Raw genomic sequence first — 57,671 nt, forward strand, 5'->3', positions numbered from 1 at the left:
CAAAGGCCAGGCACGTATTCGTGTACAGTTGAGTGCTGCACATGATCATCAGCACCTGGATAAAGCCATTGCTGCATTTACAAAAGTGGGTAAAGAGTTAGGTGTGCTGAAGTAAAAAGAAACAGAATGAAAAGAACCGTTTTGATGATAATGCTCTTTGTATTGATGCAAAGAATTACATCAGCTCAAATATCCTTCCCCCAATCTTTTATCGGTAATTGGAAAGGAACACTCACCTGGACGGTTCCCGGCAAGTCACCTCAATCATTTACCATGCGGCTGAACATTCAACCGGCAGATAGTGGTCGTTACACCTGGCAGATTATTTATGGTGATGAAGACCCTTCGACTTCGCCCAGGGTTGATAATCGTCCATACTTATTGATTCCTGTTGATACTGCAAAAGGTCATTGGGTAGTGGATGAACGCAATTCCATCGTTCTTGATTCGTACTGGATTGCCAATCGTTTTACCGGTGTATTTGCAGTGGGCGGGAGTACCATTTTTGATGCCTATTGGATAGATGCAGAAGGATTACATATAGAATTTGTTACCTATAACTCAAAGCCTTTAAATACTACAGGCGGCACTTCCAAAGAAATACCGCCTGTAGAAAGTTATCAGATCAAAAGTGTACAAAGAGGAGTGTTGAAGAAACAATAATCCTTTGTACTGCATTCATCACTCAATTAACTTTGCAAAAAATTCTATATGCGGCAATTGCTATTGATATTTGTTTCATCCCTGCTTATTCATTCTTGCTCCATCAATAACCTTACCATTGATAATGACCTCAAACCCTTTTTTGATAAATATAAGGCCACAGGAACCTTTGCGATGTTTGATAATGCACAGGGACATTTTACCATCTACGACTCTGCTAACTACCGCAAGCGTTTTACACCCGCTTCCACTTTTAAAATCGTTAACTCATTGATTGGTCTTGAAACAGGAAAAATATTTGATGAAAAGATGATCATTAAATGGGATGGTGTGCAAAGAACCATGCCGGAGTGGAATAAAGATCTTTCCATGGAAGAGGCCTTTAAAGTTTCTGCTGTTCCTTATTACCAGGAAGTGGCCCGTAGCATCGGAAAAGATACCATGCAGAAATGGATTGACAGTTTGGCCTATGGTAATAAAAATATCAGCGGACCCATTGACAGTTTCTGGCTCAACAACCAATTAAAAATTTCACCTGATGAGCAATTAGGTTTGGTAAAGCGATTGTACTTTGATCAATTACCGTTTCAGAAACGCACCCAGCAAATCGTTCGTAAAGTAATGTTGTTTGAAGATAACAACCTGTACAAACTCAGCTATAAAACAGGCTGGGGCTTTGATGAAAACAAAAACAATATCGGCTGGATCGTAGGCTGGATTGAAGAAAACCGTCACCCCTACTTTTTTGTACTGCTGATGCAAAGTACTGATCCCAACTACGACATGCGCAACAACCGCATGAACCTGCTCAAAGATATTTTAACGCATTATGAGTTTATGAAGGGAAAGAAATAAGGACCATCAGCAGCGTACTATTTGATGGTTGGCGCAAGTTTTGCAAGTAGCTGTACGTTATTTGTTATCTTGTAAGTATAAACAAAACACTTGTTTTCCTTCGCCCACATAGAATATCTTTTATTGCTGGTACTTTTGGTTCCGGCGCTACTCTTTTTTCTGCTCAACCGGCGCTGGAAAAAAAAGTCTGCCCAAAAATTAGGTGATGCCCAACTGGTGCAACTCCTTACCGCAGAACATGCGGCAAAAAAATTCAACCTCAAATTCTGGTTTCTGTTCTTTGCACTTGCTTTTACAGCACTGGGTGCGGCTAACCTGCGTATGCCGGGCGCTACTGAACAGGTGAACCGAAAAGGAAGAGATGTAATCATTGCCATGGATGTAAGCAAGAGTATGCTGGCCGATGACATTAAACCTTCCCGCCTTGATAAAGCCAAACAATTTGTAAGCAAGTTGATTGATGAGTTACCGGATGATCGTATAGGTTTGGTATGGTTTGCAGGTAAGGCCTATTTGCCCATGCCTTTAACCGCAGATGAAGGTGCTGCAAAAATGTTTGTGCAAAGTGCCAACCCGGATGATATTCCCACACAGGGTACTGTATTGAGTGAAGCTTTACTGCTGTCAGCCCAGAGTTTTCCAACAGAAGGAAAACGTTATAAAATTGTGGTATTGATTACAGATGGTGAAGATCATGATGAAAATGCAGCAGAACGTGCCCGTCAGTTAAAAGAAGAAGGTATCCTCCTTCTTACCATCGGGCTGGGTACTGAAGAGGGTTCGCCTATTACTGATCCGCTCACGAATGATTTTAAGAAAGACAAATCAGGACAAACCGTTATCAGTAAACTGAACGAAGAGTTACTTAAAAATATGGCCACGGCCAATGGTGGTATGTACGGCAATCTCCAGAATACAGATGCAATGGTCAAGGATGTTTCAGCTGTTATTAATCAGCTGGAAAAAAAATCAGCTGAAGGCGCCGGAGTTCCGCTCAACTATGTTCATCTGTTTGTTTGGTTTTTAGCAGTGGCATTGCTGTTGTTAGTGATGGAACCGTTCATTTCTGAAAAAAAGAAAAAAGCAAATGAAGCGTAAACAGCTACGATATCTTACCGGAAAGACATGCATGATTGCATTGCTGATGCTTTGTTGCAGACAGATTGATGCACAAAACACAGAACTCATTAAAGGCAATCGCTTTTATAAGGACAGTTCCTACGGTAAAGCGGAGGAACAGTACCGCAAATCCATCAGTAAAAAACCGACCATCGCTGCGCAATACAATCTTGGAAATACGTTTTACCAGCAACAGAAATCCGACGAAGCAATAACACAATATGATGCCGCTGCAACTGCTGCTGAAGATGCAAACCTGAAAGCAAAAGCGCTTTACAACAAAGGGGTGGTGTATCACCGAAATAACAAACTGGAGGAAGCTATTGCTGCTTATAAAGAAGCTTTACGTTTAACGCCTGATGATGCTGAAGTGCGAAAAAACCTGCAACTCGCCTTACAGAATAAACGGCAAAAGAACCCGGAGCAAAAACCTAAAAAAGAAGAAAAAAAGCAGGAAGAAAAACCCAAAGAAGAAAAAAAGCAACAACCACCACCGCCAAAACTTTCTAAAAAGCAGGCGGAACAATACCTGAAATCGCTCACTGAAAAAGAGCGCCAGCTGCAGGAAAAAATGCAGAAAAAAACCGGTGTACCCTCCCAACCCGAGAAGGACTGGTAAAACCATTCGAAAATTTGAGAATCCTCCCACTCAACCTTGCTGCCCTTTGTTTGTTACATTTGTACCGTACAACAGACAAACGGTAATAACCATTTTCAAATTTCAAATTGATGCTCCTTTACGCTCCTTCCCTCACTCAATATAAACGTCTTGCTACTAAAGAAGTAAAAATCGGCGATGTACTGTTGGGCAACTTCAACCCCATACGTGTACAAACCATGACCACGACTGACACGATGGATACCATTGCCACCGTAGAGCAAAGCATACGTTGTATTGAAGCCGGTGCCGAGCTGGTTCGTATAACAGCTCCTTCTAAAAAAGAAGCAGAAAATTTACTCAATATTAAGAATGAATTACGCAAGCGTGGTTATCATACACCACTGGTAGCTGATATTCACTTCACACCCAATGCAGCGGAAATAGCGGCCCGTATTGTTGAAAAAGTAAGAGTAAACCCGGGTAACTATGTTGATAAGAAAAAGTTTGAGCAAATTGAATATACCGATGCGGAGTATGCTGAAGAAATTGACCGCATCCGTGAACGTTTTACGCCGTTAGTGAAAATCTGTAAAGAGTATGGTACGGCTATGCGTATCGGTACCAATCATGGCAGTTTAAGTGATCGTATCATGAGCCGTTATGGTGATACGGCCATTGGTATGGTAGAAAGCGCTATGGAATTTCTGCGTATCGCAAGGGATGAAAGCTACCATAACATCGTGTTAAGTATGAAGAGCAGTAACCCGCAGGTGATGGTACAAGCTTATCGCTTACTGGTGCAGCAGATGATGAACGAGTTTGCTGAATGTTATCCCTTGCATTTAGGTGTAACAGAAGCCGGTGATGGTGAAGACGGAAGAATTAAAAGTGCAATCGGTATCGGAACACTGTTAGAAGATGGTATTGGTGATACTGTACGTGTAAGTTTAACCGAAGATCCTGAGTTTGAAATTCCGGTTTGTAAAGATTTGGTGAAACGTTATTCTGTTGACAGACCACAGACCACAGTCAACGGTAAAGTGCCCGATGTAACATCGCTTCCATATTCTCCTTTTGAGTACAAACGCAGAGAAACGTTTGCCGTAACAAATATCGGAGGTAAACAGGTGCCCGTAGTAATTGCAGATTTGAGTAAGATTGAAACCATCACACCGCAACACCTGGAAAGTGTGGGTTACAAATATGATGAAGTAACGGATAAATGGAGCATTGGGGATATGGCAGCCGATTATATTTTCACCGGCAATCAACTGCTCAGCTTTCAACTGCCCGGCACATTGAAAGTAATTGTGTATCCTGAAACCTGGAAAGAAGCACAACGTACTCCATCAGGCGAAGAAAAATATTTCCCCATTTTTATGGACAGCGGTTTTGCTGAAGCTGAGCGCAAAAGTGAATTGCTGAATTTTGTAATGGTGGATTGTTTTAATGATGATACACCGCTCAACGATTATACGTATTTTGATCAACTGGCAAATGATCCAACAGTAGTGCTGTGTTTAAGCAGCACCAACAGCAACGCATTGCAAAGTGTACGCAGAATGTTTGTGGAACTGATGCAGCGCAACATCAAGAATCCTGTTGTATTAATTACTGACAGTAAATGGCAAACACCTGATGAGCACCTTATTCATTTTGCAACAGAAACAGGAGGTTTGTTGCTGGATGGTATGGGCGATGGTATTTGCCTTGGCTACGGTTCAGCAGCGCAGTTCACCAATAATAAAGTAAGTGGCAGAACCTACCTCGAAGTAAAAGACAATCATCAGTTCACGAATAACACAGCCTTCAGTATTCTGCAGGCAACACGTACACGTATTTCCAAAACAGAATACATCAGTTGCCCCAGTTGCGGAAGAACTTTGTTTGATCTGCAGGAAACTACAGCTAAAATCCGTTCTGTTACCAATCATCTCAAAGGAGTAAAGATTGCCATTATGGGTTGTATTGTAAACGGTCCCGGCGAAATGGCGGATGCAGATTTTGGTTATGTGGGCAGCGGTCCGGGTAAGATCACTTTATACAAAGGCAAAGAAATTGTAAAACGTAATGTCGATAGCGAAGTAGCTGTACAGGAACTCATCAACCTGCTCAAAGAAAATGAAGCATGGGTGGAACCATCCTGAAACAAACCGCCACCTGCAACCTTATTCTAACCCATCGCTTCTATATTTGCACTATTAAACTAAAAACCATGCAAAAACTTTTATTTTTACTATCCGCCACCCTTTTATTCTTGTCTTCTTGCAGTATGCATGAAGAAATTGACTTGAGTAAAGAAGGAAAAGGTCATTACCAGATAAGTATAGACATGAGTGCAATGCTTGAAATGATGAAAAGCATGGGCGGCAGTGAAAAGATTCCCGACAGTATTGCGAATGAAAAAAGAGATACTACATTTTCAATGGCAAGCTTAATTGATTCTTCAGGAGGTACTTTTACTGCTGAAGAAAAAGCCTATTTCCATAACGGCACAATGAATGTGAAGATGGATATGCAGGCTAACAAGATGGATATGATTATGACGTTTCCTGTAAAGAATGCAATGGATCTGAATAAGTTCTTTGGTGTTTGGTCACGTGTGGACTCACTCAACAAAATCAAGAAACAGGAACAACAGGCTGCAGAAGGTAACAATGAAATGCCCAATCCCCTCGCAGGTGGTGGTATGAGTGGTTTAACCAATAGTCTTCCTGTAAAACCGAAACCTTATATCATCACAGATACTTCTATTGAACGTATAGAGCAAAGCAAAGAAGAAGTAATGGAAGAGATGGGCGAGCAGGCGCAAGGTGCAGCTATGTTTCTGAACCAGGTTACTTTAATGACAACAATCAAACTTCCGAGACCGGCTAAAAAACTGGAAGGAAAGAACGCCAAGCTGAGCGATGATAAAAAATCCATCTTCCTTTCTGCCTCCATGCAGGATATGATGGATGATCCTAAAGCAGCTACGTTTAAAGTGATCTTCTGATAAGATATGATACGCACTGATTTTTTAGTGATCGGCTCCGGTATTGCAGGCTTAACCTTTGCGATTAAAACGGCAAAGGCTTGTCCTGATAAAACAATATTGGTGGTAACCAAAACCAATGCAGATGAAACCAACACCAAATATGCACAGGGTGGTATTGCAGTAGTGAATGACCTGGAAAACGACAGCTTTGAAAAACATATTGAAGACACCTTGATTGCCGGTGATGGTTTGTGCAATGAAGAAGTGGTAGAGATTGTAGTAAAAGAAGGGGCTGATCGGGTGAATGAAATTATTGACTGGGGTGCCAAGTTTGACAAACAATCCGACGGTGATTTTGCACGTGGTAAAGAAGGTGGACATAGTGAACACCGCATCCTGCATCACAAAGATGTTACCGGTGCTGAAATGGAGCGGGCTTTACTGGATACCGTAAAACAGTTGCCCAATATTCAGATTGCCAATCATTATTTTATTGTTGATATTATTACCCAACATCACCTGGGTTACCTGGTTACGAAATCAACTCCGGATATTACCTGTTATGGTGTGTATGCGCTCAACCTGCTTACCAACCAGATTGAAATCATCCAATCGAAAATCACATTGTTAGCTGCCGGCGGTAATGGCCAGGTCTATCGTACTACTACCAATCCTTCCATTGCTACCGGTGATGGAGTTGCTATGGTGTACCGTGCCAAAGGAAGAATTGAAAACATGGAGTTCATCCAGTTTCATCCAACTGCTTTGTATCAACCCGGGCAAAGAGGTCAGGCTTTTTTAATTACAGAAGCGGTACGTGGTGATGGTGGCATTCTCCGCAATCATAAAGGTGAAGCCTTTATGGAGCGGTATGATGAACGTAAAGATTTAGCGCCCCGTGATATTGTAGCAAGAGCTATTGACAGTGAAATGAAAATCAACGGTACAGAGCATGTGTGGCTGGATTGCAGGCATATTCCGTTAGAAAACTTCATTCATCATTTTCCTAACATTTATGAAAAATGTAAAAGCCTGGGCATTGATGTTACACAACATATGATTCCCGTAGCTCCGGCAGCACATTACAGTTGCGGTGGTATTAAAACCGATGAATGGGGAAGAACATCCATCAAACATTTATATGCCGCAGGCGAATGTGCCAGTACAGGTTTGCATGGTGCCAATCGTTTGGCCAGTAACTCACTGTTAGAAGCGATGGTGTTTGCTCACAGAAGTTATTTAGATGCTCTTGAAGTATTGAGCAACATCAACAGCTCAGCTTTATTACCGGAGTGGAATGCCAAAGGCACATCGCAACCAAGAGAAATGATTTTAATTACCCAAAGCTTAAAAGAGTTGCAGCAGGTAATGAGTGATTATGTAGGTATTGTTCGTAACAATGTTCGTTTACAAAGAGCCTTGAAACGATTGGATTTACTTTGGGAAGAAACGGAAGAACTCTACCGCAGCACTACACTTTCACCCCAACTGCTGGAGTTACGAAACATGATTACAGTTGGTTACCTCATTACAAAAGGTGCTGCTTTCCGTAAAGAAAGCAGAGGTCTTCATTACAATACTGATTTCCCGGGTAAGAGTGAATTGCTGCAGAATATTGTGTTGTAAGCTTACCGCTTCTTATCAGCATAAATTTTATACGCCGCTAACACAAGAGCACTGATGGAATCTGTTTTGCTTTTTTGGTTGGTGAGAACATGTTTCAAATCACCATTTTCATAAGAAGTAAGAAATTTCAAGGAAGGTGCTATCCATCCTGCCTGGTGCAGTTCGTGCAGCATAAAAAATTGTCCTGTTTTATAATAACCTGAAAGCAAATCAATCCCTGTTATGTCGTTTACAGAGTTGGTATGATGCCAACCATAAACTGTTGGTAAGATATCCTGCAGACTGCAAAGTGCTGTATCAGTGTAGGTTTGTTGCAACCCGGGTTTATAAAAAAGCAAAGGCACATGCAGCAGTTTTAATTTATAGGTATCCCAATCTTCCTGCATACTATGAGCAGCTTGTCCGATAGTGCCATGATCGCCGACTATGATAAAAACGGTATTGGAGAAATAAGAAGCTGTAGCTGCCCTTTCAAAATACTTCTGCAAACAAAAGTCAAGATACCGCATGGAATTGAATTCTTTGGCTGATTGAAATCCAAACTGCTTTAAAGAATCAGTTCCTGGGTTTACAGTCATAAAACCATTTTGTGCTGCTGTTGCAGGAATGGTAAAGGGCTCATGATTGGATGCTGTTTGTATCACCGCAAAAAAAGGAGTCTTGCTTTTTCGGAACAGTTCATCTGCCTGCTGCAACAAATCATAATCATCAGCTCCCCATACAGATGCTGCTTTTGTTTTCATCTGGGCAGCATCCACTACTTCCATATTTTTAATGTTCGATTTTAAAAATCCTTTAATATCAGCCCAGGTACCATCACCACCCAGCAAATAATAGGATGCGCCAAAAGACATTTCATTCAGCAGCACAGGAATACGGGATGAAGGCGGTTGATGCGTTGCTAATTTACTCCAATTCACATCCGGCACGCCGGTAAACAAATTCCACACAGCTCTTGCCGTACCGAAATGAGGTGTAAAACAATTGGAAAAATAAAGAGAACTGTCACGAAGCTTTTTTAAGAAAGGTGTGGGTTGCAAAGGCTGTTGTGTTGCAAGTGATGTTTTGTAAGTAGCCAGCGACTCTGCTAACAGTATAACTACATTCAAAGGTTGCTCCTTAGTAGTGAATTGTTGCTTTATGGTTTGTAATTGCTGTGCACGAGCAGAATCATATTGCAGGGTGGCAGCAAACAATCTGCGTTCTTCACCGGTGGGAACTGCCGGCGTTTCCTCTTTATAAAACCATCCATAAAAAAATGATTCTGCCGGGTTCAATGCAAATACGCCTGTTGCAGGATCAGCATAGGCATCACTCCATGTAAGCGGATATTTTTTGAAGGTACCCCAGATAGCAGCTCCGTTCAAAATTAAAATCAGTACTAAAAAAAGAACGGTTTTTGAAGAAGGAACCGATTCATTTGTTGCTTTGAATATCCGCTTTAACAACAGTTGATCCATCAGCCAGAGAAAAACAATCAGTAGAAAGATTAATAAAGTCACCGGGTAGCTTTGCCAGAGCATTTTTACAGCAATAGTTAAAGGTGTGATCAACTCCAGCACCACCGGAGAGATTCTGAAACCGGCATATTGGTAATAATAAAAATCAGAGATAAATAATAAGAGCAGCAGGAGCAATAAGAGGCGTGCATACCAACGGGCAGCAAGTTGCACTTTTATTTTAAAGACGTTTTCAAGCAGGTAAAATAACAGAACGGGCAGCAGGAGCAAACCGGCCCAGCGGGCATCAAATCGTAACCCTGTAAATAAAACTTGTAAGAGTCCGTCAGATGAGGAAGCATAAACAGCCAAAAGAAGAATTCGATAAGCTGTAAAAAGAAAAAGCAGGAACAAATAGAACCGCAGTACATACACCACCCTGCTTACATATCTTTGTTGCGCCATCAAACATGAATTGTTTTATCAAATATTGCGGTATCACTTTCCTCTTATTTTTTGCAGCCTGTAAAGAAGAGCGTTGCGCCTCTGCTGAAACAGCTGTACAAAAAAACTGGCATCAAAAAACTACTTCCGCCCGTTTCTTTCCTGCAAAAGGATTATGGTTGCACCGTACCAACCATCCTGCCAAATTTAGTAAATATGCTGATGCATATGCAGGTTTTGAAATGGATGTAAATATTGATACAATGCGGATGCTGCTGGATGTATATCATCCGCCGGAAACATCGCAAAACATCAGGGTGGAAGATTTCTTAAATCAAAAAGCAGCATCCGGAAAATACTTCTGGTTTGATTGTAAAAATCTCAGTCTTTCAAATATTGCCAAAACACTTAAGGTTTTGCAGCAGTTAGACAGTGCCTATCAAATCAAAGATCGTTTGGTGTTTGAATCTACCAATGCCGCTGCTTTAAAAATCATTGCAGCAGCAGGCTATTATACTTTTTATTACTTATCCTTCACTGAAGAAACTGATTTGTGTACAGATACCGTACTTCTTTCTAAAATGGCAGCACAAATAGATACTTCATTTACCGCTATCAGTGCTGATGGCCGTTATATAAAAACGCTCAACGCTTTGTTTCCGCAATGCCGAAAAGCTACCTGGACTTTAAGCACACTGCGTAACTGGTTTCAAAATGAACAGCACGAAATGCTGCAGGATTCAATGGTACTGATAGTATTAAAACGTGAACGGTAGTTTTCTTTGTTGATTCTCTATCTTTAACCTCCAATTCAAATCAATATGCGTATCATCTCATATAATGTAAACGGCATCCGTGCTGCTATTAAAAAAGGATTCCTTGACTGGCTCAAAACCAATCCTGCTGATATCATCTGCGTGCAGGAAACAAAAGCATTGAAAGAAGATGTGGATCATAAACCGTTTAATGAACTGGGATATTATGATTACTGGTTCAGTGCACAGAAAAAAGGATACAGCGGCGTAGCGGTGTTTACAAAAATAAAACCTGACAATGTAGAGTACGGTAATGGTCACGGACCAAGTGATGATGAAGGCAGAGTGATTCAATTGGATTTTGGTGAGCTGCGTCTCATCAATGCTTATTTCCCCAGTGGTACCAGTGGCGATGAGCGCCAGGATTTTAAATACCAATGGCTGGATGAGTTTTATAAATGGATTAATCAACTCAAAAAGAAAAAGCCCAACCTCATTTTGTTAGGCGATTATAACATTGCCCATACTGAAATGGACATCCATGACCCCAAAGGCAATAAAAACTCCAGTGGTTTTTTACCGGAGGAGCGTGCCTGGATGACTAAGTTTTTAGAAAGCGGCTGGGTAGATACTTTTCGTACTGTGCATCCTGAACCACACCGTTACAGCTGGTGGAGCCAGCGTTTCCCCAGTGTGCGTTTGAATAATAAAGGATGGCGCATTGATTATATTAATGTAACCGAACCGCTGCGCAACCGCATAAAAGATGCAGAAATTTATCCTGATGTAAAACACAGCGATCACTGCCCTGTTTACCTGGAATTAAAAAAGAAATAATGATTGTTTACAACGTTACCATAAAATTAGACTGGAGCATACATGATGCATGGCTTCAATGGATGAAGGAAGAGCACATGCCTGAAATGGTGCAAACAGGTTGCTTCACTCAGTTTCAATTACTCCGGTTACTGGAAGTAGAGGAAGAAGAAGGCCCTACCTATGCAGCACAATATGTTGCAGACAGCAAGGCTGACTATAACCGTTACATTGAAACCTATGCAACCGGCATGCGTGAAAAAGGATTGAACAAATGGGGTAACCGTTTTATTGCATTCCGTTCCGTAATGCAATCGGCACTTTAATTTTTCTATTCACATTTTTGAAGAAAACACAAGCAGTTTTGTGGAAAACTGTTTTGCTGTAATGCTTGCTGCATAAGGGTTTGAGCGCACAATGCAAAACTTTCAGGTGTATTAAAAAAATTTTGTTGCAGTACAAAACCCTCTATATTTGTCGCCTCTAAAAAAATCACAATATGAATAAAGCTGAATTAGTAGCCAAGATGGCAGATGATGCAGGTATTTCAAAAACACAGGCCAATGCTGCACTCGATTCAATGATTGAAGCCGTACAAAAAACATTAAAGGGTGGTGGTAAAGTAACCCTTGTAGGTTTTGGAACTTTTAGTGTGAGCAAACGCCAGGCACGTACCGGCCGTAATCCTAAAACAGGAGAAACCATTAAGATCAAAGCAAAAAAAGTAGCGAAGTTTAAAGCCGGTAAAGAACTGGCTGAAAAATTATAAGCCACTGAAATAATAAAAACAGGAAACAACGCTGTTTCCTGTTTTTTTATACAGCATTCTATAACTTTACTTCAATAAAAAAATAAACTATGGGAAGAGGTGATAAAAAAACAAAGCGTGGTAAAATTTCAAAAGGTTCATTCGGTAAATCACGCCCTGCAAAAACAAAAAAGAAAGCAGCTCCTAAAAAAGCGTAACCGGGTAATTGATAATGGATAATACCTGTAATGTTATTATCCATTATCAACTATTCATGAATGTATTGATTAAGGTGCCAAACGTTCAATCTTCCAGGCACCATTCTCCTGTAACGTATACTGAATACGATCATGCAAACGGCTGGGCCTCCCCTGCCAGAACTCAATCTTTGCAGGTTGTACCCGAAATCCACCCCAATGCGGAGGTTTAGGTATTTCACCATGCTTAAATCGTTCCTTGTAGTAATCATAGGTTTCTTCCAGCCAGGCTTTACCGGCTACCACCAAACTCTGGGGTGAAGCCCATGCACCAATCTTACTCCCATCGGGCCTGCTGTTAAAGTATTCAATACTTTCTGTGGTTGATATTTTCGTTGCGGTTCCGTTAATACGCACCTGCCGCTCTAACTCTTTCCAGAAAAACAGGAGACAGCATTTTGCATTATCCTCCAGCTGTTGACTCTTGGCACTGTTGTAATTGGTAAAGAATACAAAACCATTTTTATCAAATGCTTTAACAAGTACTGTTCTCGCCTCCGGCATTCCATCTGCATCTGTAGTGGCCAATGTCATTGCATTGACTTCTAAAATTTCAGATTGCATGGCTTCGTCCCACCAGAGAGAAAACTGATCAATGGGATGTGCAGCAACATCTTTTTCGTTTAATGCCTTGAGCGAATATTCTTTCCGGATATGTGAAATGGTTTGCATAGATACTTATTTCAAATGCAAAGCTATGGATGCAACAGGCTTGTACCATAAAATTTATAGGAATGATCCACAACTGAAAAGCAGTAAGCTAAAATCAAACAAGGTAAAGGCTGCTAATCATTTAAAATCTGAGCAAGCAGTGCAGATACTTCCTGCGCTTTTGAAGCAATCATAAAATGACTGCCGTTTTTTACGAGGTATTGATAATTCCTTTTCTTAACCGGAGGCAAGGTTCTGTCGGCCGTGCCGTGAATACGGATGATATTCTCAGGTGCTTCTTTCCGTTGCCATTTAACGATTGAATGAACTGACCATTGAAAGAGCTGCGGGTTTGTAGTACGCATCATTTGCTGTACCATCTTACGCTGGGCAGGTGTTTTTAATTGAAAAAGATAAGATACAATAAGCGAAGCATTGGCCGCCAGCTTCACCGTTAACAAACGATGCAGCCCCACCGCTCCTGCAAAACGATAAAGCGTCGGTAGCTCATTACGGCAGGCCGCACTGGAAATAAGAATTGTTTTCTCCGGTTGTACATAACGTAGCATTTCTGTTGCCACCATGCCGCCAAACGAAAGACCGGCCAGGTAAAAAGGTTGAGAAGTATCAATGCCTGCACTCATGCGTTGGGCATAAGCATCCATTGTTTCGCCGGGTAGTGGCGGCAGCCATGAAAGATAAACTACTGAAATGCCGGGAGGAAGTGTTAATTGCTCAAAGATCCGTTCATCGGCTCCCAGCCCGCTGATGAAATAAATTGTTTTCAAAACTCTTATTTTGATTCTCCGGTTATTTTGCTCATCATGCCTTCTATTTCCGTTAACCGGCGCATCTGGGCTACCATCTTCTTATTCTGCTCATTCATTTCCTGCAGGTCATGATTGAGATGCTCGAGGAATTCAATGCGTTTTAATGCCTGTTGTTTTTGTAAATCCAGCTCCCGCAGTTTGGTTTCAACATCTGTTAACTCGCTGTTGAGTTTTGAATTTTCTTCGGCCAGTTCTTTTTGTTTTTGGCGTGCATGTTCCAGCTCACCGTGCATAATACGGTTGGCTTCTTCCAGTTCTTCATACTGCATCATTTGTCCGGCAGGTCGTGCTAATTGATTTTCAACCCGCATCAGCTTTTCCTGCATCTCCCTGAACTCAGCATAGGCATGTTCCAGTTGCTCTTTCATAGAACCTGTCATTTCAATCCGTTGCTGTATTTGTTTTACCTCTTCCTCCCGCTGCTGTAGTTGATTTTGTGTATGAAGTAACTGCTGATTAAGGGTTTCATTTAATGCAGCAGCCTGTCTGTATTTTTCCTGTAATTGTTCAATGGATTCTGATTGCTGTAATAGTTTGGCAATGGTTTGATTGTGTTCAGATAAATATTCCTGCGCCATTTTTAACTGGTGCAGGTAGTCCTGTGTATTTACTCCGCCGGTGGCAACAGTGGTAGTATGTTGTTGCTCCTGCAATTGACGGTTCCGTTCTTTCAGTTCCTCCAGTTCTTCCTGCATTTCAATCTGCCGTGTAAGTGCACGTTCCAGTTGGGCTTTGAGTCCTTCGTTTTCAGGTGATGGAGCCGCTGCCTGTGCGGCATTGTTTTTAGCTGATTGTTTTAAGTATGCATTCAATTCCTGCAGTTCAGCAATTTCATCCAGCAGATCCTGTTGTTTGCTTAATGCCTCTTCCAGTTCTTGCTGTACTCCGGATGCATTAGCGCCTGATGAATTGCTGTTGAATTCTTTGGGCGATTGCAGTAATTGTGTATTGAGCTGCTGTAATTCTTCCAACTCGTGTTGACGGGTGATGAGTTGTTCTTTCAGTTGCAGCAGTTCCTGTTGTAAAGTGTCTGAGGCAGATTGACGCTGTTCCGTGAGTTCATAATATTTCAAACGCCATTGCTGGGCCTCATCAGAAAATTTCTTTTGCTGTATTTCCTGCATTTCCATGCCGCCGTTCCGTATGCTCCACAGATAGTGAATGACAAACCCGATGATGAGTGCAATCACTCCAAAGAAAATGATTTCTGCCAGGTTGGTTTGAATGTCCAGGAAAAAAGTATTGATGAGCATACAAAGGTTTGGTTACAGGTTACGGGCATTTATTCCAAAAATATCCCTTTGCCCAATGGGTACCTTTCAAAGATACACATCCGCCTGTTACCTGCAAGAGCTGCTGTTACAGTAATAAAAGAAAAATCCGGGAACTTGCTTACGGGGTGAAGATTACTCAGCAGTAACGATGGTGCCTACTTTTTCGCCGGTAACTACCCGTTTAAGATTATTGGGTTTGTTCATATCAAACACAATGATGGGAAGTTTATTTTCCATGCACAGCGTAAAGGCCGTCATATCCATTACACGCAGGTTTTTGCTGAGGCATTCCTGGAAGGTGATGGTATTGTACTTGGTGGCCGTGGGATCTTTTTCAGGATCGGCTGTGTAAATGCCGTCCACACGGGTACCTTTTAAAATTACATCAGCGTTGATTTCAATGGCACGGAGCGAACCGGCTGTATCAGTGGTAAAGTAAGGGTTACCGGTACCGGCGCCAAAGATCACCACACGTCCTTTTTCGAGGTGACGGATAGCACGGCGGCGGATATAGGGCTCGGCAATCTGTTCCATTTTGATGGCGCTTTGCAAACGGGTGTACACTCCCACTTTTTCTAACCCTGCCTGCAGGGCCATACCATTGATAACGGTGGCCAGCATACCCATATAATCACCATGCGCCCGTTCAATACCTGTTTCTGCTTCATTCATACCCCGGTAAATATTTCCGCCTCCTATTACAACGGCTACCTGCACCCCTAAATCAGTGATGGTTTTAATACTTTGGGCATATTGTGCAATCACTTTGGAGTCCATTCCAAAATTGTTATCGCCCATTAAAGATTCACCGGATAGTTTGAGCAGAATACGTTTGTACTTGGGAAGCATAGCAGGGTTTTATTGAACTGCGGCGAAGATAGATGATTTGAGGGAGTGAGAAAAAAGTGGTTAAAGATGATGCGCCCTTACTACAATTCACCGAGTCCCGTCATTTCGACGTAAGGAGAAATCTCTATACCCGAAGACTGTTAGCAAACAAGCAAACACTTCAACCCATCAACCTCCCGTCATTTCGACGCAAGGAGAAATCCCTGCACCCAAAGACTGATGGCAAATAATTAAACTTTCCGATTAAACACAAGCATTACTATACTTCAGAGATTTCTCTCTACGTCGCAACAGTCTCATTCTCTGAAACCACTCATGGCTCCGTTCGAAATGACGGAGCGTGTTGTTGTAGGATTTCCTGCAAATACACAAATGCCTGTTACAATTTATGAAACACATGAAACCATCAGAGTCCCGTCATTTCGACGCAAGGAGAAATCCTTGCACCCAAAGACTGTTAGCAAACAAGCAACCTGCTTCATGAAACACAACCCATCCGATAACGCAGAGATTTCTCTCTACGCCGCAACAGTCTCATTCTCTGAAACCACTCATGGCTCCGTTCGAAATGACGGAGCGTGTTGTTGTAGGATGATTGAAAAATCACCAAGAACCAACTACCAGCTTTCAATCTCTTTCCACAAATCCTCCCAATGCGGGTTCATAGAACTTATCAACTGATCTTTCTTTTCCCGCCGCCACTTTTTAAATTGCTTTTCAAAAGCAATTGCTTCTGTAACCGTACTGTAATGACAATAGTAAACACAAAGCGTGCAATTGTACTGATCAGTAAAACTTCCTTTATAAAAATGGGTTCTGTGTTCCAGAACCCTGTTACGTAAATCCGATGTTACACCCACATATAAAACGGTACGCTGCTGATTGGTCATAATATAAACAGAACCGCCTTTATGAATTCAATTCCTGTTTTAGTTATCAATCATAAATCCGCTCAATCGCATCCCTGTATTTTTCCATAATCACTTTGCGTTTGAGTTTGAGTGTGGGCGTCAGTTCGCCGCCATCCACCGTCCACTCATTGCTGCAGAGTTCAAACTTCTTCACCTGCTCCACATGATTGAACTGTACATTAAACTCTTCCACAATGTTTTTGTACATCTCCAGCACCTTAGGATGACGGATGAGATCATGCACTGTTCCAAAACTTACATTGTTCTGTTTGGCCCACTCTTTTAAGTTTTCAAAAGAAGGTACAATAAGAGCACCGGCAAACTTGCGTTCCGGACCCACCACAATCATCTGCTCAATAAACTTGCTCTCCTTCATCTTGTTTTCAATGGGCTGTGGTGCCACGTATTTACCGCCGCTGGTTTTGAAGATTTCTTTTTTACGATCGGTGATCTTCAAAAACTTATCATTTACAAACATGCCGATATCACCTGTGTGAAAGTAACCTTCCTTATCAATCACTTCAGCCGTTAAATCAGGACGTTTGTAATAACCCATCATCACATTATCGCCCTTGCAGCAGATTTCTCCATCTTCAGCAAGCTTCACCTGCACACCGTTAATCACTGTACCCACTGTTCCGAATTTGCGGTTGGCTTCCCCATAACGGTTCACACTTATTACGGGAGATGTTTCTGTTAAACCATATCCTTCCATAATCACCATTTTACCTGCCGTGAAAATGCGGAGCAATCGCACCTGGCAGGCAGCAGCGCCTGTAACAATCGCTTTTACTTTACCACCCAAACCTTCCCGCCATTTTTTAAAGATGAGTTTATTGGCAATGGATAATTGCACGTTGTATAAAAATCCATGGTTCTTTCCCACTTCATATCTGGATGCTACATCCACTGCCCAGAAAAAGAGTTTGCGTTTTAAACCGGTGAGTTCCTGTCCTTTGCCCATGATGCGTTCATATACTTTCTCCAGCAAACGTGGCACCGTGGTAAACACAGCGGGTTGTACTTCTTTGAGGTTATCACCAATCTTATCCAAGCTTTCAGCGTAGTAAATACTCACCCCGTTAAAGAGGTAGATATAACTCACCATGCGTTCAAAAATATGATTGAGCGGTAAAAAACTTAATGCTTTATCATTACTGGAACAGAAATCAGTAAACACTTCCGTGCTGGCAATTACATTGCTCAGAATATTTTTATGACTCAGCATCACACCTTTGGGTGTACCGGTTGTACCGGAAGTATAAATGATGGTCACCAGGTCTTCATAACCCACTTTTGCGGCGGCGGCTTCTAATTGCTGAAAGTTTTCAGCAGTAGCTTTACTGAGGATATCTTTCCAATGCAGCGATGGCTGAATATAATCAAAGGTGAACACAGCCTGCACTGTAGGTGTTTTACTCCGAACGCCCTGTACTTTATCATAGAGTTCTTTATCACTTACAAATACCAGCTTTACTGCCGCATCATTGAGCACAAATTCAAGTTCCGGTGCTGCTAAAGTGGGATAGATGGGTACCAGCACGGCGCCGATCTTCTGCACCGCAAAATCCAGCATCAACCACTCCGGGCGGTTATTGGCAATGATGGCAATCTTATCCCGCTTCTCCACACTCATATCATGACCACTAACCCCGAGATGAATAAGACCGGCAGCCAGTTTGTCAACCGTTTCCTTTACTTCTTTGGTACTGTACTTGTGCCAGATGCCGCCTTCTTCTTTGGCAGCAAACATATCTTCTTTGGGAAATTGACTTAATTGTATATCAATACAGTCAAACAATCGTTGAGCTTTGTGCATATAAAAGACAGTTGGTTTAAGATAACAGCCTGTACCACTAATTGTTGTACAAACTCAATTGAGCAAGGAAGTTAGGGAGAAAAGCAATAAAAAATCCGCCCTTTTGAGGGCGGACTTATTAATTCGTTTTTTGATAGTACTGGTTCAGCGGCACTTTAAACAGTTTGGATTTCTGAAACTTGGTAAACTCATTATACTGGGCTGTATTGAGCTTGGTCCAGTTATCATAAGCAGCCAGGTTATTAGCCGCTTCAAAGATCCATTGGTTATAAGCTTCAAACATACCTTCCTGCAAGAGCTGGCGGTGATGTTCAAACAAACGGAAAGGCATTTTAGTGCCGTAATCTTTATACCAGTCCAGGATAAAACGGGTACGCAGCATTATGAGTGTTTCAGTAGTAATGCCGTTATTGGTAACCGCAGCATTACGATTCATTACATCTGTAAAAGCAGATGTAAACTCCGTCACATTTTTAGAAGGCTTGGCCTTGGGATCGTTGAGGAAAAACTTTTTGTAGGATTCCAGCAGCAGGGTTTTCATTTCTGCCGTGCGGCTGGAGTAGCTTTCCATGTTCACAAATATTTCGCCATACACCAGGGCCCATACTTTATCAGTAGTGAGGTGATAATAACGTGCAGCAAAATAGTAGTTGCCGGAATAGTTGGGATCGTTTTTAATACCGCTTTCCCATTGGTTGATGCAGTTAAAATCTTTCTGCAACCATAACAGTTCGCCATACTCTGCATATAAGGCGCCGGCATTAGGATATTTTTTGATGGCCTTGCGGTACATCTTATCTGCTTCCTTAGCATCTTCCAGCTGTTTGTAAATAGTACCGGCTATCTGGTAGGTTTGTACATCTGCATCTTCCCGTTCCACCAATGGCTTTACCGTTTCTCTTGCCTTGGCAAAATCACGTTGATAATAATAAGTCAATGCCAGGTCTTTCTGTATGGAAAAATTGCCGGGTTCTTTAGCCAGTGCTTTATTGAGGATGAGGATGGCATTGGCCCAATCGCCGCTGCGCATGAATTGCTTTGCTGTTTCATGCAGTTGTGCTGCATCAGGGTCCTGTGCCATCATTGCAGTTGAAAGAAACAGCGCCGCTATACCAAAAAGTAATTGTTTCATATAGGTTTCAAAAGTAATTCAATCTTAAAGAAATGCGGTTGTTCCGCTTAAGATTGCATTTTTCTTAAGAGAGTTGCCTGCATCAGCCTTCATTATAAATAAGGTGGGTGAGCAAACCATCCCGCAGTTTGGGTTCAAACCAGGTGCTTTTAGGAGGCATGATATTACCACTGTCAGCAATCGCAAATAACTGCTCCATGGTAACAGGATAGAGACTGAAAGCCACCTGCATATCGCCACTGTCTACCCGTTTTTGCAATTCGCCCAATCCACGGATGCCGCCTACAAAATCAATCCGCTTATCAGTCCGCTGGTCGTGAATGTTCAGGTGTTTGCTTAAAATATTATTGGATAAAATGGTTACATCCAGCACACCGATGGGGTCGGTAGTAAAGGTTCCTTCTTTTGCTTCCAGCCGGTACCAGTTACCTTCTGCATACATCCCAAACTCATGAGGCTTGCCCGGTTTAAAAGGTTCTATGCCCACAAGGCTGCAGTTGAAATCGGCACTGAGTAATTCCAGGAGACCGGTCACCGTTAAACCGTTAAGGTCTTTTACCACACGGTTGTAATCAATGATCTTTAATTCACTCGCCGGAAATAGTGTAGTTAGAAAGTACATGCTTTCGGCTGTAGCTTCATCGCCCAATGCATTTTTTACTTTGGCAGCCGAAGCAGCACGGTGGTGACCATCAGCAATATACGTTTGAGGTACCTGTTTTTTAAAAATGGTGGAAATGGTTTTGATGGCAGCATCATCATTCACAATCCAGATGGTGTGTTGAATACCATCATCGGCAGTAAAATCGTAGATGGGACTTTTTTCTTTTTTCCAGTTGCTGATGAGCGTGTTCATTTCCTCCACATCCCGATAAGCTAAAAACACATTGCCCGTTTGAGCACCGGTGATTTTGATATGGTTGATGCGGTCGTTCTCTTTTTCAGGCCTGGTGAACTCATGTTTTTTGATCACATCATTTTCATAGTCCTTCACTGCACTGCCGCATACCAATCCTGTCTGGCTGCGACCATCCATAATGAGTTGGTAGATATAGTAACAGGCTTTGTTCTCCCGGAACAAAACATCCCTTTGTATAAAGGCGTTGAGATTTTCTTTTGCTTTTTCATACACTTCTGCAGCGTAATGATCCATTTCTTCGGGCAAATCAATTTCTGATTTGGTGATATGCAGAAAAGAATAAGGATTGCCTTGTGCTTCCTGTTTGGCCTCGGTGCTGTTCAATACATCGTAAGGACGTGAGGCTACCTGTTTTGCAAACTGTGCCTGCGGACGCAGGGCTTTAAAGGGAACTATAATTGCCATACTTTTTACTTACTAACCGCTGCAAAGAAACGGATTTTAAGGGAGTGCCCCGCATTTAAATGAATGATTGAGGGCAGTTGGTTTAGGATCAAATTCTTACAGCAGGATGGGATCCTGCACATCGCTTCACCCCTGCACGTCATAGCGAGTTTACTGCCAATGGGTGGGAGGAGGAACGACGACGTGGCTATCTCCTGAGCTTAGTTCAACAGTCATCTGTAAACAAATTCATTCTCCGTAGCGGGAGATTGCCACAGGTTTTGGCCTGCCCACCTGCCCTATAAAAACCTTCGCAATGACGTTTTTATTTTGTGCTTTTCCGTTTAAAGTGTCATTCATCACCCACCCAACCTCCCCAGCACAAAATCCCTTCCGTTCCTGAAAAACAGATCCTGCGAAAAAGCTTTTACATCAAAACCCGCCGGCAGTTTCACTTTTACTTCTTTTGCAAAAGAAACAAACTGGTTTTCAAAAGCCTGTTGCAGGTAGTAAATATCATCATAGGTCATACAATAGTACATGGGATTGATCATGCCATCCATATCTGAACCGATGCAGAGTTGCTTCAAAGCTTTACTCACCTCATAATTATTCGTTCGTGCTACTGCCATCACATGTACAATATGCGCCATAAAATGCCGCAGGTGATAATCACCCAACTGCGGGTACACGGTGCCGCCATTACGTACTTCCTGCCAGTCCATACAATCTTCATTTAAAAATGCATTGCCTATTTCTGCTCCCTGCTGCGGTGGTAAAAACAAAGTTTCTTCGTCATAAGAAACATATTCTTTTTCTACCGGGAAGTCATACTCTGCACGGGGATTGTATTGCTGGTAACCCAGGATGCGTTTGTCCAGTGAGATACCGATCATACCACCGCTCTGCAAAATGGCGATGATATCTTCATCATACAGGTTAATACTGCTGGCATTGAAACAGGGACTTGCTTCCCTTGTAAAATATTTTACCGGTTTGCCCTGCAGCAACATGGTATAACGACCATTGCTGTAGCGTTTGTAATCAAGAATATAATCCGGAATCTGTTGAACACTGATGCCGGTAAAACCTACATGGGTAGCTACAATGGGTGGCAGGTTGGTACCCAGTGCCCCGCTGTTACGCAGTTCATACAAATGCAATCTTGCAGCGAGGCTCATATGCTTTACATCCACCATGATGTTGTGGTCATAACAATGTTTTGTAATGGCAATACCATCGGCACTGATGCGGTTGCCCCTGGGTACAAAATCAATATGATCTACAAACTGCATCCCGAAAGCATGATTGCACACCGTACTTTGTTCAATATGCGTAAGGTTGATGGAAAGTAAGGACAGTTTGCTGCGCAGGTCATCAATGTTTTGAATAATGGTGTCTTTATCATACACACCCAACTCATCCATAAATACATGACAACCTTCGGCAGTAAACACCACATGCAGTGTATCCGTATCGGTCTCCTTGTATTCAGCAGCAACACGGAGGGGTTTTACTTTTTTATCGGTGACTCCAAACTGTGCGGCATCCGTAAGTGTGAGCCAATCTTCATTCATCAATAATGCATAAGGATTGCCGTTGATGATTTTCTGAATCTTTGCTTCCTGCAGGTAGGTTTTTAAACTGCTTTGTGCTCCCTGTTGTACAAGGCTGTTATCCAGGAACCTTCGCTCCGGAATATAAAGCGCCACGCATACAAGGTTGCAATCATTAATGAGCAGTTGCCGCAGGTTGGATTGCGATTGAATGATGTATTCAAACTCGCTGCACCAGCGCAGGGCCAGCGGAATGGTTTCTTTACGCAGCCGCTCCCAGGGACTGAATTTTTGAGTGGTAGCTGTTTGTTCTGAAAACAAACTCTTTAACGTGGGGTGCAGGTGAAAATCAAAGAACGGCATGATGCGAAGTTTTAAGGTGAAGGTGTGCGGTTGATTTCTGAATGATTCCTGTTTTAAATGTAGGTTGAATTAAGGGTAAATGCAATAGACGGGGCTTTGAGTGACTTTTGACAGGCCTTTGAGTGGGCTTTGAGTGGGAGTAAGGCCTTTGCGGTGAATAAGCGGTTTATTCACCGCAAAAAATGCGGCGAAAAGAAAAAAAAATCACACATGCAGGTGCATAACACCTTTTGTATAATCAGGTTTCATTCTTATTTTCACGCAATTCTCTATCAGGATGGCAAAAGCAACAAAGAAAAACACTGCTCTCAAAGCAGATATTGATTTCGAACAACAATTATGGGATGCGGCTAATGAACTCCGTGGAGCCGTGGCAGAAAACCAGTACAAGGATTATGTATTGTCACTGCTGTTTGTACGGCATTTGAGCGAACGTTATGCAGAGCGCAGGGAAGAACTGCGACAACTGGCAGCCGATAAAAAATCAGACTATTTCACTACAGATAGCAAACAGTTAAACCTCTTACTTGAAGATGAACTGGAGTACCAGGTAAAGAACGTGTACAAACTTCCTGAAGAAGCTACATGGGAGTACCTGCGCATTAATGCAGAGCAGGATGATATCAAAGTAAAAGTAGATAAAGCCTTTGTGCTCATTGATGAAATACTGGGCGAACGGAATGAAGATTATAAAGGTGTGCTGGAACCCATCTTTGTAAAAAGCCAGTTAACGGCCACGCAAACTGCCGGACTTATCAATCTTTTTTCCAAACCTGAATTTTCTGAGACCAATAACCCCGAAGCAGATGTGTATGGCCGTGTGTATGAATACTACATCGGCAAGTTTGCTATGGCCGAAGGTAGCGGTGCCGGGCAGTTTTTTACACCCGGCTCTGTGGTGCGTTTATTGGTGGAAATGCTGGAGCCCTTGCATGGTAAGATCATGGACCTTGCCTGTGGCAGCGGCGGTATGTTTGTACAGAGTTTGAAATTCGTAAAAGCGCATGGTGGTGATAAAAGTGATATCTCTATTTACGGACAGGAACGTTACGAAGGCACGTTGCGTTTGTGCAAAATGAATTTGCTTTTACGCAACCTGAGCTTTGATGTAAAACTGGGCGATTCTTTATTACAGGATAAGTTCCCCTATGACAAGGCAGATTTCCTGCTCATGAACCCGCCCTTCAACATCAGCAAGTGGCACCCCGAAGATTTGCCAGACCAGGACCCACGCCTCTTTGGACCCAAGGAAGTATTTACCACCGATGGCAACGCCAACTACATGTGGTTTCAAACCATATGGCACCACCTCAGCAGTAAAGGCACTGCCGGTGTGGTAATGGCCAATGGTGCTATGACTACCGGTAATGCCGGTGAAAAAAATGTGAGAGACCACATGATAGAAAACGGCATGGTGGATTGTATTGTGCAGATGCCTGATAAACTCTTTCTCACCACCGGTATCCCTGCCTGTATTTTCATCCTTAGCCGTAACAGGGATGGAAAAGATGGCGAACACAGGGAACGCAAAAACGAAATACTCTTTATTGATGCCCGTAAGCTGGGGCAGATGGTGAACCGCAGACTGAGAGTGTTTAGTGATGAAGATGTAACAAAGATTGCGGATGTATATCACCAGTGGCGTAATAAGGCTGTCATCCCGACGCAGGAGGGATCTGCCGGGTATACAGATATCGAAGGCTTTTGCAAAGCCGCTACATTAGAAGAAGTAAAAGCCAACAACAATGTACTCTCTCCCGGCCGCTATGTGGGTACCGAAGCGGAAGAAGATGACGGAATACCCTTTGAAGAAAAAATGAAACACTTAACACAACAGTTGAAAGAGCAGTTTGAAGAAGGGGCAAAACTGGAAGAACAGATCAAAGAAAACCTGAAAAGCATTGGATATGGCTGGCATTGAAAAAGACTACTATAACATCCTTGAAGGGCTGAAAGAAAAAATAAGGCTGGCCCGTCAAAAAGCTGCTTTGGCAGTAAACCGTGAATTACTGCAGGTTTACTGGGAAATTGGCAATGCCATTTTGCAACAGCAAAAAGAAGAAGGCTGGGGTAAAAAGATCATCAGCAGATTGGCTAAAGACCTGAAGTCTGAATTTGATGATATGAAAGGTTTATCTGAACGAAACCTTGTTTACATGCAAACCTTTGCCGGCACATGGCCTCATTACCCATTTACGCAGCCGCTGGTTGCGGAAACACAAGACGAGTTAAAAAAACCAGGAAGCACAATTACGCAACCAGCGGTTGCGGAATTACAAAGTGCTGAAAATAAAGCCGGTGTAATTGTGCATGTGGCACCTGCACAATTGACGAAAGAAGAATTAATAAAAGAAGTGATTTCATAAAGTATTAATTGTTAGCAAGTATTTTATTTTACGGGTTCCTAATTTTTAATTTAAAATCGTATAATGACTAATATATTCATCTCCTACAACCCAAAGGTACAAGCTGAACAAAGTCTGGCCTTACGCATGCAAACGCTTGGGGCTCTTTACGGTTTATCCATCAGTCTACCTGACCGTGTGGGAGTAATAGGTTTAAAGGAAACAACGAAACAGCGTATTCAACGAGCCTCTTTGTTTATTGTTTTTGCCACCCGCAATCTTTCACGTGATGTGGTACGGGAAATAAATTATGCTCTTGAACTGGCAAAAACCATCATTGTGGTATATGATAAAGATGTAAAGAACAATTTGAACATTAAGGGAGTCCATGAAATTGAATACAATCAAAAAACAGACTCTCCTGAAAAAATCATTAAGGAAATTAACAAAATCATATCCAATTCAAAGACTAAAGTGCAGAAAAGTAAAGCAGACAATGACGATGATGATACAATTGGTGCTTTTTTGCTGATTGGCTTGGGATTATTATTACTGGGAGCACTAACCTCAAAAAGTAAATGATTACGATACTAGACACCTCTGCCTTGATTACCCTGTATAAAATAGATGCTGTAAAACATCTGAGTTCTATGTTTGAAGATGTTTACATACCATTAAAAGTGGAAAAAGAGTTTCTGGAGGAGAAGTCTGATGAACGATTTCGTTTTTTACTTAATTGCTTTGAAGAAAACATCTGGTTTAAAAAATGCCAGACTTATAGTGATGATATTATTGACCTTTTGAAAACAAATCATAAGATTGATGCCGGCGAACGGGAGGCAATAGCCCAGTATAAACAATTACAACTGGATCTTGCAGCAGAAGAAGGAACCATCAATTGTATTATTGATGAAAGAGAAGCACGAAAAGTAGCACAAAATATGGAGGTGAAAATTAACGGCACTTTGTACCTTATGGCTAAAATGCATTTTAACGGACTGATAGATTATTTTAAAGAAACACAACGATTAAAGCAAGAACGAAGGTTTGGCGATAAAGCAATTAAAGCAGCATTTGAAAAGGTAAAAACAGAGTTGGGAATTAGTTAAAAAAAAGTTTGAGTTATTTGCAGTTTTAAGAAAATATATTTTTTTAAGAGAAAATGAAACACTTAAAATAGCAGTTAAAAGAGCAATTTGAAGAAGGCGCAAGGTTGGAAGAGCAGATTAAAGAGAATTTGAAAAGTATTGGAATGATAATTTAATCCATATAGTCATAAATTTTATGCTAACATCAACACAAGTTACTTATCTATTAAGTTTAGATAAAAAAGTATTTGAGAATAGTACTTATCTAACTGATTATGGAATTAATGGGGCAGCGCCTATAAGACAAAGAATTATTTTAAAAAGTGAACAGGATGATGAATGGATTTTTCTATGGAGTATTGATCAGAGTTCAAAAAATCTTTTGAAACTTTCATTACACCTCCAAGAAAATCAATCGTATACAGGATTAATCAGAGTTGATTTTAATGGTATTCATGAAAATCCTGGAAAAGTTAAACCAGGCTTACCTGTTGACTTAATTCCGTATGTTGGACATCGCTTTGAATATAGCACGCCGCATATTCATATTTTTGTAGATGGATACAAACCCTTAGCTTGGGCAAGACCATTGAATGTTCAACAATTTAGCGTTTCCGAAATAATTACTCAGGAAGATGCGTGTAAAGCGATAGAAGCTTTCGCAAGAATTATTAACTTGAGTACAAATCTGAATATTAGCAGAACATTATTATGAGCTGGATACAACCATTATTAACTCAATACCATGAGTTTATTAAAAGCAGGACAGTAGTGCAGGAGAATACCGGTACAGAGTGGATTGCTATTTCTACGCCATACCTTGATATGCATAATGATGCGGTGGAACTCTTTGCAAAAAACTCAAATGGAAAAATTGAATTGTCTGATGATGGCCAAACACTCAGAAATTTAAGTCTATATGGAGTTGAATTTAATAGAATAGGGAAAAGAAATGATTTGCTTGAATCTATTTTATTAACCTATGGAATTCACCTATCAGGTGAAGACCTTGCAGTTGAAGCAAACGAAAAAGATTTTGCTCAAAAAAAGTTAAATCTGCTGAATGCTATAAGTGAAATAAATGATTTGTATGTTCTTTCAAAACCAACAGTCGCTTCTGTTTTTAAAGAAGACGTAAAAGAGTATCTCGAAAAACATAATCTTATTTACACTCCACATTTTATTTCAAAAGGCAGCACAGGACTTGAGTTTACATTTGATTTTCAAATTGCATATAGAAAAAAAGAAATTGTTATTAAAACCTTTAATACACTTAATAAAAACAATTTGGTAAACTTCTTGTTCAGTTGGGACGATATACGACAAACCAGAACTAAACTCATCGGAAAAGAGGTCATGGGTTTAGCTGTTGTTAACGATGAAAACAAAGAACCTAAGCAGGATTTGATAGAAGCATTACAAAGCAGAGGATCTAATGTTTTATATTGGAAACGAAGAGAAGAAGTAAACAGTTTAAAGCTTTTACAAGAGTAATAAAAATATTAATGTTAATAAGCCCCGCTAAAAGGGGCTTTTCCTTAACCTTTTTAAATGCCCCAATTCAAAAAATATAAACTCGGCGAAGTGATTGAGTTAAAGCGTGGTTATGATCTTCCGCAACAAGATCGTCGAAGGGGTAATATACCAATTTATTCTTCCTCTGGTTTGTCTGGATTTCATGACCAAGCAAAAGCTAAAGGACCGGGTGTTATTACAGGTCGATACGGAACGTTGGGTGAACTTTTTTACACAGAGGTAGATTACTGGCCTCATAATACAACATTGTATGTAAAAGATTTTAAAGGTAATGATCCAAAGTTTATTTATTACTTTATAAAAACACTTGGCTTTAGCACGCAGAATGACAAGACAAGTGTGCCGGGTTTGAATAGAAATCATTTACACGAAATGGATGTTTTTATTCCCTCAGACCTCCCCACTCAAACCCGCATCGCCGCCATCCTATCCTCCCTCGACGACAAAATAGAACTCAACCGCCGCACCAATGCCACACTGGAAGCCATGGCCCAAACACTCTTTAAAAAATACTTTGTAGATGATATTGACCCGGACAATTTGCCAGATGGATGGAGATATGAGAAAGTGGAATCGCTTTTTGACATTTCAATCGGAAGAACACCACCCAGAGTTCAAAGGGAATGGTTTAGCAACAATCACGAAGATGTCAAATGGATTTCAATAAAGGATATGGGTAATTCAGGTACATACATATTTGATACATCAGAATATTTAACGAAAGAGGCAGTTAAAAAATTCAATGTTCCTGTTATTCCTGATAATACTGTTGTACTTAGTTTTAAACTTACTGTTGGAAGAGTTGCAATTACAACTGAAAAGATGTTATCAAACGAAGCAATTGCTCATTTTATACCCAAAAAATCAACCTACTTAACTCCGGAGTATATTTTCCTTTTTCTAAAAAACTTTGAATACGATTCACTTGGAAACACATCATCTATAGCAACCGCTGTGAACTCACAAACTATTAAAGGAATAAATATCTTAGTTCCGGATATTGAAATAACAAATAACTTTTCTTCATCTGTAGTTGCTCTATTTAAAAGAATCAAAACAAATCAAGAAGAAATAAAGACATTGAGTCAAATCAGAGATTCACTTCTCCCCAAACTCATGTCCGGTGAAATAGAAGTGAGTGCAGCAGAAAACGAATTGGTCAGCTAATGAATACAAGCAATGAGTAAATACCTTGCAGAAAGTGACATCGAAACCGCCGCCATCGAATGGTTACTGGAAGACAAACGCTTCCAATACCAGTATGGCCCCAACATCCATCGTAACCTTAAAAAGGCCGTGCTGGAACATCGCTTTGCTGCATATTTACAAAACCGCTACCGTCATGTACCCGCCAAAGTTCTGGCAGAAGTACAACAGGAATTTCTCTACCAGTCCGGTACGGATCTGCATCACCGCAACCACAGCTTTCAGCTCAAACTCAGCAAGGGCATCAGCAAAAACTGGAAAGAGACCTCCCCCGACCCCTCCAAAGGAGGGGAGAGAGAATGTTTTGAGCATTTCTATGCCGTTGATTTTGATACACCTTCCAACAACGAATTCTGGGCAGTGAACCAGTTCAGCATTGAGGGCCGTAACAACCGCCGTCCTGATCTGCTTATTTTCATCAACGGTCTGCCCATTGTATTGTTTGAATTTAAAAACTGGTTTGATCCTGAAGCAACAGTGGACAGCGCTTTTAACCAGGTACAGCATTACACAGAAGATATTCCGCAGGTATTTGAAACCAACTGTATCACCGTCATCAGTGATGGCGATACAACGTTGCACGGTATGTACAGCAGCGGCAAAGAATGGTATGCGGCGTGGAAGAGTGTGGATGGTATTAACATCGTGGAAAATGATTTTGCACTGGAAACACTCATTAAAGGTTTACTCACACCGGAGCGTTTGCTGCAATACATCCGCTTCTATATTTTTCATGAACCGGAAAAAGGGCAACTGGTAAAGAAGGGCGCTAAGTATCACCAGTTCTTCGGTATCCAGTTTGCATTGGCCAATACCTTAAAAGCCATTCGTCCGGTGGGTGATGGACGCATTGGTGTGATCTGGCACACCACCCGCAGCGGTAAGAGCATTACCATGGCTATTTATACCGCCATCCTGCGGCAGATGAAAGAATTAAAAAATCCCACCATCATTGTACAGGTAGATCGCTTTGATTTGAACAAACAACTTTATGAAGATTTTGTAGGCGCTAAAGATTTGCTGGGCGATGTTCAACTGGCACAAACAACTGAAGAACTCCGCAACCTCATCAGCGGTGATGGTGGTGGCGTGATCTTCAGTACCATTGAAAAATTTCGTCTTCTTTCCCCCTCTTTTGGAGGGGGTCAGGGGGAGGTCGAACATCCGGTATTAAGTAACCGGGAAAATATTATTGTGATTGCCGATGAATGTCACCGCACACAATACGGACTCATCAAAGGTTTTGCGGCCAATCTCCGCAATGCCTTACCCAATGCTTCTTTTGTAGGTTTTACGGGTACACCGGTAGATAGCAAAGATGCCGATACGGTAGGTGTGTTTGGCGACATCCTGCATGTGTATGATATTAAACAGGCAACAGAAGATAAAGCCGTTGTTCCTATTTATTACGAACCAAGGCTTGCAAAACTTCATTTAGGTAATGAAGCTATTGAAGAAGAAGCAGAAGAGATTACAGGAGGGTTAACCGATAATGAGCGCAACAAAATTTTATGGGCCGCTGCTGAAGATGCAGCCGGTGCAGCTGAACGGGTAGCTGCTGTGGCCGGTGATATTTTACAACACTACACCAAACGGAATACGGATCTCAATGGTAAAGCCATGATCGTTTGTATGAGCCGCCGCAACTGTGTAAAAATGTACAATGCACTTACGGCATTGGAAGGTTGCCCCGAAGTAGCGGTGATCATGACCAGCAATATTGCCAAAGACCCCAAAGACTGGAGCCCGCACATACGCACAAAAGAACAGATGGAAGCAGTGAAGGCACGGTTCAAAGATCCTGATGATCCGTTGAAGCTGGTGATTGTACGGGATATGTGGCTTACAGGTTTTGACAATCCGCCCATGCATACCTTGTATGTAGATAAGATCATGAGCGGTCATAATTTGATACAGGCCATCAACCGTGTGGCTACTGTGTTCCGTGATAAACCCAGTGGTTTGATTGTAGATTATATCGGCATTGGTGATAAGCTGAGAGATGCTACTAAGAAATATACAGGCAGTGGCGGTAAAGGACAGGTTACCATTGATATTGAAGAAGCCTTTGCCATGATTAAAGATGAAATTGATTTATTGAAAACCCTGTTACCTGCTGCAGATTTTTATAAAGACTGGGCTTCGCTTACCACCGGCGATAAACTCAAACGCATGAAAGAAGCGGTGAACTATGTGGTGGCAGAAGAAGAGCGGAGCAAAGATTTTCTGCTGGCTGAAAAGCGGATGACGGGTTTGGCTACCGTGGTAAAGAATCATGCGGAGGTGAGAACCATTGCTACGGATATTGTATTTCTGCAACAGTTAGGCACAGCCGTAAGGAAAGTAAAATTCCCCACCACCAATATCCGCCAGAAAGAACAACAGGTGAAAGAACTCATTCACCGCAGCATTGAAAGCGAAGCCGTAGTAGATGTGTTTGAAATGGCAGGAATTGAACGTTTTGATATTTCCATCATCAATGATGATTTCCTTGCTACCGCTAAGGAAAAGAAAAGCGGCACGGAACTAAAACTGGAATTGATACGGCAGATATTGAATGATGAAATCAAAGTACGTCACACTAAAAACTTAATCAAGTACCGCAAGCTCAAAGAAGAAGTGGAGCGCATCATCAATGATTATCACAATCACTTTTTTGATTCTTTAATTGCATTGGAAAAGTTGCGTGAAGTGGCAAGGGATATGCAGGAAGAAGATGTGCGCCGACGTCAGCTGGGCTTAACAGATGAAGAAGAGGCGTTTTATGAAATACTCGCCAAGCACAAAACAGCCGTGACTGATTTTGAACTCATTAAAGAAATTGTAAAAGATATAACTGCTTCCATAAAAAAGAATTTGCAGATCGATTGGTTCAAAAAGCCTGATGCACGTGCACAGATCATGCTCTCCGTTCGAAAAGTATTGCACAAGAAAGGTGTAACCGCAGAACTGAAAGAAATTTTAGATGATATTATGGAGCAGGCAGAAGCAAGGTACAGGGAATGGTGGGGTGTGGAGGAAGTGGCGTAATGAAAATGATTATACTTTTTTCTTTACCTGACTTTTGATAGTACCTGGAAAAAGCGGTCTTTAAAAATCACTTCTCTCACTTTTTATGAATTTACAATGCAATAATCCCATTGATTTCATCCGTGATAGATTGTATCATCCCTCTTTAATCACTTCCTCATTTTGTGGCGGAGTGAACTCTGTTTCCTGATACATCCGTTCATACCGGTTATGAATCCACAAGAGAATAACACCAAATAAAACAGCCACAAGTATCAGCAGTACATTCAGGATGCCTTCGGCCGCAAAAGACAGCTTGATTAATATGGTAGAAATGATAAAGCCGGAGTTACGAATGATTTTATAAAACGAATCCGTATGAAAAAAAGAAAACAGCAGCAACAATACATCCACCAGTATTAAAACCGTAAAAAAGTCGTCGAAAAAAACCTGGTTTACATTTTTCATGGTGTACAGTAAACGGTCAATAGAAAACAGACTTACTGAAATCCAGTGCAGCAAACTGTAAACGGCCAGTGTAAAAAAAACAGGCAATAAAAGTGCAGAGACTGTTTTTTTAAGTTTAATAAATCTTGCCAGCTGTGGTGCAGGCATGGGCGAAGGCTGTTGTAAACGCAACTGGTTTCTATTGAGCCGGTAAAAAAGTAAGATGAGAAAAAAGAGCAGCAAGGTGGCAATAAGATCAACCGTAAACTGCAGATCATAGGGAACAGATATCCAGTTTTCAGTAAACTCAAGATGCGATAAATCTTTAAACAAACGCCGGATGATGATTAAGGTAATAATTTCATACTGCTTGCCGATATAAATAGTCGTAGAACGGGGTAAATAGTAAATGAGCAGGTACACTTCATAGACGATGATAAAAGAAAAGGGAGTATAAATGGCGGCAATTGGGTTTTGGAGCAATCCTTTTTCTACTCCCGACTGTAATACATTAAAATGCACCAGTGCTATGAGCAACAGATGTAACAGAAAGCCAAGTATGGCTGTATAAATAATGAGGCTTTCGATCCTCTTTTTGGCTCTGTCTGTTAACAAGAGTGAAAACCATTTGCTTACCGCAGTCATTATCTGGCTTAACACCCGCCTTAACGAAATGTTCGGTAGCCCTGCAGCGCACACAAGCATTGGAATCTCCAATCAACATTACTCCTATATATTTCAACCTATGTACGGCTATGTTATTTTGTATTTAGGTTTCCACCCGCTGCTTCATACACCACTCTCCCATTCATCACCGTTAATAACACTTTCGTAGCAGCAATACGGGCGGGGTCTGTTTCAAAAATGTTTTGCGACAGTACTGCAAAATCAGCCAAATAACCCGGCAGGAGTTTGCCCTTTATCTTTTCTTCAAAGGAAGAATAAGCACCGCCATAAGTGTATGCATCCAATGCTTCCTGTAAAGAAATGCGTTGTTGCGGTATCCAGCCGCCTGCCGGATAGCCATCAGGTGTTTGCCGGTTTACAGCAATGTGCAAACCATGCAGGGGATTGAGATCAATACAGGCGGGCCAATCGCTGCCAAATACCAATGTGGCTTTTTGCTGCAGCATAGATTGCCAGCCAAATGAAAACGGTAAACGTTGCTCCCCCACCGCCTGCACCCATACGGCCACGGTAGCAGGATCGGCATGGATGGGTTGCATGGATGGTAGTACATGGAATTGTTGAAAACGTGTTACATCAGCCGGTTTGCATTGTTCAATATGTTCAATCCGATGACGGCTGCCGGTGCTTTTGTTTTGCTGCTGTGCCCGTTCATAGGCATTGAGCGCTTCATGTACGGAACGATCACCAATAGCATGGGTGTACATCCGAAAGCCTGCTTTATCAAAAGCAGCGGTGAGCTTGCGGTATAACGGAAGAGGCCAGGCGAATTCGCCATTGGCAGTTTTGCCATTCACACCGGCATCACTGTAAGGTTCCATCATTACGGCGGTATGTGATTCAATCACACCATCCAGCATAAACTTCACTGCATCGGCACGCAGCAGGATATTGCCGGCGTATTTATTTTTCAATGCAGTAAAGGTGTTGATATCAGCATCATTGGTTTTAGTACCTGTACTGAAGGCGGCGGCATAACGCAAAGTGAGTTTGCCCTTTCGGAGCAATTCATCATACAGTTCCAGTTCTTCAATGCTGCCGTTTGCATTTTGTACACTGGTGATGCCAAGTGAGGCAGCATAACGCATGCCTTCTTCAATGGCTTTTAGTTTTTCTTCTCTTGTTACCGGCGGTAAAAATTTGCTCACTAATTGCATCGCACTTTCACTGAGCATACCGGTGGGTTCACCATCGGCATCTTTTACAATAGAACCAAAACCGGTGAATGCCGTTTCCCTGGTAATGCCTGCCAGTTCCAGTGCTTTGGAATTGACCCATGCACTATGCCCGTCATACGCACGGATGTACACAGGGCGATCTTTAATAACGGCGTCGAGCAACTGCCTGGTAGGTTTACCACCGGGAAAGGCGGTGTACTGCCACCCACTGCCGGTAACCCAGGATGCCTCCGGATGTTTGTTTGCAAATGCGAGCACAGTGTTCACTGCTTCTTCGGGTGTTTTGCAGGCGTTGAGATCGGCAGTTTGCATGGCCAGTGATCCGCTGAGAAAATGGATGTGGGCATCGTTAAAGCCGGGTACTACCAATTTGCCTTTCAAATCAATTTGTTTGGTAGCAACAGTTTTCATTTTTAGCACAGCAGCAGAACTACCGGTGAAAATGATTTTGTTTTGTTGGATGGCCATGGCCTCCGCAAAAGGCGCTTCCTTATTGCCGGTGTAGATGCGCCCGTTGAAGAGAATGAGATCAGCAGCGGGAGCCATTTTTTTTGAAGGCAGAAAAGACAGCAACATAAAAAGCGCTGTACTCAACAGCAACACCATGCGAACCATAAGCAGAAAAATTTTGAGCGTTTAAGATACTGTTTTTTTTACGTCTGCTGTTCTTGTCAGTGATAGCAGCAACAAGTGCTTAAGCACCTAACCACACAAAAAACCCCTTCTGCTTTTACAAAAGGGGTTGATGAAAAATGAAATCAATTTTTAATACCGCTTTACAATCGTAAAGAAGAAACGCTTGGGCTGACCAATAACACCACCTTCGGCAAAACGTTTCTTCATGGCATCAGAATTATAATAGGCCATGGCTTTAGCGGTATCACCCAAGGCGCTCACGAGACGGATACCATTAGGATTATCTGCATCATGACCAATGTTTCGAATCATAATATCATTGGCTTTACGGTCCGGTGCTCCTCCTTCAAACGAAGCACGCCATACCTCTTTGTCTTTTACGGTAAACATCGTCATCACTCGGGGTATACTTCCTACATTGGCAGTATCCTGCCAGGTAACTACAGTATATTGAACTTCAGGTGCACCGGTTACTCCTGCTTTTTTCATGGTTTCCTTTAAGCCGGGACTTTGCGAAAAGGCTTTGGCTTTTGCAAAATCATCGGCCCGCAATCCGATGAGCACCATATTGGTATCCATGAGTCCACGGCCGATTACATAATTGTGCAGACCGCTGGCTAATCTTACAGAGTCATGTGCCTCATAGGCCTGCATCCATTTGTTGAAATCAGCTACTTTGTGCATAATCGTTACCATGTTGTGAGAGGTAGTGTCGATGGTGCTTACCGGTGCCGGTGGTGTTTCAGCGGCAGTTGTATCAGTTTCAGCTTTTTTTTCACCATCACCACCACAGGAACTCAAAAAGAAAAGACCTGCTGCAAGCAAGTGGGTGCAGCTCCATTGAAATAGCTTCATACATTTTTTGGTTTAAAGAGTGAAAGATTGAAAAGGTAGGACTCAGCCGTTTTCAAATGGAAGGAAGTGTTAATGTACACAATCCCGGCAAGAAAGCAAAGAATTTGTGCGGCAGATCTTATGAAAAAATCGTTACCCGTACTGTAGCGAAGACGGGTTCTGTGCCTGTTGAGTTAATAACCCACAAGGAGGAATGGTGCAGCAGTCTCTTTACAACTGAATATTTTTTGTTTCATCATTTTTCATCTGCCCGGAATTTTTGATTCTCCGTTTACAAAACAAAGAACAGCCACATTATTCCGTGCATAAAGCAGGACCTTCATACAAAACAAAAAGTACAGGCAGCAATTGCCTCAACTAAATTTCATGGTTCGTACCAGGGCCTCTACTGTTTGCAACTTTTGTACTTCCTGCTCCTGAAATTCTATATGATACTTCCGCTCCAGTTGATTAACCAACAAAGTCAGTTCCCAATCGGTAAGACCCAGTTCGTCTTTTAAATTCGTGTCTGTGGTTACCATGCCCGGCTGCAGTTTGAGCAGCCGGTTAATGGTTTGTGTGAGTTGATGATAAGAAAGGTTCATGGTTTATTGTTTTATAGTTTTCAAATCTGTTAAGCAATATCTCCCTGTTCTTTTACTTCCACACGAGGCGGTATGAGTTTATACACCACCGGTGTTACGATGCGGGAGAGAATAGTTGAAGAGATTAAGCCGCCGATTAATACCAGTGCCAATGGTGATACCAATGGATTGCTGTTGAGTGCAATGGGTATTAAACCGCCAATGGCTGTTAAGCTGGTTAATACAATCGGCAAAAAGCGCAACTCACCTGCTTCACGGATAGCTTCATCCAATCCTTTGCCATTTTCTCTTAACTGATTGGTAAAATCAACCAGTAAGATGGAGTTCTTTACTTCCACTCCTGCCAACCCGATAAAACCGATGATGGCCACAAAGCTCATGGGGTAACCCGTAAACCAAAGCATGAGTACACCGCCAATGATGCCGAGTGGTATCACACTCAGTACTATCAATGTACTCTTGAAGGTTTTGAATTCAAGAATCAAAACCATGATGAACAGAAATACAGTTGCAATCACCACCGTCATAAAACCGCCACCAAATGCTTCCTGCTCATTCTCTGCTTCACCTGCTATTTGAAATTGATAACCTGCAGGAAATGCCATGCTTTTCATTTTATCTTCAAAGGCTTTGTTGATGTTTTGTGCAAGCACCCCTTTATCGGTAAACGCAGTGATCACCACAAAACGTTTTTTATCCAAGTGTTTGATCACACTGGGTGATGTTTCAAATTCCAGTGATGCCACCTGGCTCAAAGGCACAGGAGTACCTACTGCATTATTGATGAAGAGCCGGTCAAAAGTTTGCAGCGTTGCAAATTCTTCTTTGGGTGTGTTCACCACAATATTGTAATCATCACCTTTATCATCAGTGTATTTGGCCAGCTCTACACCGGCAATGGCTAAGCGAATGGTGCGGTCAATATCGGCTGTTTGGATACCCAGCGTTCTTGCTTTTTCGGTATGAATCTTTACTTTCAAATCACTCTTCAATACATCCACATCATTGTTGATATAAATGGTACCGGGAATACTTTTTAAAACAGTTTCTACCTGCACCGCCAGTTTACGAAGTGTATCAAGATTATCACCGCTTACTCTGATGGCTATCGGTGCTTCTACCGGCGGGCCCTGTTCAAAATCTTTTACTTCAATCTTGGCGCCGGGTATTTTTAAAAACAGTTCCCTGAAATTATCAATGATTTTTTTCTTGCGCACAGGGTTCACTTCTTTTTTCAGTTGTACATATAACTGTGCATAATCGCTTTTTTCATTGGTCGGAATTTCATTGTAATAAATACGAGGATTGCCCTTGCCCACATTCGTAGTTACATATTCTACCGATGGATTTTTGAGTAATTCTTTCTCTACATACAAAGCCATCTTGTTGGATGCTTCGAGGTTGCTTTGCAGTGGCATGTTGATGTTTACGAGGAACTGTGGTTTTTCAGAGGTGGGAAATAAACGAAAGCCGATTATCTTGAATACAAACAAAGAAGCACCAAAAAGGGCAAACGCTGTAACCAATGTAATCACCGGATGCCTGAGTGAATATTCCAACAGTTTGGTGTAACTGCCGCTGATGATTTTTTTCAATCCACGTAAAAAGATATTGCCTTCAGGATTTTCATGTGTTTTTAATACACGACTGGCGAGAAAAGGTATAATGGTTAATGAGACCAGCAGTGATGCAGTTACTGATGCAATTACTGCCAATGGTAAAGAACGGATAAACTCACCCGATGCTTCAGGTAATAAAGCCAATGGCATAAAGGCAATGGCCAATGTAGCAGTGGTACCCAGTACAGCCAATGTAATTTGCTTGGTGGCTTCTACTGCTGCAAACTTTTTACTGTGTCCTTCACGCAGCCATCGCTCAATATTTTCAACTACTACAATACTGTCATCCACTAATAATCCCAATGCTACCACCAAGCCCACAATACTTAACTGGTTGAGTGAAAAACCCATGAAATCTAATGATACAATTCCCAAGCCTAATGAAAGCGGTATGGCCACCATTACAATTACTGCTGCACGCCATCCCAGTGGTATGAGTGTAATCATCACCAAACCAATGGCGATTAAAAAATCAATACCCAGGCCACTTAAGCGTCTGCCTACATTATCTGCCTGGTCAAATGATTTGATTAATTCAATATTAGAAGGCAATGTTTTGGAGAACTTTTCAATCACCGGTAAATAAGCTTCCTGTGTTTTGGCAATATTCTCGCCGCTCTTTTGTGCGGCTAATACTAATACTGAACGATGGCCATTAAGTCTCACAATATGTTTCTGCTCTTCATATTGAAACGAAACTGTCGCCACATCTTTCAGCACAACTGTTTTTCCGCCTGCTGCAAACACCACCGTATTTTGAATTTCATCCAGGCTTTTGTACTTGCCGCTTGTTTTTACATTAAAGGTTTTACTTCCTGCACGCACACTTCCTGCGGGAATATTGGCGGCTTCACTTTGAATGCTTCCCAATACGGCATTCAACGGAATTTTCAATTGCGCCAGTTTATCTAATTGTAAGTCGATGCGTACCTGCTGCTCACGCACACCCTGCACATCTACCTTCTTTAAACTTTTGATTTTTTCCAGTTCTTCTTTCAGCGCATCTGCATAGTACTTCATCTTTTCATCGGATGCGTTTTCTGATACCAGCGCTACCTGCACTACGTTTACATCCGTAGGCGTTACTTTTTTTACTTCAATGCTGTAAATGTCCTGCGGTAACTCCGTACGAATGGAATTCACTTCACGTATCAGTTCCTGGTGCTTGGCATTTACATCACTGTTGTATTTGTATTCCACCACTATCACCGCAACTCCATCATTGATATTGGTATTTACTTTTTTGATGTTCTCCAGTTCGCTCACCCGTTTTTCAATCGGCTTTACTACCAGTTCTTCCATATCCTTGGGACTGGTACCGGGATAAATTACAACAATGGGAAACTGTGGCGGATTGATCTCAGGGTCTTCTGCACGGGGCATGTTAAACATTGTAGTTACACTCACTACAATCACCATCACAAAAGCTACCAGCGTAAACTGGTAATTCTTTACAAAAAAGGAAGTAAGTTTCATGTGAATATTTTTGGATGATGATTATTTGATGACGTTGATGGCAGCACCATTGGTGAGATAAGGACTGCCGCTTATTACTACAAAGGCATAGCCTTTCAACCCATCTGCAATAAATACACGATTGGTTTCAATAGATGCAATGGTTACTTCCACTCGTTCTACTTTCTTTTGATCATTGGTTACAAATACAAATCCTTTTTTGCCATTGGCTTCCAGCAATGCTTCATAAGGAATACTGAAACCATTGGTAATAACAGAAGGTGTAATGATGGCTTTGCCAAATAAACCTACTGCAGGTTGCAATCCACCAAAATCAATTTGTAATTCTACCTGGAAGGAACCGCTGGCTGCATCAGCCGCCAGTGATTTTTTACTCACTACAGCGCTGAACTGTTTGCCGGGATAAGCATCCACTGTTACACTTGCTTTATCTCCTTCTTTAAGGGCCGACCATTCTACATCGGCTACACCTGCCCGTAACACCCACTTACTTTGCTTACCTGTTTCACTTACTACTACCACAGGCGAGCCGGGGGAGGCTACTTCACCTGCATTCAATACCTTCTTTACCACAAAGCCGTTGGCACTTGCATAAATTTTTGCATAGCGAAGGTTAAAAGCTGCCTGTTGCAGATTTTGTTTGGCGATATCTAAACCTGTTTTACTGTTTTGAAATTGCTCCAGCGTTACTACACTGTCTTTATATAAATTGCTTGCCCGCTGGTAATCACGTTGTGCTTTTTCTACCGAGAGTTGCACCTGCTGTACCTGTGCAGCAATTTCTGTGGTGTTGAGGGATGCTAAGAGCTGTCCCTGTTTTACCTGCTGTCCTTCTTCTACATACACCTGTTCAATAACACCTCCGATTTTAAAGGAAAGACGTGCTTCATTTTCAGTAGTGATGAGTCCGGTGGCCTGAATGGCATTAAAAGATGAGTCAGTATTGACGGCAGCAATACGCACCGGAATCGTATTGCTTGTTGTGGTACTTTTTTTCTCTGTTGCATTGGTACCGCAGGCCATTAGAAAGAGAGCGAGTGCTGATGTATAAATAACTTGTTTCATATAAATGATTTTATTGGTTGATGGAATAAGTGGCAGCCTGGCGTTCATACTCAGCAAGGCCGGCTAAAAATTTATAATGGTTGATGGAGAGTTGGAGTTGTGCATTGGTGTGTTGATTGCGTGCATCAAGGAATTCAATAAAACTGTTCACGCCTTCTTTATAGCCACGGTCAATCAATTTGAAATATTGTGCAGCCGCTTGTTCCTGATTTACACTTGCCCGGTAACTGTTGTAAGCATTCTTTACATTGTTGCGTGAGGTAAATAAAGCCAATTGCAGTTGCTGTTTGGTTTGCTCTGTTTGAAAACGGATGCGTTGCAGATCAAACCCTGTTTGTTCTGCTTTGTACAGATTGCGTTTGCCGGTATAAATCGGAATTTGCAATTGCACACCACCGAGATAAAAGAAAGAACGACGGTCCACTTTAAAATCAAAACCCTGTGAAGCTAAATCCAGAAAGGCATTGAGCCTTGGTTTGCGAAAGGATTGATTCATTTTTAAAACACTGTTGCTGATGCCTGTAGCTATACCCAAACTTTTTAATTCCTCCCGTTTTTGTACATCATCTTCTCCTGCAAGCATTGTTTGAAGATTCAAGTCTTTCATACCGTCTTCTTCTTTTATAATAGCCTCTGTTAAATTGCGGTTGAGTAAAAAATTAAAATAAGCGGTGGCATTCTGCTCATTGTTCTTTGCATTGAGCAATTGATTTTCTACATTGCTCACTTCACTCTCAGCTCTTGCTACGTAAGCAGGCAATCCTTTTCCATTAGCCAACAATGATTGGTTCAACCGTAGGTTTTGTTGCACCACACTCAATGCACTTTCAAGAATGGTAATGGCTTTTGCAGTCATGAGTATATTGTAGTAAGCCAGTTTTATTTCTTTAGCCAGTTCTCTTTTGTAAATGAGTATTTCATTTTCCTTTAACTGTACTTCCTGTGTTTTAATCTGCTGATTGATTTTGATATCAGGATTGAGAATGGGCATGGTGGTTTTAATACGTACATCATAAAAGTTATTGGGCAGAAACTGTTCTTTTACATTACTCACATTAGGAAAGCTGTTGCTGTTTGTTAACCGGTTCAATGTATTGTACACCGGATTGAGTAAATCACCTATGGGAATGTCAATGCTGCGTCCTCCCTGCGCCAGTGTGTATTGTGCTTCAAACCAGGTGGTGGGCAAAAACAAACTGCGGGCTTCTTTAATTGCCAGCAGGCTTTTATCCAGCCCTGTCTTTTTTTCTTTGAGCACCAGGTTGGATTGATAGGCTTCCTGAATGTATTGGTCCAAAACGGTTTGGGCCTGTACATGGGAAACCACAAGCAGTAACAGTCCAACAAGAACTGTTTGTACAAATGCTTTCATATAAATAGTGATTGATTGAAATGTGAGGCGGGGTTGTAAGAATTGATGATGTATAAGGTTTACCCCTGCAAATTGCGTTTTGAAAACGGCCGTTTTCACCACATGTTGATGTGAAAAAAAAGGCCCTTTTTTGAGGCTTATTTGTATTTTATTTTTTGATAACCATTTCATAATAAACAGTTGTTATAAAGTGAACAATGTTCAGTATTAGGACAAAAAAAATTCCTCAGCTTTTCCGGATAATGCTGATGAAATAATCCATGCCGTGTTTAAGTAAATCCTGCTCAGTTGAGTGTTCATAAGCATGACATCTGCCTCTGCAATATAGAGCGCACATACCATGCAGCGCCGACCATATCATAAACGATAGGTATTCCGGGTCCATATCTTTAAAATGACCTGCCTGCTGGCATTCTCTTAAAATCTGCTTCAATTGGTCAAGGGTTTGGTTGCCCATTCGCCATTTTGCAAAATCCTTTTCGGCATTAATGGGGGCTTCCATAATAAACATCAGATCATAAAGATCTTTGTTTTCCCAAGCGAAACTCATGTAAACCCTGCCCATAGCGATTAAACGCTGCATGGGATCCTGAACATGCTGTAAAGGAGCCATCATTTGCAGCATTTTGGCAAATCCCTCCTCATGCAAGGCGTGAAAGAGTTCGTCTTTGTCTTTAAAATAGAGGTAAATGGTGCCCGGACTGTATTGAATTTTTTCAGCAATGTTCCGCAAGCTGGTGCTGTGAAAGCCCTTCTCCAGGAAGATGCTTTTGGCGGCATCCAGTATGAGCCGGCGCATCTCTTCTTTTTCCCTTTGCTTTCTTGCAGCAATTGTCATGCTTGAATAATTAGAGCACAAAGAAAATGAACACTGTTCATTTTTCCAAATATTTTTTAATTTTTCTTCTTTTGTTCAGAAACTTCTTTAGCAAGACATTATTTCAATTGCTTTTAAAGGTCTGGCAAAAGCGAATCAAAGGGGCAGATGGTATATACAGAGTGTGTGAGATGAGAATTGTACCAAAGTATAAATCGTACACCCTCTGACTTTTCAGGACACTGTGAAGTGAGAGGACATAAAAAAAGCCTGATACTATATGAGAGTACCAGGCTTTTTCTGATTTGTGGTGTGGGCCGGGATCGAACCGGCGACACAAGGATTTTCAGTCCTTTGCTCTACCGACTGAGCTACCGCACCTTTTAATCCCGATTGCTCGGGAAACCTGAAACACATTCGTTGGTAAGTGGAAGCCTAGCCTCCGTTTATGCTTCGGGGCAGCAAATATAGAGGAATCGGTATTAAATCTGAAATCTTCCGTCTAAAATCTGCAATTACATTCCGTATTCACTTAAAAACCTAATACGCATGATCTTGAGCTGCTCCCAGCTATAGTTACCATCTTCCAGTTCCTGCTGTGCTACTTTTAAATCGCTGGTGCTGCAGCTTTTGAAATAATCCATGATCTCTTCCTGTTCGTATTCATCCAGCCATTCATCAATAGCATAATCCAGTCTCAGTTTGGTACCGCTGGCCGCAATGGTTTCCATTTCTTCCAGCATTTCATCCATCCGCCAGCCTTTGTTTTTGGCGATGGTTTCCAGCGGTATGCGTTTGTCGATATTCTGAATGAGAAATACTTTATTGCCGCTTTTGTTAACCACACTCTTCATCACAAACTCTTCGGGCTTTTCAATATCGTTTTCCTCCACGTACTTGGCAATCATTTCAATAAACGGCTTGCCGTAGCGGATTGCTTTGCCCTTGCTCACACCCTGGCACTTTTCCAGTTCTTCCAATGTGGTGGGATACAATGTAGCCATATCCTGCAAAGAGTTTTCCAGGAAAATCACAAAAGGAGGCAATCCTTTCTTCTTGGCTTCTTTCTGGCGCAACTCTTTAAGCATTTCAAACAGCTGCTCATCCGTAGCGGCACCGCTGCCTGCTTCTCCACCTTCCTCATCATCATCTTCATTGGCCTCTTCGTACAGGTTGTTGAGTACAATTTTGAACGATTTGGGCTTTTTCAAAAACGTTTCTCCCTCTTTGGTAAACTTCAACAATCCGTATTCTTCAATATCTTTTTTGAGCAAACCGCCTAATAACATCTGGCGAATCAATGAATTCCAGAAATGCAGATCCTTGTCTTTACCAGTTCCATATTCAGCCAGCTGATCATGACGGTACATCTGGATCTGCGGTGTTAAACGGCCGGTGAGTACCGGCAGTACATAATCTGTTGCAAAACGTTCATCCAATGCCTTCACTACTTTGAGCACCGTAACCGCTTCGTCTTTTGCTTCAATTTTTTCTTTGGGATGCAAACAGTTGTCACAGTTACCGCAATTCTCTTTTCCGTACTCTTCACCAAAATAATGGAGCAGGATGGTGCGGCGGCAAACACTACTTTCAGCAAACGCTACTGTTTCCTGTATGAGTTGTGCACCCACTTCCCGCTCACTTAATGGTTTGTCACGCATTAAATGCTCCAGTTTACTTACATCCTTATGCGAATAATAAAGAATACATTTCCCTTCCATGCCATCACGACCTGCACGACCTGTCTCCTGGTAATAATTTTCAATACTCTTAGGAATGTTGAAGTGAATTACAAAACGGATATCAGGTTTATCAATACCCATTCCGAAAGCAATAGTTGCAACTATCACCTGCACATCTTCATTCAAAAATAAATCTTGCCGTTCTGCTCTCAACTTAGAATCCAATCCTGCATGATACGCTACGGCTTTAATACCATTAGCCATCAGCAGATCGGCCAACTCTTCCGTTGTTTTACGGTTGAGCGTATAAATAATGCCGCTCTTACCTTTATTCTGAGAAATGAACTTAACAATGCTTTTTACCGTTTGCTCCTTCTTAATCTTGGGTTGAATTTCATAGTACAGGTTGCCCCTGTTGAAAGAAGAAATAAAAATTTCAGGATTACGAAGGCCAAGATTCTTTACAATATCACTTTGCACTTTAGGTGTTGCTGTTGCGGTTAAAGCAATCACTGGTACCTCCGGACTGATCTGGTCCATCATCTCCCTCAATCTTCTGTACTCCGGACGGAAGTCATGCCCCCACTCACTGATACAGTGTGCTTCATCCACCGCAAAAAAAGAAATAGTCAAATCACTGAAGAATTCAATGTTTTCTTCTTTCGTCAATGTTTCAGGAGCTACATATAACATTTTGGTGCGGCCGCTTTTTAAATCGTCGTGCACCTCCTTAATTTCTTTTTTGGTCAATGTGGAGTTGAGAAAATGCGCCACATCATCTTTACTGCTGTAGCTACGCACCAGGTCTACCTGGTTTTTCATTAATGCAATCAACGGGCTTACAATGATTGCTACCCCTTCGGCCATCATCGCCGGTAATTGGTAGCACAAACTCTTGCCACCACCCGTAGGCATAATTACAAATGTATCTCTGCCACTTTGCAGGTTAAGAATAGCTTGTTCCTGTGTGCCCTTAAATGCATCAAAACCGAAATGCTCGTGTAACGCTTCATACAAAGCTGCTGTATTACCTGAGGATTTCACCTTGCCGTTTGATTTAGCAGGAGCTTTAGCTGCTATGGTTTTTACACTGGTTGACCTTTTGGATGCCCCGCTTGCCGGAGCTTTTTTCTTTACTGTACTCATCACTGAACGTCCTTCGCCTTTGGTTAAAATTAGATTCTCATGGCTTGCAGTTGAATAGGTTGACCCAAAAAGCAGGGAGCTGCTTTTTTTTAAAGGACAGCGAAGGTACTGAAATATGCCCTTTGAATCGTTAAAATCAGCCAAAAAACTACTCTCAGCAAACGTTAGAGAAGGTAATTATTTTTCAGGACAAGGTTGTATGTATTTCTGCACAAGCGGCGGTAAACCAGTATGGATGTGTTTGAAATCAGTTTTTATTAAAGCATTCTTTTTTGATTTCTTTTATTTCAAGTACGTTTGCGGCGCATGGCAACGATCAATCCCAAAGAAATTGCGTTACGCACTATTCAACTGGAGGCTGCATCTATTCAGCAGTTGGCACATCAGCTCAATGATGAGTTTAATACCATTGTAGATGTGATTATGAATGCCAAAGGGCGGTTGATTGTGAGCGGTATCGGCAAAAGTGCTGTGATTGCACAAAAGATTGTAGCTACGCTCAACTCTACCGGCACGCCAGCCATGTACCTGCATGCAGCGGAAGCAATACATGGAGATTTGGGGATGATATTGAATTTTGATGTGGTGATGATCATCAGCAAGAGCGGTGAAAGTCCGGAGATAAAAGTATTATCACAACTCATTAAAAACTTTGGTAATCCCATCATCGGCATGGTGGGCAATGTGGATTCCTACCTGGCCAAACAAAGCACTTATGTTTTAAATACAACAGTTAGCCAGGAAGCATGCCCTAATAACCTGGCACCCACCAGCAGCACAACAGCACAGATGGTGATGGGTGATGCGTTAGCGGTGGCACTGATGGAAAAACGTGGTTTCAGCAGCAGTGATTTTGCAAAGTTTCATCCCGGTGGTGCTTTAGGTAAAAAACTTTATTTAAGAGTAAGTGATTTGTACCTGCAAAATGAACAACCGAAAGTAAAAGCAGATACAGTACTGAAAGATGTAATTCTTGAAATTTCAAAAAAGCGTTTAGGTGTTACAGCTGTAGTGAATGATACAGATGAACTGCTTGGTGTGATAACAGATGGTGACCTGCGTCGTATGCTTGAAAAATCAACAGCAATTGACAGTATCAAAGCATCTGAAATTATGACCATCAACCCTAAAACAATTGAGGGGGATGCGTTGGCCATTGATGCCATGGAACTGATGCGTACCAATAATATCACCCAATTATTGGTAACAAACGGAAAGCAATATGCAGGTGTTATACATTTGCATGATTTAATAAAGGAAGGATTGATATAAGCCCCCACCTCCTGAAGGGGAGAATCGGCTTAGAGTAAACAAACAACATTAAAGAGTTTTGTCCCCCTTTAGGGGATAGGGGTCTATGAACAAAAATCATTATGTAGCAATCATGGCGGGCGGCATCGGCAGCCGCTTCTGGCCTATGAGCCGCACCGGTTTTCCTAAACAGTTCCTGGATATACTGCATACAGGCCGTACGCTTATTCAAATGACGTATGACCGCTATAAAGAATTTATTCCGGTTGAAAATATTTTCATTGTTACTTCTAAGGAGTACGCAGACATTGTTCATAAACAATTACCTGAACTGCCGGTTCAGAATATTTTAAGTGAGCCCAGCCGCAAAAACACAGCACCCTGTATTGCGTATGTATCACATAAAATCTTACACATTAATAAAGAAGCCCTGCTTATTTGTGCTCCTGCTGATCATTTGATCCTGGATGCACCTGCTTTCAGCAAAGTGTGTCTGGATGCATTTGGATTTGTAAAAAGCATTAACGCTTTACTTACACTGGGTATTAAGCCTACTTATGCCAATACGGGTTACGGTTACATTCAGCATGAAGCGATGCCGGTTGCTGATAATATTTACCAGGTAAAAACCTTTACTGAAAAGCCCAATCTTGAACTGGCAAAAACCTTTCTTGCCAGCGGCGACTTTTTATGGAATGCGGGCATTTTTGTATGGAAAGTAAAAAACATTGTAAAGGCATTTGAAAAGTTTTTGCCGGAAATGAATGAAGTATTTGTAGCCGAGCAAACCTATTTTAATACGGAAGAGGAAGCGGAAGCACTGGAACGTATTTACCCGCAATGCACCAATATTTCCATTGACTACGGCATTATGGAGAAAGCAGATAATGTATATGTACTGCCTGCTTCCTTTGGCTGGAGTGACCTGGGCACCTGGAACAGCGCTTATGAAAACATGGAGAAAGATTATTTCGGTAATGCAGTGGCCGGCAAAAATGTAATGGTGATTGATGCTACCAAGAATGTGGTACATGCAGATGATAAAAAATTAGTACTGCTGCAGGGGCTGGATGATTTTATCATCGTTGATACCAAAGATGTATTACTTATTTGCAAGAAAGATAAAGAGCAGGAAATAAAAGATTATGTAGCCGAAGTGAAACGTAACAAGGGTGATAAATTTTTATAACCCTGTAAGATTACTATTACAATAAAAGCGGCCTCAGCCGCTTTTTTATTTTAAATACTGTGAATCTGTTTTGTTTTTTAATCAGTTCCTGTTATTCAGGAATACAAACGGAGCATCTGCTTTGCGGAGAATTTCACGCTTTATTTTATGTGGCTCAGTAATGATTTTATGCCTGTTAACATGAATAAGTTCATGTGCCTTACAAACATTATCAATTGCCTCTACATGAAATAAAAGGGTATGCAGCCATTCCACTTCGTGCTGCAATGCATGCTCACTCCGGTATTCATTGTTGAGGAGCACCAGTAAATCCCTGTGTTGATGTTTGTTGTTCTGCATACTCAGTAACCAACCATTCCTTTTTTATTGGGGCAACCGCAGTCGTTCTTTTTCCCAAAGATTCCTTTTCCGGAACCACAGCCAGCGGCGGCCATTGTTACCAGCAATAACATTAGAATCAGTTTGATAGTTGAACGCTGCATCAACAAAATCAGATTTTTTGGATTGTTCACAGGATTCTGCATCTTTTAAGTTTCTAAAATAACTATTTTCCACCCGAAATATTGTGATTTTTCATGATCGGTAAGGGAAAAAGTGTACGGGTACTAATTGCACCACTGGATTGGGGCCTGGGTCATGCTACCCGCTGCATTCCCCTGATTGGCGAACTGCTCACCAGGGGGGCTGATGTTACCATTGCAGCCGATGGGCCCGTTGCCCAACTTTTAGCCCGTGAATTTCCGCAATTAGAAATAAAATCACTGCAGGGTTACAACATTCAATATGGTCACCGGTTTCTTTTCTTCAACATTCTGGCACAATTGCCCCGCATTTTTAAAACCATCCGGGCTGAACACCTCTGGCTGAAGGGATTACTTGAGAAAGAGTCGTACGACATCATCATCAGTGATAACCGGCCGGGCTTTTGGAACAAAGCTTCTTTTTGCATTTACATCACGCATCAATTAAGCATCCGCAGTGGCAAAGGCAAATGGTTAGACCACTTGTTACAAAGGCTTCATCACCGCTATATGAAGCATTTTCAAAAAGTATGGGTACCGGATCTGCCGCATCATCCCAATACTGCCGGTTTATTATCACATCCTGAGTTTGCATTATTGCAGCCGCAATACATCGGTTTAATTTCACGATTTAAACAGAATGATGCTTTACAGCTTACCTATGATTTGCTTGTATTACTATCAGGCCCGGAACCACAACGTAGTCTTCTCGAAAAAAAGATATTGGAGCAAACAGCTGCATTACAAATAAAAGTGGCAATTGTACGTGGTTTACCCGGCACTGCACAATTACCGAAAATACCTGCGCATGTACAGGTGTACAATCATTTGCCGGCAACACAATTAGAACAACTCATACAGGAAAGTAAATTGGTACTGTGCCGCAGCGGTTATACCACCATCATGGATTTATTAAAGTTGAAAAAGAAAGCTGTACTCATTCCCACACCCGGACAAACAGAACAGGAGTACCTGGCTCATTACCTGAATGAGCAACACATTTTTCCATACAATTCACAGGAAACCCTGGATGTAAAAGTTGTATTGCAAACTGCAAAAAAATTTGATTACCGCTTCCCGTTTCATAACCATGATTTTGAAAGATACCGGGAGGTTGTTGATGAATTACTTACTTCTATTAAAGAACACTAACCAAACCATTACTTTTACGGCAAATTAAATGTAGTGCCTGCTGCATCTGCAACAAATATCAAAGCATACGGGGCTGTATTGGCTGCCAATCTTTTGTTTGGCATCAACTTCAGTATTGTAAAATTGATTTCGCCAAAACTTATTCCGCCTTTCGGATTAAATTTTATTCGTGTGGCTGTTACGGTGGTTTTGTTTTGGCTCCTGTTTACGTTTAAACCCGGTAAAGCAGGCATCCGTAAAAAAGATATTCCCCGTTTTCTGCTTTGTGCTATAACAGGTGTAGCTATTAACCAATTATTATTCATAAAAGGATTAACGCTCACCACTCCCGTGCACGCTGCATTGTTGATTTTAATTACACCTGTTTTTATATTAATCACAGCCGTTGTTACGGGCAGTGAACGGTTAAGTCATTTAAAACTTGCTGGTTTGCTGCTGGGTATCGGTGGTTCTGTTTTATTGATTCTTTCCAAAGAATCATCTGCTATCGGCAGCAATTTACTCTGGGGAGATATTCTTGTGGTGATCAATGCCATAAGCTATGCATTTTACTTTTTGCTGGTAAAACCGTTGATGCAGCAATACACCGCCCTGCAGGTAATACGGTGGGTATTTACATTTGGGTTGATTTTAATTATACCTTTTTGCTGGCAGCAGTTTGTGGCTGTTAACTGGGGGTTGTTTGATACAGGTGCCTGGCTGGCATTAGCCTTTGTAGTGCTGGGCGCTACTTTCTTTGCCTATCTATTTACTGTTTATGGTTTGCAACACTTAAGCGCTTCTGCAACGGGTGCCTTTATATACCTGCAACCTATTTTTTCATCTGCCTTTTCATTTCTTGTTTTTGGTGAAGTGCTTACTGCCTCTAAAATTGTTGCTGCAGTTCTCATCTTTACCGGGGTGTACCTTGTTAACAAAAAGAAATTATCTTAGTCACTCAAATACATCAGAATGAAATCAGTTTCGTTATTAATAATTCAACTCTTTCTTACCATCAGTTTTTCATTTGCCCAGTTTTCGCCTGCCTCCGTTACACTTAAGGATGGAAAAACAATTTCAGGATTTGTAAAAAGTTTAAAAAATCATATGAATCCCCGTGATTTAGTTATTTTCCCCGGGAAAGAAGAAAAAGATGCGCAACCGGTACCATTTGAAACTTTAAAGGAATTGGTGATTGATGGAGAAGGTACATTCATTCCGGTATCTGCAAAAAAATACACCCATGAACTTGAATTTTCAAGAGTTGCCAATGTATCAGAAGCAGAGAACAAGGAAGCTTTTGTTATTCAGAGTTTATTAGTACGTGTTTTATGGAAAGGAGAAAAGCTGAGTCTTTATTCCTATAAAGAAACCTATCGCAGTAATTATTTTATCCAGGAACCCGGAAAAGAAATAGTTACCCTTCGTTATGTGCGTTCATTGGATCCCGTAAATAAAACATCCATTAAAGAATATCGTTATTACCTCAATCAACTCATACCCTATGTGAGTGGCAATAAAAAGCTGGAATCTAAATTGGAAACTACTGGGTGGAACGATAACAGCTTAACCAAACTCTGTAAAGAAATAAATACCAATACTACTCCGTACGCATTGTACACCGGCCGTGGCTCAGAAACTTCTCAACTCATCATTGGTGCAGGTGTAAATTTTGCAAGCTTTAAAGCTGTTGATAAAAACGACTTCCAATCCTTCTACCAAAATATGTCGTTCAATACGTCTACGGGACCGGTATTTTTTATTGGTTCTGAGCTTGGGTTTGAAGAGAAAGGTAAAAATTTCAAGTTCCTTGTATTACTTTCGGCATTTCCTTTTTCAACCACCGGTACCAGCATCTGGAATAATAATGGCACCAGTACTAAAGCTGAGATTGAATTGAAGGGTTTTAGTTTGTTGTTCAGTCCCTCGTTAAAATACAAACTGGGAAATCATGTTCAGGTGGGTGCCGGTGTGCAACTTAATATCACCAGTTTCAGACAGGTAAATTTCAATGATCTGCCTAATTGGGCCAGGAAAGGAATTTTTGATCCGTTTGGCCCTTCTACAGCCGGCACTCCGCTTGCATTTCATCCGTTTGCACAGATAGATGTATTACTGACAAAAAAACACGGGCTTTCTTTTTCTTATGCTCTATCACAAAACAACCTCAAGTTTTATGATGATGCACGGTTAAAGATGGGGTATGCTTCCATTGTGTATCAATACCGGCTCCGCCTAAAGAAGGATTAATTAAACTCATCTCCATTCAAAAAGCCAGCGGAAGGGTCTTTGTTTTTCGGGACGAAGATTAAACCGACCGATACTTTTTTCTTTGAGTACCTGTATTGCTTCCTCAATGGAATCAGTTACAACAAATAATTGATCATCTTCCGGGGAAATAGTACCACGTTCCTTCATCAATTGTACATGGGCTATAATTTCCTTGTGAAATTCTTTACCCATTACAATTACAGGGAAGTCTTTTATTTTTTTGGTTTGAATAAGGGTAATACTTTCAAACAGTTCATCTAAAGTGCCAAAACCGCCGGGCATACAGATGAATGCATAAGAATATTTTATGAGCAATGTTTTACGTACAAAAAAGTAACGGATGTTTACCCATCTGTCCAGGTAGGGATTGGGCTCCTGTTCATGTGGCAATACAATATTGCAGCCCACACTTCTTCCGTTTACTTCTTTAGCACCACGGTTAGCTGCTTCCATTAAACCCGGTCCACCGCCCGTTAATACGGTAAAACCAAGTTTTGCAACGGCTGCACCTACTTTTTGTGTGAGCTTATAGTATTCATGATCTTCTCCAAAACGTGCTGAACCAAAGATGGTAACACAAGGGCCTACAAAAGCAAGACTTCTGTAACCTCTTATAAACTCAAACAATACTTTCCATGCAAATTTGAATTCTTTCCAACGGCTTTGCGGACCTTCTAAAAATTTAATTTCACTGGGGTTGTTCATGGGCAATCTGTTTACTGCTAAGATAAGTGAATAGGGGTAAGTTGAACCGGCTCATTAATCATAACCCTAAATTTTAAGAGCTATTTAAAAAAGAAGAGTTGCTGTTTTTTTAAAAACAGCAACTCTTCCATATCAAAAGAAATCATACTTATTCGGCATTCACCAAAACCGGGGCAGAAACAGTTACCGGTGGATTGATATCAAATGGCTCAGAAGAAGACCTTGGAACTGGTGCATTACTAAATAACTTTAATGTTGTACTGCTCACTTCACTAACACTTCTGATTCTGATAGTAACAGAAGGCAATGATCCACTGGAACCATCCGTACGTTTACGTGTTTCAAGCACATCAAAAGCAACTACTCCTAAATTATCACCTTTTAAAATACCATATAAAGGGCCAAAATTTATAGCTACATCGCTATCATAAACCACGGCAAGAACTGTTTTGCCGGTGAGCATTTTTATTCCTGTAGCCCTTAAAGGTGTAACATCCGGAATCTTATCAAGATATTTTTCAGGATCATTGCCACCACCTAAACCGGGACCGGCAAGCAAAAAATTTCTTGTCCCATTGACGGTTGGTCCGGCTGTTTTCCAGGATGCAGGAATGGTTTTAAGTGCATACCAGCCTTCATCTCCCACTTCACCGGTATAAAGCGTGATTGTTTTACCCACATTATTACTGAAATACCGTAATGTTTGACGCTGGCCGATTTTAGCAACCTGGTCATTTACATCGGTTTCGGAAAAATTATTCGGAAGATTGCCGTTGTCAATACTTTCTTCATCAATTAACAAAACAACGGTTTCGCCCGGCAGTGTACTATTAGTGGCAACAGATGAATTTTCGGGTGTTAAAACGCTCATTTCGTCCGTAGATGCTTTATCGCATGAAATAGCGGTAAAAACAAGCAAAATTACTGAAAGTGAGGACTTTATATAGTCCTGAATGTTGTGTTTCATTTCTTTACTTTTAAAATCTATAAGTTAAATGTCCCTATTTAGTTTCCGCAGTACCAAGGTTTGTAACCGATTTTGAAAAATTGCACAAACCTTTATTTTCGTGGATGCTAAGGCCCTGAAAGGAGGGAAATGAACTTTTTCTGTGATTGGTGGTTACATTGTAAGCTTTTCCGAACACTTATAGTAAAGCATATATATGCCCAGATTTTTTCATTTTTTGCTCATTGTTACGATCCTTACCCATTCCGCCTGTAAAAAGTCGGATGTAAGCACCGATACTGGTACAAACACACCTCCCACTTCCGGTCAGGGAATCAGCACAACAGCAAGCGCCACCCGCCTTTCGTATGGCGATACTTTGTTTTACAATCATTCCTTGCCCGCAGACAAATTGGTTAATACTGTCTCTTTTCCGGCAGGTACAGTAAAGTATAAAGCTATTCCACTGGGGTTAAATCTTGATACCGTTACCGGCCGCATAAATGTTACAAAAAGTGAAAGCGGCGTACGCTACAAAGTTTTTGCAATAAACAATGCAGGTATTGTGTTAGACAGTGTTAAACTGGTTATTTCGGGTGTTGATTACAGGGATGAGATTTTTGTACTACAGTCCACACCCAACGCTTATGACACTTCATTCCCGGTGTATAATGCAAGACCAGGCCTGGCACTACCTTGTTCCGGAGATGATGACGATGACGATGAATCCTGTGTTTTTGATGAAACAGATTTAGATAATGATGGCAATGATGACATTGCAGGAATTATACAGGACAAACTACTGGTTGATAAAAAAACAGGAACCATAGACCTCGAAGCATCTTTTAATGCAGGGATTTTTGGATCCTCAACACCTGTAAACGGTACTCAAAAAGATTTTCTGATGTATTACCGTTTAAACGATGCCAGTAACAAAGCCTTACAGAAAATCAATATCCGTGTTTATTATTTTAACAGGAGAAGTGATATACCCCAGAAATTATTAAATGAACTGGCACAACGCAGCGGCCAGCAATCTGTTGTAAATGCAAGAACTGAATACTCGTTTTCTACTTACAGTTCCTACGAAAAACCGAAGCGTCCGCCCATACTCATTATAGTGAATACATTATAATCATTTTTTCAATTATTGTACGAATACCCCGCAAGCGGGGTATTCGTATTTAAACAGCATTTATGTAATTTACAATATGCGCCTCTTTAAAACTGCATTCCTTTGTATCTGCGTTTCCCTATTGCTCTCACAACAGCACAACAGTGTGTTGTATAAAAGTTATTATGAAAAGGCGATAGCCATTTATGAGGACGATGACCCGGATGCAGCATCAGAATTAAAAGCAATTCAATACTTTGATACAGTTATTACATTGTTGCAAAACCAGCCACAGCATAAAAACCACCTGCTGGATAGCTATGTAAAGGCCGGCAATATCTACCAGGGGCAAAAAAAGTATAAAGAAGCAATGCCCTACTACCACAAAGGCCTGCAACTTTCAACCCTTACAAAAGACAGTTTATTTATCTACCAGTTTCAACTGTACATGGGTGCAGCCAAGTATTCGTTAAACGAAATTGACAGTGCCCGCTATTTGTTTGAACAGGCATCTATAATTACCGCTTCTGTAACAGACCTGCCTGATCTTACGATTCTTTATAATTCACTTGGTATCATTTATTATGAATCAGCTAACTACCGCAGAGCAATAGATTATTTTGAAAAAGCAGTTAACGGGTTAGATAAATACGATGAAACCTATGATGAAGCATACGTAAGTTTTAAAAACAATATTGCTGGCTGTTACTTAAAGCTCAAAGAATTCAGACTGGCGCTGGATGAATATTTAAAGCTATTGCGTTATGAGCAAATAACTGAAGGGCTTTTACAAAACATCGGGCATACTTACTATAATTTAAAATTATATGACAGTTGCTTGTTTTACCTTAACAAGATTCAACCTTCTGAAACGCTTACCTATGCCCGGTTGCTTAATGAGAAAGCCAGGGTTTTTATGAATAAGAATTTTTTACCGCAGGCTGAAGTGGTATTTGATTCTGCCATTCATCTCATCAGGCGCCTGCCGGGTTATTATAAAAATAAAGATAAAGCCAACAGTTATTTATACCGTTCGCAACTCGCCGAAAAACAACAACTCTACAATGAAGCTGTGAGTTGGTGTAATATAGCGCTACAGGAACTTCATTTTACTTTTAAAGCAACCCGGGCTACAGACCTGCCGGCTACTTTTACTGAAGTTATTTCGCCGGTAACTTTTTTTGAAGTGCTTCGGCAAAAAGCACAACTCCTCTATCAGCAATACCTTGAAACAGGAACAATACAATCCGGTGAAGCAGCGCTTCAAACCTGGCTTCTGGCAGTAAAGACAGCCAATTATATAAAATCTGATTTTGATAATGACGAAGCCAGCCTTTTTTTCAATTCCAACTACAGCAAAGACTATCAAACAGCAGCAGCATTGGCCGCCCGTTTATTTGAACGGACAGGTGCAGCAGTTCATATGAATGCCTTTTTACTCATTACTGAAAGTTTTAAAGGAAATGTACTGTATATGAACCTGAACCGAAATAATGCCAAGTCTTCCGGTACTATTCCTGACTCGCTTGTAAAAAAAGAATATGACTTAAAACAGTTACTGGCCGTTTTTACAAACAGACTGAATACCACTGTAAGTGAAGAAGGAGCCAAAATCATCCAGGCAAAACTCACAGATATCCGGTTTCAATTATCACGTCTGCACCGGCAGTTTGAAGCATATCCTGATTATTCAGACGCTGCAAAAATCTATAACGATTCATTACAGATTACAGATGTACAGCAAAAGCTGGCCAATGGAAAAGCAGTATTGCAAATGCTCTGGCTTGATACGGCTGTGGTCCTGTTTACAGCCTCAAAAGACAATTATAGTTTACAATACGTACAACCGGACTCTTCTGTTTTAAATGCCATCCGTCTTTCTACTCAATCCCTGTATCAAACAAAAGAAGGGCTCCGGTTTGCAGGCTATGAACCGCTTCATACAGTTTATACGTTTCTTACAGAAACGTTGCCCCGTGACTTTACAGATCATAAACACTGGGTTGTGTTACCGGACGGCCCCTTTAATTACCTTCCATTTGAGTCACTCGTTACCGATAAGAATACAAGAAATTATATTGCTGCCACTAAAATCATTACCTACCATTATTCGCTATCAGCGATGTTTTCCGGCAGAACTGTAAAACATGATCTTGATAATACATTTGCGGCTGCTCCGTTTCACAAAGAAGCAGTTGTTGCCAACAAAAACAATTTTCAAACGCTTCCTTACTCTGATACTGAAATTGAAGTATGGTCCGGCAAAAAGATGAAAGGAGCGCAGGCTACCAAGCAAACATTTTTGCAGCAAGGGGCGCCTGCGCATATTATTCATTTAGCCACGCATGCCATTGCCAAAACAGATTCGCTTAAAACAGATCAAACGTATATACAGTTCTTTCCTGTAGCCGCTAACAATCCAGATCAATCAAGACTTTATCTGCATGAATTATACAGTATGAAATTCCCTAATCAACCGCTTGTTATTTTAAGCGCCTGCGAAACGGCTGCCGGGACAGATGGAGGCGGTGAAGGACTTTTAAGCCTCTCAAGAGCTTTTTTGTACAGCGGATGCAACGGCATCATCAGTTCCCTTTGGAAAGCTGAAGACAAGACCACTGCATATATTATTCAACGTACACATTACTATCTTAAAAATGGATTTTCAGTTGAAGAAGCACTCCACAGGGGCCGAAAAGATTTTTTGATGGATGAAACAATAGATGCCCGTTTTAAAACCCCCGACTATTGGGCACATCTTATTTACATTGGAGCTGTTGATTCCGGAGAAAGTATGTTTAAAAGCA

General features: G+C 41.4%; 50 protein-coding genes and 1 tRNA gene (2 of these 51 running past the window's edge). 28 read left to right on the forward strand and 23 right to left on the reverse strand.

The genetic code is table 11. The features are described 5' to 3' along the window. From kbl to nadB, 8 genes are all read left to right on the forward strand, one after another. Positions 1–115 carry the 3' portion of a glycine C-acetyltransferase gene (gene kbl / locus PDL71_RS17860; RefSeq protein WP_407523740.1) on the forward strand. 1,073 nt of this gene lie to the left of the window's left edge, so the window shows 115 of its 1,188 coding nt (coding positions 1,074–1,188); the start codon falls outside the window, past its left edge; its stop codon occupies positions 113–115. An 11-nt stretch (positions 116–126) separates the two neighbouring features. Next, positions 127–663, forward strand: coding sequence for a hypothetical protein (locus PDL71_RS17865; protein WP_407523742.1), 537 nt, complete (start codon positions 127–129; stop codon positions 661–663). 48 nt (positions 664–711) lie between these two features. Then, positions 712–1,518 carry a class D beta-lactamase gene (gene blaOXA / locus PDL71_RS17870; RefSeq protein WP_407523744.1) on the forward strand — a complete coding sequence of 269 codons (807 nt, stop codon included), beginning with the start codon at positions 712–714 and terminating at the stop codon, positions 1,516–1,518. 90 nt (positions 1,519–1,608) lie between these two features. Beyond that, positions 1,609–2,616 carry a VWA domain-containing protein gene (locus tag PDL71_RS17875; protein WP_407523746.1) on the forward strand — a complete coding sequence of 336 codons (1,008 nt, stop codon included), beginning with the start codon at positions 1,609–1,611 and terminating at the stop codon, positions 2,614–2,616. Further along, positions 2,606–3,256, forward strand: coding sequence for a tetratricopeptide repeat protein (locus PDL71_RS17880; RefSeq protein ID WP_407523748.1), 651 nt, complete (start codon positions 2,606–2,608; stop codon positions 3,254–3,256). Before PDL71_RS17875 ends, PDL71_RS17880 begins: the two co-directional genes overlap by 11 nt. Positions 3,257–3,366: 110 nt before the next feature. Next, positions 3,367–5,385, forward strand: a complete 2,019-nt coding sequence (ispG, locus tag PDL71_RS17885) for a (E)-4-hydroxy-3-methylbut-2-enyl-diphosphate synthase (RefSeq protein ID WP_407523750.1) — start codon at positions 3,367–3,369, stop codon at positions 5,383–5,385. A 68-nt stretch (positions 5,386–5,453) separates the two neighbouring features. Beyond that, positions 5,454–6,233, forward strand: coding sequence for a hypothetical protein (locus PDL71_RS17890; protein ID WP_407523752.1), 780 nt, complete (start codon positions 5,454–5,456; stop codon positions 6,231–6,233). 6 nt (positions 6,234–6,239) lie between these two features. Further along, the gene (gene nadB / locus PDL71_RS17895; RefSeq protein ID WP_407523754.1) at positions 6,240–7,841 is read left to right on the forward strand and encodes an L-aspartate oxidase; all 1,602 of its coding nucleotides are present in this window, start codon (positions 6,240–6,242) and stop codon (positions 7,839–7,841) included. A 2-nt stretch (positions 7,842–7,843) separates the two neighbouring features. Here the strand turns inward: nadB and PDL71_RS17900 are convergent, their stop codons facing one another. Continuing rightward, on the reverse strand, positions 7,844–9,745 hold the full coding sequence (locus tag PDL71_RS17900; RefSeq protein WP_407523756.1) for an LTA synthase family protein: 1,902 nt from the start codon (positions 9,743–9,745) through the stop codon (positions 7,844–7,846). 5 nt (positions 9,746–9,750) lie between these two features. Here PDL71_RS17900 and PDL71_RS17905 point away from each other — a divergent pair, with 5 nt between their 5' ends. From PDL71_RS17905 to PDL71_RS17925, 5 genes are all read left to right on the forward strand, one after another. After that, positions 9,751–10,500, forward strand: coding sequence for a hypothetical protein (locus tag PDL71_RS17905; protein ID WP_407523758.1), 750 nt, complete (start codon positions 9,751–9,753; stop codon positions 10,498–10,500). A gap of 45 nt (positions 10,501–10,545) precedes the next feature. Continuing rightward, the gene (locus PDL71_RS17910) at positions 10,546–11,316 is read left to right on the forward strand and encodes an exodeoxyribonuclease III (protein WP_407523760.1); all 771 of its coding nucleotides are present in this window, start codon (positions 10,546–10,548) and stop codon (positions 11,314–11,316) included. Next, complete coding sequence (locus tag PDL71_RS17915; RefSeq protein WP_407523762.1) at positions 11,316–11,621, forward strand: DUF4286 family protein; 306 nt, start codon at positions 11,316–11,318, stop codon at positions 11,619–11,621. The genes PDL71_RS17910 and PDL71_RS17915 overlap by 1 nt, the downstream gene beginning before the upstream one ends. A 173-nt stretch (positions 11,622–11,794) precedes the next feature. Beyond that, positions 11,795–12,064, forward strand: coding sequence for an HU family DNA-binding protein (locus PDL71_RS17920; RefSeq protein ID WP_407523764.1), 270 nt, complete (start codon positions 11,795–11,797; stop codon positions 12,062–12,064). An 89-nt stretch (positions 12,065–12,153) separates the two neighbouring features. After that, a complete protein-coding gene (locus PDL71_RS17925; protein WP_407523766.1) occupies positions 12,154–12,261 on the forward strand; it encodes a 30S ribosomal protein THX in 108 nt (35 codons plus the stop codon). Between the two features lie 69 nt (positions 12,262–12,330). On the opposite strand, the gene pdxH is transcribed toward PDL71_RS17925, so the two are convergent. The 9 genes from pdxH to PDL71_RS17970 all read right to left on the reverse strand — a co-directional run bounded on the left by pdxH (position 12,331) and on the right by PDL71_RS17970 (position 22,988). Next, positions 12,331–12,972, reverse strand: coding sequence for a pyridoxamine 5'-phosphate oxidase (gene pdxH / locus PDL71_RS17930; RefSeq protein ID WP_407523768.1), 642 nt, complete (start codon positions 12,970–12,972; stop codon positions 12,331–12,333). A 113-nt stretch (positions 12,973–13,085) separates the two neighbouring features. After that, positions 13,086–13,739, reverse strand: a complete 654-nt coding sequence (locus PDL71_RS17935) for an alpha/beta fold hydrolase (RefSeq protein WP_407523770.1) — start codon at positions 13,737–13,739, stop codon at positions 13,086–13,088. A 5-nt stretch (positions 13,740–13,744) separates the two neighbouring features. Next, positions 13,745–15,034, reverse strand: coding sequence for a hypothetical protein (locus PDL71_RS17940; RefSeq protein ID WP_407523772.1), 1,290 nt, complete (start codon positions 15,032–15,034; stop codon positions 13,745–13,747). A gap of 153 nt (positions 15,035–15,187) precedes the next feature. Continuing rightward, the gene (pyrH, locus tag PDL71_RS17945) at positions 15,188–15,904 is read right to left on the reverse strand and encodes a UMP kinase (protein WP_407523774.1); all 717 of its coding nucleotides are present in this window, start codon (positions 15,902–15,904) and stop codon (positions 15,188–15,190) included. 617 nt (positions 15,905–16,521) lie between these two features. Continuing rightward, a complete protein-coding gene (locus PDL71_RS17950; protein ID WP_407523776.1) occupies positions 16,522–16,794 on the reverse strand; it encodes a GIY-YIG nuclease family protein in 273 nt (90 codons plus the stop codon). A 46-nt stretch (positions 16,795–16,840) separates the two neighbouring features. Then, entirely contained in the window at positions 16,841–18,634 is a 1,794-nt protein-coding gene (locus tag PDL71_RS17955) for an AMP-dependent synthetase/ligase (protein ID WP_407523778.1), read from the reverse strand. A gap of 118 nt (positions 18,635–18,752) precedes the next feature. Beyond that, positions 18,753–19,766: a tetratricopeptide repeat protein gene (locus tag PDL71_RS17960; RefSeq protein ID WP_407523780.1), complete on the reverse strand. Its 1,014-nt coding sequence runs from the start codon at positions 19,764–19,766 to the stop codon at positions 18,753–18,755. 82 nt (positions 19,767–19,848) lie between these two features. Further along, positions 19,849–21,090: a DUF1015 domain-containing protein gene (locus PDL71_RS17965; RefSeq protein WP_407523782.1), complete on the reverse strand. Its 1,242-nt coding sequence runs from the start codon at positions 21,088–21,090 to the stop codon at positions 19,849–19,851. Positions 21,091–21,428: 338 nt separating this feature from the next. Next, the gene (locus PDL71_RS17970; RefSeq protein ID WP_407523784.1) at positions 21,429–22,988 is read right to left on the reverse strand and encodes a hypothetical protein; all 1,560 of its coding nucleotides are present in this window, start codon (positions 22,986–22,988) and stop codon (positions 21,429–21,431) included. A gap of 277 nt (positions 22,989–23,265) precedes the next feature. Here PDL71_RS17970 and PDL71_RS17975 point away from each other — a divergent pair, with 277 nt between their 5' ends. The 8 genes from PDL71_RS17975 (at position 23,266) to PDL71_RS18010 (ending at position 32,193) form a co-directional block, all read left to right on the forward strand. Continuing rightward, positions 23,266–24,909, forward strand: coding sequence for an N-6 DNA methylase (locus tag PDL71_RS17975; protein ID WP_407523786.1), 1,644 nt, complete (start codon positions 23,266–23,268; stop codon positions 24,907–24,909). Beyond that, complete coding sequence (locus PDL71_RS17980; RefSeq protein WP_407523788.1) at positions 24,896–25,354, forward strand: DUF1016 N-terminal domain-containing protein; 459 nt, start codon at positions 24,896–24,898, stop codon at positions 25,352–25,354. The genes PDL71_RS17975 and PDL71_RS17980 overlap by 14 nt, the downstream gene beginning before the upstream one ends. A 63-nt stretch (positions 25,355–25,417) precedes the next feature. Continuing rightward, positions 25,418–25,915, forward strand: a complete 498-nt coding sequence (locus PDL71_RS17985; RefSeq protein ID WP_407523790.1) for a hypothetical protein — start codon at positions 25,418–25,420, stop codon at positions 25,913–25,915. Further along, a complete protein-coding gene (locus tag PDL71_RS17990) occupies positions 25,912–26,442 on the forward strand; it encodes a hypothetical protein (RefSeq protein WP_407523792.1) in 531 nt (176 codons plus the stop codon). Before PDL71_RS17985 ends, PDL71_RS17990 begins: the two co-directional genes overlap by 4 nt. 175 nt (positions 26,443–26,617) lie before the next feature. Continuing rightward, positions 26,618–27,136 (forward strand): DUF6978 family protein, encoded by a 519-nt coding sequence (locus tag PDL71_RS17995; protein ID WP_407523794.1) that lies wholly within the window; start codon positions 26,618–26,620, stop codon positions 27,134–27,136. Continuing rightward, positions 27,133–27,915, forward strand: coding sequence for a DUF1828 domain-containing protein (locus PDL71_RS18000; RefSeq protein WP_407523796.1), 783 nt, complete (start codon positions 27,133–27,135; stop codon positions 27,913–27,915). The genes PDL71_RS17995 and PDL71_RS18000 overlap by 4 nt, the downstream gene beginning before the upstream one ends. A 57-nt stretch (positions 27,916–27,972) precedes the next feature. Next, positions 27,973–29,124, forward strand: coding sequence for a restriction endonuclease subunit S (locus PDL71_RS18005; RefSeq protein ID WP_407523798.1), 1,152 nt, complete (start codon positions 27,973–27,975; stop codon positions 29,122–29,124). Positions 29,125–29,136: 12 nt separating this feature from the next. Continuing rightward, complete coding sequence (locus PDL71_RS18010) at positions 29,137–32,193, forward strand: type I restriction endonuclease subunit R (RefSeq protein ID WP_407523800.1); 3,057 nt, start codon at positions 29,137–29,139, stop codon at positions 32,191–32,193. 135 nt (positions 32,194–32,328) lie between these two features. Here the strand turns inward: PDL71_RS18010 and PDL71_RS18015 are convergent, their stop codons facing one another. From PDL71_RS18015 to recQ, 10 genes are all read right to left on the reverse strand, one after another. After that, positions 32,329–33,264 carry a hypothetical protein gene (locus tag PDL71_RS18015; RefSeq protein ID WP_407523802.1) on the reverse strand — a complete coding sequence of 312 codons (936 nt, stop codon included), beginning with the start codon at positions 33,262–33,264 and terminating at the stop codon, positions 32,329–32,331. Between the two features lie 113 nt (positions 33,265–33,377). Next, entirely contained in the window at positions 33,378–35,099 is a 1,722-nt protein-coding gene (locus PDL71_RS18020; RefSeq protein WP_407523804.1) for an amidohydrolase, read from the reverse strand. A gap of 150 nt (positions 35,100–35,249) precedes the next feature. After that, on the reverse strand, positions 35,250–35,975 hold the full coding sequence (locus PDL71_RS18025; protein ID WP_407523806.1) for a hypothetical protein: 726 nt from the start codon (positions 35,973–35,975) through the stop codon (positions 35,250–35,252). Positions 35,976–36,328: 353 nt separating this feature from the next. Continuing rightward, on the reverse strand, positions 36,329–36,559 hold the full coding sequence (locus PDL71_RS18030) for an acyl carrier protein (RefSeq protein ID WP_407523808.1): 231 nt from the start codon (positions 36,557–36,559) through the stop codon (positions 36,329–36,331). A gap of 29 nt (positions 36,560–36,588) precedes the next feature. Continuing rightward, positions 36,589–39,654: an efflux RND transporter permease subunit gene (locus PDL71_RS18035; protein WP_407523810.1), complete on the reverse strand. Its 3,066-nt coding sequence runs from the start codon at positions 39,652–39,654 to the stop codon at positions 36,589–36,591. 21 nt (positions 39,655–39,675) lie between these two features. Then, positions 39,676–40,719 carry an efflux RND transporter periplasmic adaptor subunit gene (locus PDL71_RS18040; protein WP_407523812.1) on the reverse strand — a complete coding sequence of 348 codons (1,044 nt, stop codon included), beginning with the start codon at positions 40,717–40,719 and terminating at the stop codon, positions 39,676–39,678. A 10-nt stretch (positions 40,720–40,729) separates the two neighbouring features. After that, positions 40,730–42,091, reverse strand: coding sequence for a TolC family protein (locus PDL71_RS18045; protein ID WP_407523814.1), 1,362 nt, complete (start codon positions 42,089–42,091; stop codon positions 40,730–40,732). 226 nt (positions 42,092–42,317) lie between these two features. Continuing rightward, entirely contained in the window at positions 42,318–42,929 is a 612-nt protein-coding gene (locus tag PDL71_RS18050) for a TetR/AcrR family transcriptional regulator (protein WP_407523816.1), read from the reverse strand. A gap of 287 nt (positions 42,930–43,216) precedes the next feature. Continuing rightward, positions 43,217–43,289, reverse strand: a tRNA-Phe gene (locus tag PDL71_RS18055). A 134-nt stretch (positions 43,290–43,423) separates the two neighbouring features. Beyond that, the gene (gene recQ / locus PDL71_RS18060) at positions 43,424–45,736 is read right to left on the reverse strand and encodes a DNA helicase RecQ (RefSeq protein WP_407523818.1); all 2,313 of its coding nucleotides are present in this window, start codon (positions 45,734–45,736) and stop codon (positions 43,424–43,426) included. 306 nt (positions 45,737–46,042) lie between these two features. Between recQ and PDL71_RS18065 the strand changes: the two genes are divergently transcribed. Together PDL71_RS18065 and PDL71_RS18070 are read left to right on the forward strand one after the other, a co-directional pair. Next, positions 46,043–47,008, forward strand: a complete 966-nt coding sequence (locus PDL71_RS18065; RefSeq protein ID WP_407523820.1) for an SIS domain-containing protein — start codon at positions 46,043–46,045, stop codon at positions 47,006–47,008. Positions 47,009–47,093: 85 nt separating this feature from the next. Further along, positions 47,094–48,176 carry a mannose-1-phosphate guanylyltransferase gene (locus PDL71_RS18070; protein ID WP_407523822.1) on the forward strand — a complete coding sequence of 361 codons (1,083 nt, stop codon included), beginning with the start codon at positions 47,094–47,096 and terminating at the stop codon, positions 48,174–48,176. An 81-nt stretch (positions 48,177–48,257) separates the two neighbouring features. On the opposite strand, the gene PDL71_RS18075 is transcribed toward PDL71_RS18070, so the two are convergent. Further along, positions 48,258–48,515 carry a hypothetical protein gene (locus PDL71_RS18075; RefSeq protein ID WP_407523824.1) on the reverse strand — a complete coding sequence of 86 codons (258 nt, stop codon included), beginning with the start codon at positions 48,513–48,515 and terminating at the stop codon, positions 48,258–48,260. Positions 48,516–48,751: 236 nt separating this feature from the next. On the opposite strand from PDL71_RS18075, the gene PDL71_RS18080 reads away from it, so the two are divergent. Genes PDL71_RS18080 through PDL71_RS18090 form a run of 3 tightly spaced genes read left to right on the forward strand, consistent with a single transcriptional unit; the run spans position 48,752 to position 52,078 of the window. Beyond that, positions 48,752–49,849 (forward strand): glycosyltransferase, encoded by a 1,098-nt coding sequence (locus PDL71_RS18080; RefSeq protein WP_407523826.1) that lies wholly within the window; start codon positions 48,752–48,754, stop codon positions 49,847–49,849. Between the two features lie 33 nt (positions 49,850–49,882). Next, positions 49,883–50,782 (forward strand): DMT family transporter, encoded by a 900-nt coding sequence (locus PDL71_RS18085; RefSeq protein WP_407523828.1) that lies wholly within the window; start codon positions 49,883–49,885, stop codon positions 50,780–50,782. 18 nt (positions 50,783–50,800) lie between these two features. Further along, positions 50,801–52,078, forward strand: a complete 1,278-nt coding sequence (locus tag PDL71_RS18090) for a hypothetical protein (protein WP_407523830.1) — start codon at positions 50,801–50,803, stop codon at positions 52,076–52,078. A gap of 6 nt (positions 52,079–52,084) precedes the next feature. On the opposite strand, the gene PDL71_RS18095 is transcribed toward PDL71_RS18090, so the two are convergent. Together PDL71_RS18095 and PDL71_RS18100 are read right to left on the reverse strand one after the other, a co-directional pair. Next, the gene (locus PDL71_RS18095; protein ID WP_407523832.1) at positions 52,085–52,804 is read right to left on the reverse strand and encodes a TIGR00730 family Rossman fold protein; all 720 of its coding nucleotides are present in this window, start codon (positions 52,802–52,804) and stop codon (positions 52,085–52,087) included. A gap of 148 nt (positions 52,805–52,952) precedes the next feature. Further along, a complete protein-coding gene (locus PDL71_RS18100) occupies positions 52,953–53,771 on the reverse strand; it encodes a hypothetical protein (RefSeq protein ID WP_407523834.1) in 819 nt (272 codons plus the stop codon). Between the two features lie 196 nt (positions 53,772–53,967). On the opposite strand from PDL71_RS18100, the gene PDL71_RS18105 reads away from it, so the two are divergent. Together PDL71_RS18105 and PDL71_RS18110 are read left to right on the forward strand one after the other, a co-directional pair. Continuing rightward, positions 53,968–54,885: a hypothetical protein gene (locus PDL71_RS18105; RefSeq protein WP_407523836.1), complete on the forward strand. Its 918-nt coding sequence runs from the start codon at positions 53,968–53,970 to the stop codon at positions 54,883–54,885. A 76-nt stretch (positions 54,886–54,961) separates the two neighbouring features. Continuing rightward, positions 54,962–57,671, forward strand: the 5' portion of a protein-coding gene (locus PDL71_RS18110; RefSeq protein ID WP_407523838.1) for a CHAT domain-containing protein. 92 nt of this gene lie beyond the right edge of the window; the window shows 2,710 of its 2,802 coding nt (coding positions 1–2,710); the start codon lies at positions 54,962–54,964; its stop codon lies beyond the right edge, outside the window.

Source organism: Lacibacter sp. MH-610, from assembly GCF_045780045.1.
Classification (GTDB): Bacteria; Bacteroidota; Bacteroidia; order Chitinophagales; family Chitinophagaceae; genus Lacibacter.

Coding starts and splice junctions, on each gene's coding strand:
- PDL71_RS17865 (WP_407523742.1), top strand. CDS start 127: ATGAAAAGAACCGTTTTGATGATAATGCTCTTTGTATTGATGCAAAGA.
- blaOXA (WP_407523744.1), top strand. CDS start 712: ATGCGGCAATTGCTATTGATATTTGTTTCATCCCTGCTTATTCATTCT.
- PDL71_RS17880 (WP_407523748.1), top strand. CDS start 2,606: ATGAAGCGTAAACAGCTACGATATCTTACCGGAAAGACATGCATGATT.
- ispG (WP_407523750.1), top strand. CDS start 3,367: ATGCTCCTTTACGCTCCTTCCCTCACTCAATATAAACGTCTTGCTACT.
- PDL71_RS17890 (WP_407523752.1), top strand. CDS start 5,454: ATGCAAAAACTTTTATTTTTACTATCCGCCACCCTTTTATTCTTGTCT.
- nadB (WP_407523754.1), top strand. CDS start 6,240: ATGATACGCACTGATTTTTTAGTGATCGGCTCCGGTATTGCAGGCTTA.
- PDL71_RS17900 (WP_407523756.1), bottom strand. CDS start 9,745: ATGGCGCAACAAAGATATGTAAGCAGGGTGGTGTATGTACTGCGGTTC.
- PDL71_RS17905 (WP_407523758.1), top strand. CDS start 9,751: ATGAATTGTTTTATCAAATATTGCGGTATCACTTTCCTCTTATTTTTT.
- PDL71_RS17910 (WP_407523760.1), top strand. CDS start 10,546: ATGCGTATCATCTCATATAATGTAAACGGCATCCGTGCTGCTATTAAA.
- PDL71_RS17915 (WP_407523762.1), top strand. CDS start 11,316: ATGATTGTTTACAACGTTACCATAAAATTAGACTGGAGCATACATGAT.
- PDL71_RS17920 (WP_407523764.1), top strand. CDS start 11,795: ATGAATAAAGCTGAATTAGTAGCCAAGATGGCAGATGATGCAGGTATT.
- PDL71_RS17925 (WP_407523766.1), top strand. CDS start 12,154: ATGGGAAGAGGTGATAAAAAAACAAAGCGTGGTAAAATTTCAAAAGGT.
- pdxH (WP_407523768.1), bottom strand. CDS start 12,972: ATGCAAACCATTTCACATATCCGGAAAGAATATTCGCTCAAGGCATTA.
- PDL71_RS17940 (WP_407523772.1), bottom strand. CDS start 15,034: ATGCTCATCAATACTTTTTTCCTGGACATTCAAACCAACCTGGCAGAA.
- pyrH (WP_407523774.1), bottom strand. CDS start 15,904: ATGCTTCCCAAGTACAAACGTATTCTGCTCAAACTATCCGGTGAATCT.
- PDL71_RS17950 (WP_407523776.1), bottom strand. CDS start 16,794: ATGACCAATCAGCAGCGTACCGTTTTATATGTGGGTGTAACATCGGAT.
- PDL71_RS17955 (WP_407523778.1), bottom strand. CDS start 18,634: ATGCACAAAGCTCAACGATTGTTTGACTGTATTGATATACAATTAAGT.
- PDL71_RS17960 (WP_407523780.1), bottom strand. CDS start 19,766: ATGAAACAATTACTTTTTGGTATAGCGGCGCTGTTTCTTTCAACTGCA.
- PDL71_RS17965 (WP_407523782.1), bottom strand. CDS start 21,090: ATGGCAATTATAGTTCCCTTTAAAGCCCTGCGTCCGCAGGCACAGTTT.
- PDL71_RS17970 (WP_407523784.1), bottom strand. CDS start 22,988: ATGCCGTTCTTTGATTTTCACCTGCACCCCACGTTAAAGAGTTTGTTT.
- PDL71_RS17975 (WP_407523786.1), top strand. CDS start 23,266: ATGGCAAAAGCAACAAAGAAAAACACTGCTCTCAAAGCAGATATTGAT.
- PDL71_RS17980 (WP_407523788.1), top strand. CDS start 24,896: ATGGCTGGCATTGAAAAAGACTACTATAACATCCTTGAAGGGCTGAAA.
- PDL71_RS17985 (WP_407523790.1), top strand. CDS start 25,418: ATGACTAATATATTCATCTCCTACAACCCAAAGGTACAAGCTGAACAA.
- PDL71_RS17990 (WP_407523792.1), top strand. CDS start 25,912: ATGATTACGATACTAGACACCTCTGCCTTGATTACCCTGTATAAAATA.
- PDL71_RS17995 (WP_407523794.1), top strand. CDS start 26,618: ATGCTAACATCAACACAAGTTACTTATCTATTAAGTTTAGATAAAAAA.
- PDL71_RS18000 (WP_407523796.1), top strand. CDS start 27,133: ATGAGCTGGATACAACCATTATTAACTCAATACCATGAGTTTATTAAA.
- PDL71_RS18005 (WP_407523798.1), top strand. CDS start 27,973: ATGCCCCAATTCAAAAAATATAAACTCGGCGAAGTGATTGAGTTAAAG.
- PDL71_RS18010 (WP_407523800.1), top strand. CDS start 29,137: ATGAGTAAATACCTTGCAGAAAGTGACATCGAAACCGCCGCCATCGAA.
- PDL71_RS18015 (WP_407523802.1), bottom strand. CDS start 33,264: ATGACTGCGGTAAGCAAATGGTTTTCACTCTTGTTAACAGACAGAGCC.
- PDL71_RS18020 (WP_407523804.1), bottom strand. CDS start 35,099: ATGGTTCGCATGGTGTTGCTGTTGAGTACAGCGCTTTTTATGTTGCTG.
- PDL71_RS18025 (WP_407523806.1), bottom strand. CDS start 35,975: ATGAAGCTATTTCAATGGAGCTGCACCCACTTGCTTGCAGCAGGTCTT.
- PDL71_RS18030 (WP_407523808.1), bottom strand. CDS start 36,559: ATGAACCTTTCTTATCATCAACTCACACAAACCATTAACCGGCTGCTC.
- PDL71_RS18035 (WP_407523810.1), bottom strand. CDS start 39,654: ATGAAACTTACTTCCTTTTTTGTAAAGAATTACCAGTTTACGCTGGTA.
- PDL71_RS18040 (WP_407523812.1), bottom strand. CDS start 40,719: ATGAAACAAGTTATTTATACATCAGCACTCGCTCTCTTTCTAATGGCC.
- PDL71_RS18045 (WP_407523814.1), bottom strand. CDS start 42,091: ATGAAAGCATTTGTACAAACAGTTCTTGTTGGACTGTTACTGCTTGTG.
- PDL71_RS18050 (WP_407523816.1), bottom strand. CDS start 42,929: ATGACAATTGCTGCAAGAAAGCAAAGGGAAAAAGAAGAGATGCGCCGG.
- recQ (WP_407523818.1), bottom strand. CDS start 45,736: ATGAGTACAGTAAAGAAAAAAGCTCCGGCAAGCGGGGCATCCAAAAGG.
- PDL71_RS18065 (WP_407523820.1), top strand. CDS start 46,043: ATGGCAACGATCAATCCCAAAGAAATTGCGTTACGCACTATTCAACTG.
- PDL71_RS18070 (WP_407523822.1), top strand. CDS start 47,094: ATGAACAAAAATCATTATGTAGCAATCATGGCGGGCGGCATCGGCAGC.
- PDL71_RS18075 (WP_407523824.1), bottom strand. CDS start 48,515: ATGCAGAACAACAAACATCAACACAGGGATTTACTGGTGCTCCTCAAC.
- PDL71_RS18080 (WP_407523826.1), top strand. CDS start 48,752: ATGATCGGTAAGGGAAAAAGTGTACGGGTACTAATTGCACCACTGGAT.
- PDL71_RS18090 (WP_407523830.1), top strand. CDS start 50,801: ATGAAATCAGTTTCGTTATTAATAATTCAACTCTTTCTTACCATCAGT.
- PDL71_RS18095 (WP_407523832.1), bottom strand. CDS start 52,804: ATGAACAACCCCAGTGAAATTAAATTTTTAGAAGGTCCGCAAAGCCGT.
- PDL71_RS18100 (WP_407523834.1), bottom strand. CDS start 53,771: ATGAAACACAACATTCAGGACTATATAAAGTCCTCACTTTCAGTAATT.
- PDL71_RS18105 (WP_407523836.1), top strand. CDS start 53,968: ATGCCCAGATTTTTTCATTTTTTGCTCATTGTTACGATCCTTACCCAT.